This is a genomic window from Bradyrhizobium sp. LHD-71 (genome assembly GCF_031157255.1).
Lineage (GTDB): Bacteria > Pseudomonadota > Alphaproteobacteria > Rhizobiales > Xanthobacteraceae > P52-10.
The window spans coordinates 226,957-273,120 of sequence record NZ_JAVIFX010000001.1; the positions used below are offsets into that span (position 1 = coordinate 226,957).

Annotated in this window: 46 protein-coding genes and 1 pseudogene (1 of these 47 only partly in view); 16 read left to right on the forward strand and 31 right to left on the reverse strand. The window is 62.9% G+C overall.

The annotated features are described in order from the left end of the window. Positions 1-199 carry the 5' end (the start) of a carbohydrate porin gene (locus RCO31_RS01110; protein WP_308966325.1) on the reverse strand. Its footprint begins 1,229 nt before the window's first position, so 199 of the gene's 1,428 nt are visible here — the first part of the coding sequence; its start codon is at positions 197-199; its stop codon lies beyond the left edge, outside the window. Positions 200-438: 239 nt separating this feature from the next. Between RCO31_RS01110 and RCO31_RS01115 the strand changes: the two genes are divergently transcribed. The 3 genes and pseudogenes from RCO31_RS01115 to RCO31_RS01125 form a co-directional block, all read left to right on the forward strand. Continuing rightward, positions 439-861: a hypothetical protein gene (locus RCO31_RS01115; protein ID WP_308966326.1), complete on the forward strand. Its 423-nt coding sequence runs from the start codon at positions 439-441 to the stop codon at positions 859-861. Positions 862-956: 95 nt separating this feature from the next. Next, the gene (locus RCO31_RS01120; protein WP_308966327.1) at positions 957-1,583 is read left to right on the forward strand and encodes a glutathione S-transferase; all 627 of its coding nucleotides are present in this window, start codon (positions 957-959) and stop codon (positions 1,581-1,583) included. Positions 1,584-1,856: 273 nt separating this feature from the next. Continuing rightward, positions 1,857-2,188, forward strand: a pseudogene (locus tag RCO31_RS01125) (DUF3088 domain-containing protein); the annotation flags it as partial. 22 nt (positions 2,189-2,210) lie between these two features. Here the strand turns inward: RCO31_RS01125 and RCO31_RS01130 are convergent. Next, positions 2,211-2,627, reverse strand: coding sequence for a DoxX family protein (locus tag RCO31_RS01130; protein WP_308966328.1), 417 nt, complete (start codon positions 2,625-2,627; stop codon positions 2,211-2,213). A 153-nt stretch (positions 2,628-2,780) separates the two neighbouring features. Here RCO31_RS01130 and RCO31_RS01135 point away from each other — a divergent pair, with 153 nt between their 5' ends. The 3 genes from RCO31_RS01135 to RCO31_RS01145 all read left to right on the forward strand — a co-directional run bounded on the left by RCO31_RS01135 (position 2,781) and on the right by RCO31_RS01145 (position 6,676). After that, the gene (locus tag RCO31_RS01135) at positions 2,781-3,440 is read left to right on the forward strand and encodes a hypothetical protein (protein WP_308966329.1); all 660 of its coding nucleotides are present in this window, start codon (positions 2,781-2,783) and stop codon (positions 3,438-3,440) included. 212 nt (positions 3,441-3,652) lie between these two features. Then, the gene (locus tag RCO31_RS01140; RefSeq protein ID WP_308966330.1) at positions 3,653-5,686 is read left to right on the forward strand and encodes a TRAP transporter fused permease subunit; all 2,034 of its coding nucleotides are present in this window, start codon (positions 3,653-3,655) and stop codon (positions 5,684-5,686) included. 12 nt (positions 5,687-5,698) lie between these two features. Then, the gene (locus RCO31_RS01145; protein ID WP_308966331.1) at positions 5,699-6,676 is read left to right on the forward strand and encodes a TAXI family TRAP transporter solute-binding subunit; all 978 of its coding nucleotides are present in this window, start codon (positions 5,699-5,701) and stop codon (positions 6,674-6,676) included. 227 nt (positions 6,677-6,903) lie between these two features. Here RCO31_RS01145 and RCO31_RS01150 read toward each other — a convergent pair whose 3' ends face one another. From RCO31_RS01150 to RCO31_RS01165, 4 genes are all read right to left on the reverse strand, one after another. Continuing rightward, positions 6,904-7,413: a cytochrome P460 family protein gene (locus RCO31_RS01150; protein ID WP_308966385.1), complete on the reverse strand. Its 510-nt coding sequence runs from the start codon at positions 7,411-7,413 to the stop codon at positions 6,904-6,906. Positions 7,414-7,436: 23 nt separating this feature from the next. Continuing rightward, positions 7,437-8,489, reverse strand: coding sequence for an alpha/beta hydrolase (locus RCO31_RS01155; RefSeq protein ID WP_308966332.1), 1,053 nt, complete (start codon positions 8,487-8,489; stop codon positions 7,437-7,439). Between the two features lie 437 nt (positions 8,490-8,926). Then, positions 8,927-9,466 carry a GNAT family protein gene (locus RCO31_RS01160; protein WP_308966333.1) on the reverse strand — a complete coding sequence of 180 codons (540 nt, stop codon included), beginning with the start codon at positions 9,464-9,466 and terminating at the stop codon, positions 8,927-8,929. Positions 9,467-9,646: 180 nt separating this feature from the next. Next, entirely contained in the window at positions 9,647-9,979 is a 333-nt protein-coding gene (locus RCO31_RS01165) for a phasin family protein (RefSeq protein WP_308966334.1), read from the reverse strand. 412 nt (positions 9,980-10,391) lie between these two features. Here RCO31_RS01165 and RCO31_RS01170 point away from each other — a divergent pair, with 412 nt between their 5' ends. After that, complete coding sequence (locus RCO31_RS01170) at positions 10,392-12,164, forward strand: serine hydrolase (protein WP_308966335.1); 1,773 nt, start codon at positions 10,392-10,394, stop codon at positions 12,162-12,164. A gap of 126 nt (positions 12,165-12,290) precedes the next feature. On the opposite strand, the gene RCO31_RS01175 is transcribed toward RCO31_RS01170, so the two are convergent. The 7 genes from RCO31_RS01175 to RCO31_RS01205 form a co-directional block, all read right to left on the reverse strand. Further along, positions 12,291-13,013: a DnaJ domain-containing protein gene (locus RCO31_RS01175; protein WP_308966336.1), complete on the reverse strand. Its 723-nt coding sequence runs from the start codon at positions 13,011-13,013 to the stop codon at positions 12,291-12,293. Positions 13,014-13,123: 110 nt separating this feature from the next. After that, the gene (locus RCO31_RS01180; protein ID WP_308966337.1) at positions 13,124-13,852 is read right to left on the reverse strand and encodes a VWA domain-containing protein; all 729 of its coding nucleotides are present in this window, start codon (positions 13,850-13,852) and stop codon (positions 13,124-13,126) included. Between the two features lie 105 nt (positions 13,853-13,957). Beyond that, on the reverse strand, positions 13,958-16,231 hold the full coding sequence (locus RCO31_RS01185) for a xanthine dehydrogenase family protein molybdopterin-binding subunit (RefSeq protein ID WP_374991404.1): 2,274 nt from the start codon (positions 16,229-16,231) through the stop codon (positions 13,958-13,960). Between the two features lie 41 nt (positions 16,232-16,272). Further along, positions 16,273-17,259 carry a xanthine dehydrogenase family protein subunit M gene (locus RCO31_RS01190; RefSeq protein WP_308966339.1) on the reverse strand — a complete coding sequence of 329 codons (987 nt, stop codon included), beginning with the start codon at positions 17,257-17,259 and terminating at the stop codon, positions 16,273-16,275. Next, positions 17,256-17,765, reverse strand: a complete 510-nt coding sequence (locus tag RCO31_RS01195) for a 2Fe-2S iron-sulfur cluster-binding protein (RefSeq protein ID WP_308966340.1) — start codon at positions 17,763-17,765, stop codon at positions 17,256-17,258. The genes RCO31_RS01190 and RCO31_RS01195 overlap by 4 nt, the downstream gene beginning before the upstream one ends. 79 nt (positions 17,766-17,844) lie before the next feature. After that, positions 17,845-18,273, reverse strand: a complete 429-nt coding sequence (locus RCO31_RS01200) for a MarR family winged helix-turn-helix transcriptional regulator (protein ID WP_308966341.1) — start codon at positions 18,271-18,273, stop codon at positions 17,845-17,847. A gap of 59 nt (positions 18,274-18,332) precedes the next feature. Next, positions 18,333-18,890, reverse strand: a complete 558-nt coding sequence (locus tag RCO31_RS01205; RefSeq protein ID WP_308966342.1) for a cytochrome b — start codon at positions 18,888-18,890, stop codon at positions 18,333-18,335. Positions 18,891-19,019: 129 nt separating this feature from the next. Here RCO31_RS01205 and RCO31_RS01210 point away from each other — a divergent pair, with 129 nt between their 5' ends. Then, positions 19,020-19,274, forward strand: coding sequence for a PilZ domain-containing protein (locus tag RCO31_RS01210; RefSeq protein WP_308966343.1), 255 nt, complete (start codon positions 19,020-19,022; stop codon positions 19,272-19,274). Between the two features lie 111 nt (positions 19,275-19,385). Here RCO31_RS01210 and RCO31_RS01215 read toward each other — a convergent pair whose 3' ends face one another. Both RCO31_RS01215 and RCO31_RS01220 read right to left on the reverse strand, forming a co-directional pair. Continuing rightward, on the reverse strand, positions 19,386-20,234 hold the full coding sequence (locus RCO31_RS01215; RefSeq protein WP_308966344.1) for a hypothetical protein: 849 nt from the start codon (positions 20,232-20,234) through the stop codon (positions 19,386-19,388). 378 nt (positions 20,235-20,612) lie between these two features. Further along, complete coding sequence (locus RCO31_RS01220) at positions 20,613-21,536, reverse strand: division plane positioning ATPase MipZ (RefSeq protein WP_308966345.1); 924 nt, start codon at positions 21,534-21,536, stop codon at positions 20,613-20,615. 239 nt (positions 21,537-21,775) lie between these two features. Here RCO31_RS01220 and panC point away from each other — a divergent pair, with 239 nt between their 5' ends. Continuing rightward, a complete protein-coding gene (panC, locus tag RCO31_RS01225) occupies positions 21,776-22,627 on the forward strand; it encodes a pantoate--beta-alanine ligase (RefSeq protein ID WP_308966346.1) in 852 nt (283 codons plus the stop codon). A gap of 7 nt (positions 22,628-22,634) precedes the next feature. On the opposite strand, the gene RCO31_RS01230 is transcribed toward panC, so the two are convergent. The 4 genes from RCO31_RS01230 to RCO31_RS01245 all read right to left on the reverse strand — a co-directional run bounded on the left by RCO31_RS01230 (position 22,635) and on the right by RCO31_RS01245 (position 25,551). Further along, on the reverse strand, positions 22,635-23,072 hold the full coding sequence (locus RCO31_RS01230; RefSeq protein ID WP_308966348.1) for a DUF1489 domain-containing protein: 438 nt from the start codon (positions 23,070-23,072) through the stop codon (positions 22,635-22,637). Between the two features lie 81 nt (positions 23,073-23,153). Continuing rightward, complete coding sequence (locus RCO31_RS01235) at positions 23,154-24,146, reverse strand: hypothetical protein (RefSeq protein WP_308966350.1); 993 nt, start codon at positions 24,144-24,146, stop codon at positions 23,154-23,156. Positions 24,147-24,313: 167 nt separating this feature from the next. Continuing rightward, positions 24,314-24,505 (reverse strand): hypothetical protein, encoded by a 192-nt coding sequence (locus tag RCO31_RS01240; protein ID WP_308966351.1) that lies wholly within the window; start codon positions 24,503-24,505, stop codon positions 24,314-24,316. A gap of 389 nt (positions 24,506-24,894) precedes the next feature. Beyond that, positions 24,895-25,551, reverse strand: a complete 657-nt coding sequence (locus RCO31_RS01245; RefSeq protein ID WP_308966352.1) for a glutathione S-transferase family protein — start codon at positions 25,549-25,551, stop codon at positions 24,895-24,897. A gap of 104 nt (positions 25,552-25,655) precedes the next feature. On the opposite strand from RCO31_RS01245, the gene RCO31_RS01250 reads away from it, so the two are divergent. Continuing rightward, positions 25,656-25,931 (forward strand): DUF3253 domain-containing protein, encoded by a 276-nt coding sequence (locus tag RCO31_RS01250; RefSeq protein WP_308966353.1) that lies wholly within the window; start codon positions 25,656-25,658, stop codon positions 25,929-25,931. Here RCO31_RS01250 and RCO31_RS01255 read toward each other — a convergent pair. Genes RCO31_RS01255 through mgtE form a run of 4 tightly spaced genes read right to left on the reverse strand, consistent with a single transcriptional unit; the run spans position 25,891 to position 29,465 of the window. After that, the gene (locus RCO31_RS01255; RefSeq protein ID WP_308966354.1) at positions 25,891-26,736 is read right to left on the reverse strand and encodes a YdcF family protein; all 846 of its coding nucleotides are present in this window, start codon (positions 26,734-26,736) and stop codon (positions 25,891-25,893) included. The genes RCO31_RS01250 and RCO31_RS01255 overlap by 41 nt on opposite strands. 60 nt (positions 26,737-26,796) lie before the next feature. Beyond that, a complete protein-coding gene (locus RCO31_RS01260) occupies positions 26,797-27,609 on the reverse strand; it encodes an aldo/keto reductase (protein WP_308966355.1) in 813 nt (270 codons plus the stop codon). 56 nt (positions 27,610-27,665) lie between these two features. After that, the gene (locus tag RCO31_RS01265; protein WP_308966356.1) at positions 27,666-27,980 is read right to left on the reverse strand and encodes a helix-turn-helix domain-containing protein; all 315 of its coding nucleotides are present in this window, start codon (positions 27,978-27,980) and stop codon (positions 27,666-27,668) included. A gap of 51 nt (positions 27,981-28,031) precedes the next feature. Then, complete coding sequence (gene mgtE, locus RCO31_RS01270; RefSeq protein ID WP_308966357.1) at positions 28,032-29,465, reverse strand: magnesium transporter; 1,434 nt, start codon at positions 29,463-29,465, stop codon at positions 28,032-28,034. Between the two features lie 167 nt (positions 29,466-29,632). Between mgtE and RCO31_RS01275 the strand changes: the two genes are divergently transcribed. Further along, positions 29,633-29,962, forward strand: a complete 330-nt coding sequence (locus tag RCO31_RS01275; RefSeq protein ID WP_308966358.1) for a hypothetical protein — start codon at positions 29,633-29,635, stop codon at positions 29,960-29,962. A gap of 11 nt (positions 29,963-29,973) precedes the next feature. On the opposite strand, the gene RCO31_RS01280 is transcribed toward RCO31_RS01275, so the two are convergent. The 4 genes from RCO31_RS01280 to RCO31_RS01295 all read right to left on the reverse strand — a co-directional run bounded on the left by RCO31_RS01280 (position 29,974) and on the right by RCO31_RS01295 (position 33,314). Beyond that, on the reverse strand, positions 29,974-31,329 hold the full coding sequence (locus tag RCO31_RS01280; protein ID WP_308966359.1) for an SAF domain-containing protein: 1,356 nt from the start codon (positions 31,327-31,329) through the stop codon (positions 29,974-29,976). Positions 31,330-31,454: 125 nt separating this feature from the next. After that, on the reverse strand, positions 31,455-31,577 hold the full coding sequence (locus RCO31_RS01285) for a hypothetical protein (RefSeq protein WP_308966360.1): 123 nt from the start codon (positions 31,575-31,577) through the stop codon (positions 31,455-31,457). Positions 31,578-31,661: 84 nt separating this feature from the next. Further along, positions 31,662-31,865 (reverse strand): DUF2892 domain-containing protein, encoded by a 204-nt coding sequence (locus RCO31_RS01290; protein ID WP_308966361.1) that lies wholly within the window; start codon positions 31,863-31,865, stop codon positions 31,662-31,664. 123 nt (positions 31,866-31,988) lie between these two features. Beyond that, positions 31,989-33,314 carry an NAD(P)/FAD-dependent oxidoreductase gene (locus RCO31_RS01295; protein ID WP_308966362.1) on the reverse strand — a complete coding sequence of 442 codons (1,326 nt, stop codon included), beginning with the start codon at positions 33,312-33,314 and terminating at the stop codon, positions 31,989-31,991. A 1,001-nt stretch (positions 33,315-34,315) separates the two neighbouring features. Between RCO31_RS01295 and RCO31_RS01300 the strand changes: the two genes are divergently transcribed. From RCO31_RS01300 to minE, 5 genes are all read left to right on the forward strand, one after another. Next, positions 34,316-35,569: an ATP-binding protein gene (locus RCO31_RS01300; protein WP_308966363.1), complete on the forward strand. Its 1,254-nt coding sequence runs from the start codon at positions 34,316-34,318 to the stop codon at positions 35,567-35,569. Between the two features lie 272 nt (positions 35,570-35,841). Continuing rightward, entirely contained in the window at positions 35,842-37,194 is a 1,353-nt protein-coding gene (locus tag RCO31_RS01305; RefSeq protein ID WP_308966364.1) for an NAD(P)/FAD-dependent oxidoreductase, read from the forward strand. A 411-nt stretch (positions 37,195-37,605) separates the two neighbouring features. After that, entirely contained in the window at positions 37,606-38,250 is a 645-nt protein-coding gene (minC, locus tag RCO31_RS01310; RefSeq protein ID WP_308966365.1) for a septum site-determining protein MinC, read from the forward strand. Between the two features lie 22 nt (positions 38,251-38,272). Then, complete coding sequence (minD, locus tag RCO31_RS01315; protein WP_308966366.1) at positions 38,273-39,088, forward strand: septum site-determining protein MinD; 816 nt, start codon at positions 38,273-38,275, stop codon at positions 39,086-39,088. Further along, the gene (gene minE / locus RCO31_RS01320) at positions 39,085-39,339 is read left to right on the forward strand and encodes a cell division topological specificity factor MinE (RefSeq protein ID WP_308966367.1); all 255 of its coding nucleotides are present in this window, start codon (positions 39,085-39,087) and stop codon (positions 39,337-39,339) included. Before minD ends, minE begins: the two co-directional genes overlap by 4 nt. A gap of 148 nt (positions 39,340-39,487) precedes the next feature. Here minE and RCO31_RS01325 read toward each other — a convergent pair whose 3' ends face one another. The 4 genes from RCO31_RS01325 to RCO31_RS01340 form a co-directional block, all read right to left on the reverse strand. Further along, on the reverse strand, positions 39,488-41,713 hold the full coding sequence (locus RCO31_RS01325) for an adenylate/guanylate cyclase domain-containing protein (RefSeq protein ID WP_308966368.1): 2,226 nt from the start codon (positions 41,711-41,713) through the stop codon (positions 39,488-39,490). A 341-nt stretch (positions 41,714-42,054) separates the two neighbouring features. Then, positions 42,055-43,365 (reverse strand): HlyD family type I secretion periplasmic adaptor subunit, encoded by a 1,311-nt coding sequence (locus tag RCO31_RS01330; protein WP_308966369.1) that lies wholly within the window; start codon positions 43,363-43,365, stop codon positions 42,055-42,057. After that, the gene (locus RCO31_RS01335; protein WP_308966370.1) at positions 43,362-45,134 is read right to left on the reverse strand and encodes a type I secretion system permease/ATPase; all 1,773 of its coding nucleotides are present in this window, start codon (positions 45,132-45,134) and stop codon (positions 43,362-43,364) included. The genes RCO31_RS01330 and RCO31_RS01335 overlap by 4 nt, the downstream gene beginning before the upstream one ends. 289 nt (positions 45,135-45,423) lie before the next feature. After that, positions 45,424-46,164 (reverse strand): VCBS domain-containing protein (locus tag RCO31_RS01340; RefSeq protein WP_308966371.1); only part of this gene is annotated, 741 nt, incomplete at its 5' end.

Consider the following 46,164-nt stretch of genomic DNA (forward strand, 5'->3'; position numbering starts at 1 on the left):
GCCGCGCACCGAACGGGTCGCCATCCTCTGGCAGGCTGGTCGCGATCGTCGGCTGCGGAGACACGCCCGGCGGCGGATCGCCCTGCCCGAAGGCGGACGACGTCAGCACAAGGACGGTTGCGGTCGAAACGAGCGCCCGGCGCAAAGCCGGCGGCAGACCATTGACGTTTCCCACATCGACAACAGTCAGCCCACGCATCGACAGCGATCCCCAACACCGGCCGCTCACGCGACGGTCCCCGCAGCCGGCGACCCCAATGATCCAAGCCCGGCCAGTTCGCGAAGATTGATAATGATAATGAGAAGCATTCGCAACTAGAATTTTGACTGCCGCCGCGACCCGCTATGAATTCCAGGCAACGCCAGAACAAAACTCGAACACTTTTTCAACGACTCACGTAGGATACTCGGCCCTGAATTCCTGATGGGTGGGGCAAGATGTCTGAAATCGCTCGTGATTTTTCCGCAGTCGTGCGGCTCTGCGAATATTGCCGCGAGTTGGAGCGGCTGCACCTGTGGGGCGATGACGACGAGATCGATCGCGAATTCAACGCCGTCTGCCGCGCCATGTGGGCCTATACGTGCGACGACTTCCACGACGACTCGCTCTCGGTGGAGGACCACGCCTTCCTCGACAACCTGACAAAGAAGACCGCGTACGAATTCGCGCTGGAGAACGGCTACGACCTCGCCGACTACAACAACGGCGGCTATGTGTCCGACTGGTGGGGGTTTGCCTGGATGATCCTCGCCGAGAAGCGCGGCCTGTTCACGCCCGAGCAACGCACAGCCGCCTGGGCCAAGCACGACGCGAAGCTCTTGGCCGAGACCAAGGTGATCGGCGTGATCCGGGGACTATGAACGGAGACAATTTTGCGAACGTGGAGGCCCGCGACAAGCACGGGCGTGACGCGTAAGATTAGGCCGCCCTTCCCTCGATCAAGATCAGGCCCGTCATGCTCAAGTTCTATTTCGCTCCGCAGACCTGCGCACTCGCCTCCCATATCGCCCTGATCGACGCGGGCGCCGTCCACGAAGCGGTGTTCGTCAGCTTCGAGAAGGAAGAGCAGCGCAAGCCGGAATACCTCGCCATCAATCCGAAGGCGCGCGTGCCCTCGCTGGTCACTGACCGTGGCGTGCTGACCGAGACGCCGGCGATCCTGGCTTTCATCGCCCAGAGCTGGCCGCAGGCAAAGCTTGCGCCGACCGATCCCTATCAATTCGCGCAGGCGCAGGCATTCAACAGCTACCTCTGTTCGACGCTGCATGTTGCGCACGCCCACCGTCGGCGCGGCTATCGCTGGGCCGACGAGCCGTCGTCCTTCGCCGACATGGAGCGCAAGGTGCCACAGACAGTCGGCGACTGCTTCTCGCTCGTGGAGCAGATTATGTTCAAAGGCCCGTGGGTGCTGGGCGAAAGCTACTCGATCTGCGATCCCTATCTCTTCACCGTCGCACGGTGGATTGAAGGCGATGGCATCGACCCGGCGAAATTCCCCAAGGTCGCCGAGCATCGCCGCCGCATGAGCGAGCGCGCATCGGTGCGCGAGGCGCTCGCGGTCCAAGAGCCGCGCCGGAGCTAGTGTCCCGAATCCGAGGTTCGCCATACTTTGCAGCGAGCTCAGAGCGAACTTCGGATTCGATCAGGACACTAGCAAGCTTACGATTCTAGTGTCGTTTATGGATCAGAAATTCGCACGATGGACTCGCGGCAATGATGGTGCGAATTTCTGATCCACGACACTAGGACTGCCCCCGATGCGGTCAGGGAAGCTTTCCTGCGAACTGCCTTTTGCTTCACGTACGACCGGCGGCGTGATCGGGGTTACAATGAACCGCGATAAGCTCTTCCTGCTCCATCCCGGCGGTTCTACTGATGGCATTGCGCGCTCATCGAAGGTGTCCTGACCCTGTTCCCCGAACTCAGCCGAGACCTTGATGTGGTGCGGGTCGCATGGGCCGCCCGAGACAGGAGGTCATTGATCTCGTCGGAGAGGAGAGCCAGTCCCTGCCCTTGCTGGTCCTGGTGTCAGGCGCGACATCTGCACATCAGACAAACACGTACAAAGGCCGAGCTTTCATCTCGGACAAGGACAGGATTCTTGCTGCACTCTCAGAACGCCATGGCTTTCCTGAGCCTCATCCGCAGAGGCCGTCTGGATTGCTGACGTCATTGCCGGCACATTGACACCAGACGAGGAGACGCGCCCTTAGCTGTCCCGGCGCATGGCCGCGTCGACGCTCCAGGGACCGGGCCCTGCGAACACGAAGTAGAAGAAGACGAAGCAGTACAGCACCGCAAGTTCGCCGCTATTGACGATCGGAAAGAAGCCTCGGGTGGCATGCGCGATGAAATAGGCGGCCGCCAGCAGGCCCGACAGGACGAACGCGACAGGCCGTGTGAACAGACCGATCGTAAACAGCGCCCCGCCGATCAATTCCAGCACACCGGCCATGCCCGACAACGACGTCACCGACGCATTCGCGAGCGCCGGCACGACCGGGAAGCCGAGGAACTTCGCGGTGCCGTGTTGCATCAGTTCGAGACCTGTCACGATGCGCAGCACGCTCAGAACACGCGGCGCCCAGGAGTTCAATGTCGCATTCAATGTCGCTTCAGTAGCCATTGGCTGTCCCCTTGACCCGCAATCCCCTGCGGCAGCCGATCAACCCGCGCGGCGCCCCGCGGGTTCCCGCGGCATACAGTTCTTAAGCCGGCTCGCTTGCGAAGACAAATGTAGCTGTGCAAGGTCTGCTGCGACGAACTTTCGAGACGAGGCATGACAACGGTCCGCACCCACTATCTGCACCATCGCATCGACTGCGAGCCAATGGCATGGAATGCCGTCGGCAAGGCACTGGTCGCCAAGGCGCCGGCGATCGAGGCCGCGGACGGCCTGCTTTACGGCATCTGGCGAAGCCAGATCGGCCAACCGCGCGACACCCTCAACGCCATCACCGTGTGGGGCGAAGCCGGCGCTGGCCAGGCCGCCTTTATGGATCTGCTCGGACCGACGAACAGCGTTCGCACCCAGGACGTCACGGCGATGACGCCGACGCTGCGCCCCCTCAGCGACACACCGCCCAGACGACAAGGAAATTTCGCTTTTCGCTGGTTCGAGACGCCGAGGCAGAACTGGCAGGAGTTTCTCGATCTCTGCGCGCAAGCGTGGCCCGGCTTCGAATCGTCCTACGACTCGCAAGTGATCGGCCTCTGGAAGGTCGAGGATGTCTCCCAGCCCGACGTCGTGCGCAGCCTGTTGCTGACGCGCCGGCCTGACCTTGCCATGTGGGAGCGCTCGAAGATCCCCCAAGGCGAAAAGGAACAAGCCGTGCGCGACGCGCTGAGCCGCCGCTACGACCTCTGCTCGTCGACCTACGTCTACACCACGACGCTGATGACGGCCGAGGACCGCGAAGACCGGGAGCGCTGGACCTGAAGCGGAGCTTGCGCCCGCCGCCCTCAAATCGGCCACGTCAAGCCCAACATTAATTGAGCGAATTTCGCGCAATAAATGCTTGCCATCGCTCGATAAATCCGTCTCGATACGCCGCGCTGAAACGAGCCGCCAGGGCACTTTCCGGCAACGAGCGAAACCGCTGCCTGAAGGCCCGAGAACAACGCGGCCGCTGCAGCCCCCGGGGGACACGCATGTCATCAAACGATACGCCGGCGAAGGACGTGCCGGCGCAAGACGAGATTGTTACAGTTTCGGACGACGCGCTGCGCAAGGCGGAGCAGTTTGTCGAGGCGGAGGAAGGCGCGACAAATCGCCTGTCCGGCTGGGCCGGAACGGCGGTGACCGCCATTGCCGTGGCGATGACCCTCTTCCACCTTTATGCCGCCTACGCGATCGTGCCAACGCAGGAGCTGCGCTACACCCACGTCGCCTTTACCCTGGTGTTAAGCTTCCTCCTGTTCCCGCTGGCCGCACGCTTCCGCAACCGCGTACGGTGGTGGGATATCATCCCGGGTCTCCTTGCAGTCGCCACCATCGCCTATGCGCTATGGGGCGGCGAGGACTTCACCGATCGCGCGGCTGTTCCCGAGCGCTGGGATATCGCCGTCGGCGTCGTTTTCATCGTGCTATTGCTGGAAGCCACACGGCGCACCACCGGCCCGATCATGCCCGTGGTCGCCATCGTGTTCATCGCCTATGCGATGTTGGGACCCTACCTTCCTGCGCCCTGGACGCATCGTGGCTACGACCTTGCGCGCCTGGTCGGACACCTGTTCATCACCCTCGAAGGAGTTTTCGGCGTCGCGGTCGACGTGTCGGCGACCCTGATCATTCTGTTCACGATCTATGGCGCGTTCCTGCACCAGTCGGGTGCGGGAAAGTTCTTCATCGATTTCTCGCTGGCGCTCATGGGCGGCAAGCCGAACAGCGCCGGACGCACTGTTGTGCTGTCGTCGTTCCTGCTGGGCGGCCCATCCGGTTCGGGCGTCGCCACCACGGTAATGATCGGCACCGTCGCCTATCCGATGCTGGAAAAGGCGGGCTTCGAGAAGAACGCTGCCGGCGGACTCCTTGCCGCCGGCGGGCTCGGCGCGATCCTGTCTCCGCCCGTGCTGGGTGCCGCAGCCTTCCTGATCGCCGAGTTTTTGAAGATCGGCTATCTCGAAGTGATTCAGATGGCGATCATTCCGACCTGCCTCTACTACCTGTCGCTGCTCATCATGGTGGAGCTCGATGCGCGGCGGTTCGGCGCGCACGACGTGTCGCTCCACCTCGACATGACGCTCGGCCAGATGACGCGGCGCTATGGCTTCCACTTCGTCTCGCTGCTCGCCGTCGTCATCTTCATGCTGTTCGGATATTCCGCGTCGCTGTCGGTGTTCTACGCCACACTTACGACTTTCGCGCTGAGCTTCCTTCGCCCCGAAACCGCGCTGGTACCGAAGAAGCTGGTGCGCGCGATGGCCGACGGCTCGATTGGCGCGTTGAACGCGGCGACGACGTGCGCCTGCGCCGGCATCGTCGTCGGCGTCGTCACTCTGACCGGTCTCGGGCTGAAATTTTCGTCGATCGTCATCACCTATGCCGGAGGCAGCCTGCTGCTGACGGCCGCCTACACGGCGCTGATCGTCTGGATCATCGGGCTCGCGGTCCCGGTGACGGCCTCCTACATCATCTGCGCGGTGATCGCAGCGCCTGCGCTGACCAAGCTCGGCGTTCCGGATTTCGCTGCGCACATGTTCATTTTCTACTATGCTGTGCTGTCCGAGGTGTCGCCGCCGACGGCGCTCTCGCCGTTCGCAGCCGCTGCGATCACCGGCGGCGATCCCTACAGGACCACGCTGCAATCCTGGAAATACACCCTTCCCGCCTTCCTCGTGCCGTTCGTGTTCGTGGTCGATCCGCAAGGCGTCGGCCTGCTGCTGAAGATTCCGAAGGACGGATCCTGGATCGACATCCTGCTCATCACCGCCAAGACGACACTCGGCCTGCTGGCATTGGCTGCCGCCGCACAGAACTGGGTGCTGCGAAAAAATACCACGCTTGAACGCGCGCTGCTTGTGCTATCGGGGCTGCTGCTGGTGTTTCCCGCATTGATCGAGGCGATCATCGAACTCATCGTCGGGCGCGACATCAGTTATACTTTTGTACCAGGCGTCCTGATCGGGCTCGGCGTGGTACTGTGGCAAGCAAGAACGCCGACACAGCCGGCGGTCACGACGTAATGGGAGTGAACGATGTCGAACAGAGTTTTTAGAACCGCAGCTGCGCTGACGGTGGTTGCCGCGGCCGGCCTTGCCTGCGCCGGCATCGTGCATGCGCAGCAAAAGACGATAGCGATCGGCACCGGCGGCACCGGTGGCGTCTACTATCCGCTCGGCGGCGCGGTCGCCAACGTGCTGTCGAAGAACCTGCCGAACGTGCAGGCTACCGCCGAGGTGACCGGCGGCTCGGTCGACAATCTCAAGCTGATCGGCGCTGGTCGGAGTGAACTCGGCTTCACCATGGCCGATGCCGCGCTCGATGCGCTGAAGGGGGAGGACAAGTTCAAAGGCGGCAAGGTACCGTTGCAGACGCTTCTGGTTGTCTATCCAAACCGCATGCATGTGGTGACGGTCGAAGGGAGCGGCATCGAGAAGATGTCCGACCTGAAAGGCAAGCGCGTGTCGACCGGCTCGCCGGGCAGCGCCACCGAGGTCATGGCTTTCCGCGTGATCGAGGCCGCCGGCCTCGACAAGGACAAAGACATGAAGCGTGAGCGGCTCGGTGTGGCCGAGTCTGTGAACGCGGTGAAGGACAAGAAGATCGATGCGTTCTTCTGGGTCGGCGGCATTCCGACGGCTGCAGTGACGGACCTCGCCGCGACGCCCGGCGTCAAGATCAAGATGATCGATCACGCGGACGCTGTCGCAAAGATGAATGCGAAGTATGGCGATCTCTATGCGATGGGCACGATCCCGAAGGGATCCTATCCGGGCTATGACAAGGACAACGCGATCGCCGAAGTCTGGAACATCATCGTCACCGGCGACAAGATGAGCAACGACGAGGCCTACAACATCGTCAAGACGCTGGTGGAGAAGAAGGCCGATCTGGTCGCCGTGCACAAGGAAGCGGAGAGCTTCTCCCTTGACAACCAGAAGCAGTCGAAGTCGCCGATCCCGTTCCATCCCGGCGCGCTGAAGTACTTTAAGGAAAAGGGCATCACGAACTGACGCCCTTTTCACGACCTGGAAATCAGGTTGGTCTCGTCGCAATCACAGTCTCGGTGTCGCCCCCGCGGAGGCGGGGGCCGATATTCCAGAGCGTCCGAGGCTAGATCACTGTCGCTCTGGAATATGGATCCCCGCCTCCGCGAGGAGGACGCCGAGCGTTTTGTCGTATCGGCGTTCAACCTAAACTCATCACGCCTTCAGCAACGGCAAGTCGGGACCTGATTGCGCTAAGGCGCGAACCGCGTGAAGACGTAGTCGTGTCCTTTCACCCGCGCCTCGTGGCACGCAAAGCAGGTTTGATGCTGCGCCTCGTCGACGGGCTTGCCGTCGACAAATCTGCCGAACCCCCAGCCGCCGGTGGCCGCATATTTCTTCGAATCCTTGACCATGATCTGGATGGTCGTGGCCGCACCTGGAACAGAGGCAGGTTCGAATTCAGGCGATTGCACATGTTTCCAGGCAAGCTTTGCGAGAACGGTTCCATCCGGAAACGGCAGCGTCCCCTCACGATAGGCTTTGATCGCTGTGGCGTTTCCGAGGACGGCGCGGAGCTCGTTCAGCGGCTCCGCTTCCTGGGCCACTCCAATCAACTCCCATTGGCGATATCCCTCCGGGATTGTGACTCCATAGATCGGCGACGCCGCTTCAGCGCTTGCCTTGCTTTCGGCGACAACCATCATGGCCAACGCGGCCGAGACCCCGGCGGCTGCAGACAGCAGGAGATAGAGCGATCTCATCATCGAGTTCCTCCGGCTCTTGATCAAAAGCGATCAGCATCGATGACGGCCTGAGCGAACTCGCGCGGCGCTTCCTGAGGCAGATTGTGCCCGATACCGCCCTTGATGACGCGGTGTGCATACTTGCCCGAGAATTTCTTGGCGTAGACACTGGCGTCCGGGTGCGGCGCACCGTTGGCATCGCCTTCAAGGGTGATGGTGGGCACCGAGATGACCGGCCCCTGAGCAAGCCGCTTTTCCAGATCGTCGAATTTCGGCTCGCCCTCAGCCAGGCTGAGCCGCCAGCGATAATTATGGATCACGATGTCGACGTGATCAGGATTATCGAAAGCCTTTGCGCTACGGTCGAACGTGGCATCGTCAAAATGCCACTTTGGCGAAGCCAGCCGCCAGATGAGTTTCGAAAAATCATGTCGGTATTTGTCATAGCCAGCGCGGCCGCGCTCGGTGGCGAAGTAGTACTGGTACCACCATTCGAGCTCCGCCTTCGGCGGCAGCGGCACCTTGTTGCCTTCCTGGCTGCCGATCAGATAGCCGCTCACGGACACCAAGGCCTTGCAGCGCTCCGGCCAGAGCGCCGCGATGATGTCGGCTGTCCGCGCGCCCCAGTCATAACCGGCGATGGTTGCCTTCTCGATCCTGAGAGCATCCATCAGCGCGACGATGTCAGTCGCGAGCGCCGCCTGCTGGCCGTTTCGGGGTGTCGCATTTGAAAGGAAGCGCGTCGTGCCGTAGCCGCGCAAATACGGGATGATCACCCGGTATCCAGCGGAAGCCAGCAGCGGAGCGACGTCGACATAGCTATAGATGTCGTAAGGCCAGCCGTGCAGCAGGATGACGGCAGGCCCGTCAGCAGGACCGACTTCAGCGTACCCGACGTTCAGGACGCCGGCATCGACCTGCTTCAGTGTGCTGAAGGACGTATGCGTTCCCGGTCGGACGGCGGGCAGCTTCGGCGCGGACGTGCTGGCGGCCTGCGCACTGGTCGACCTGATCACTCCGAGTTGCGCGAGAGCGAAGGTCGCGGCGGCAATGCCGAAAAAGCGACGTCGACGATGATTGATTTGCTCTGACATTGCGCTCGCATCCATCGGTGGCTCTCCTTGATTCGAATGCATTGGACTCGGCTCCACTCAGGCAGGATTGATTGCGATATCGACGTTGTCGCGCGTGGCCTTGGCGTGCGGCCGGGTTCGGTACGTCGCGCGCATCACCATTCTCCTCGGTGAATGCGGACTTGGTGCCTCGACACCTAGGCGAAGATGGCTGCAAACGCCCGTTATGAGTTGTTAGGTGCTGTTAGCGGGCACGCGCAGCGGCCAACCCTGGACCCGGCGCGAAATAGCGGATCTGGTTACAGAATCCTTCAAGTCACGGACGGATTGGTGCGTCAGCTCACAGGCAAGCTCGCGGCGAGGTCCAGCGCTCGTTCCGCATCGCCGAGCTATCTGGCGGGCGGATATCCGGGCTGCGGGCGATCTCACCCACCATGACTGCCCCGGATCGTTGGGTGCTAAAGCACCGCCTCGCGCTCGAGCATCCATTGCGTCACCGGCTGACGGAAATTCATCAGCCCGGGCGTCGTCTCGTACGTCTTGATGTATTTGAATCCTGCGGCCTGCAGCGTCCTGTTCGGCGCGACGTTGAGCGCATAAGGTTCGCAGAATAGCCGCTTGAGCTTCAACGTCTCGAGATAGATTTTTGCCGTCTGGCGCACGAAAGCCGTGCCGTTACCGCGGAGCCTGCGTTCGGGGTTGAAGATGTGCAGGTGCATATGCGCCTCCTCGCCGAACCTGATCTTGTCCGACGACGAGAAGCCGACAGGCTTGTCATCCAGTTCCCATAGCACCAGCAGGACTTTTCGTTCCTCGACCGGCAAAGCAAACTGCTGCTCGAAGCGTGCGATCCACAGCGCCCGTTCCGGTACGAGCTTCGGATCGACACCGAGACTGTTCAGATATTCCGGCGTCGCGTTCAGAAAGTAATCGATCACGAGAGCGGTTTCGAAGAGTTGCATCGGCCGTGCGATGCGGATCGAGGACGCGTCGTTCATTGGCAGCACTCGCAAGATCAGTCGCCGTTTTCACCTTCTGGCTTTTGTTGCGACCTAGCTTCGCTTGGTCTCGAAGTGATCAGTCTCCCCCTCGCACGCCGTCAAGACAACAAAAAAAGCCCGGCTCACGCCGGGCTCAGCAACCTTATTGGAGCGTCCGGAATCCGGAACTGGGCTCCGTCATGCCGCCTTTTGCGGCTTTCCGAACGTCTCGAACGGCTTGTAAGTTTCCTTGGCAAGATCCTTGTACAGATCGCCGATCTTGGTGCTTTCGGCGACGAAGGTCTCGTACGCGGTCCTCGCATAGTCGGTCTGCACTTCGATCACCTTATCCAACGAACGAACGCCAGCGAGCTTTTCCAGGAAGGCACTGCCCTCCTCAAACGACTTCTTCGCATAATCGGTGTAGGCGGCGGCGATCGCCTGCAGGTTCTTGGTGCACGTCCCCGCAGAGGCAACAGCGGCATCGAATTGCTCTTTGCCGTAGTTCTGGAACTCTTCAACCTTGAACATTTGTGATTCCTTTTCCCTGAGCTGTTAACAAAAAATGTGACGCCCAAAGCCGCCTTGATCCGGCGGCGCAGGCCCGACCTCCCCATCAATGATCTCATTATAGTGCAGTGCACAAAATTGTCAATGAATGTTGTGCGACGCACAACATAAACCTTACATCAAAGGTCTGATTCGGGTGCAAGGTCCGGTTAACCCTTTGGCAATCCCGTCCCCCTACCGTGATGCCGTACGTTTTTGTGCGGCCAAAAGCCGGAAAATCGAGCCAGGACAGCTCGTTAGGCGGAACCCATCAACCGGGTGTTCACCTGACGTCCACCCCCTGGCCGATGGACACAAAATGGCCTTTCGAATGCTGCTCAACGAGGGTCACGGTGCCGTGAGCGGCAGGGAAAAACTAGGGGACGGGAAGTTCATGTTCCGCGCAATCGCCGCGTCCTCTCGCGGTCGTCGTCTTTTCGTGCTTGGCCTGATCACTGCGGTGTCGGCCACAATGTTTACCAGCGACTTTGCTGAAGCCAAGCGCAAGCGCGGCGGCAAGCGCACGCACGTCGCGCGCGTCGCCTACGCGCCGCCCTTTTCCACGATCGTGGTCGACGCGAATTCCGGCGCGACGCTGCAGGCGAACAACGCTGACGCCCAGCGTTTTCCCGCTTCGTTGACCAAGGTCATGACACTTTATCTACTGTTCGAGCAGATCGAGTCCGGCAGGATGAAGCTCGACACGATGATGCCTGTCTCGGAGCATGCGGCCGTTCAGGCGCCGACCAAGCTCGGCTTGCGCGAAGGCGAGCAGCTGAAGGTCGAGGACGCGATCAAGGGCCTCGTCACGCGCTCGGCCAACGACGCAGCTGTCGTGATTGCCGAGGCAGTCGCTGGCAGTGAGGAAGAATTCGCCAGACAGATGACGCGCAAGGCGCGCGCGCTTGGCATGAACCGAACCACCTATCGCAACGCGAACGGCCTGCCCGATGAGGACCAGGTCACGACGGCACGCGATCAGGCGCTGCTCGGCCGCGCGATCCAGGACCGCTTCCCGCGCTACTATCGCTATTTCGCGACGAACAGCTTCTATTATCGCGGCAAGGCGATCCGCAATCACAACAAGCTGCTTGGTCGGGTCGAAGGCGTTGACGGGATCAAGACGGGCTTTACCCGCGCGTCCGGGTTCAACCTCGTCACCTCGATCAAGCGCGGCAACCGCTATCTCGTTGCGGTCGTGCTCGGCGGCCGTTCCGGCGGTTCGCGCGACTCCATCATGCGCAACCTGATCGCCGAGAATCTGGAGCGTGGCGCAACCAAGCGTACCGTCGCCGCGATTACGGAGAATGGGCCCTCCGCCACTGCTGTTGCACAGCCGAGCGGTACGTCCGCCCGATCTGAGATCAGGTCGGCAGATAGAAAGACCGTTGAGCTGAAACCGAATGCTGCAAGCGACTTCGATGGCGAAGGCAACCCCGCCCGCCGCGACTTCGCGCCAGTTCAGGTCGCAGCCGCCGGCAGCGCCGAACCAATCGCAGCAACGACCCCCGCCACGCGGCAGCAGCGGATGGCGCCGCTCACCAACGGCGTCGTGGCCGCCCAGGCGCTGGCGCCAATCCCTGGCTCGACCGAGCCAATGACACCGGTGCGTGTGAGGACCCTGCAGGTGAAGGCCGGCACGTTGAAGGTCGCAAGCGCCGGCGCGACGCAGATCGTCCCGCAGCCCTCGCCGTCGCAGGTCGCCAGCGCGGTCGAACCCCCGCAGAGCAACGCCGTTGCAAAATCCGACCTTGCTCCACTCGCGCCGCATCACGGCAAGGGTCAGGGCATCCTGGGCACGCTACCCGCCAGTGCCATGGCTTATGCCGAGCCGGCCGCACGGGCCGGAACGACGGTGGCCGCCGTCGCAGCAGCACCTGCGCAATCGCAGATCGACGCGCACAAGCCCTCCATTCGCCCCGGAAGCTGGATCATTCAGGTCGGCGCGCTCGAAAGCGAAGCCGAAGCGAAGAGTCGCTTGAGCGAAGCCCGCGACCACGCCCGCACCATCCTCGGCAAGGCTGAGCCCTTTACCGAAGCCGTCGCCAAGGGCGACAAGCAGTTCTATCGCGCCCGCTTCGCTGGCTTCGTCGACAAGGACAAGGCGGAAGCGGCCTGCAAGACGTTGAAGCGGTCGGATTTACCTTGTTTCGCAATGAAATACTAACCATCGCTGTCTAACGTTGGAGCCATCGAGCCCGGAAACCGGGCCGTATGAGACCCGGAACGAGGTCACAGGCGCGTCAAGACAGGGCACAGGATCGCTCGCGTAGCGTTGCTTATGCGTGCGGAGTTAGTTGCGATGGCGTCGAAGAAGGGTGTCCTTGGCCTCGTTTACCCGCGAGGCGAGGTACGTCGAGCCCCCTTGGTCGGGATGGAGTTTCTTCATGAGGGAGCGGTGCGCCCGGCCGATGTCGTCCGCCGACGCCCCCGCCTGCAGGCCAAGGATCTGATAGGCCTCCTGCTCCGTCATTTTCCCGGACGCCGCACTGCCGACATTGCCGCGCTGCCCCCCTGCCCGTTCGCCTTGCGCGTTCTCACGCCAGGCGGGAAACCGGCGGTCAAGATAGCTTTCCAGAAGCGCCAGGCTTTCGGCGTCGAACGCCGAGCCGATCGCAACTAGCTGACGCAGGTCGAATTCGTCGAGCGAATGCCCGGCGTGCTCACCGGCGATGATCTGGCCGCGCAGGTTGCCGCTATCGTGATCGAGCGTCATGTCGAGGAAGGCCGAGCGCACACGCGACGTCTGGCCGCGCGAACGCTGAGACCCCCAACCCGGAATACTGAATCCGCCGGTCCCGAACGGCGTCCAGCCAAGCAGGCCGGCGCCGAAAATGCCGAGCGGAATCGCAACCGCAAGTTCACCGCGTATGCCGATGAACGCTGCGATGGCGAGCGAGACGATACCCCCGCCGATCTTCATGCCTCGCGCCAGCACCGCCGGATTGGCGGTGCGCAGCACCTGCAACAACAGGTACAGGGTGACGACGGCAACAATGCCTGCGATGAGAGCCATGCCGCGAATGTAAGCGCAGAGTTAAGGCGAAGGTAGTGGCCGGCGCGCATGAAGCGCGGCCGGCGACATTCGAATTTTTCCTCGCTGCAGCGGCGCGCGGACACGTGGCCCTACCGCATCTGCCCCAGCAGCAGCGATGCGCCCGGAGATGCCGACGAAAGCTGCTTCAGCGCCTCACGGCCGCCGGCGGCGTAGGCCGCCGCGGCTCGCAACAGTTCGCGCAATTGCGCGGCCGAGCCGGGATCGAAGCGACACCATGCGCCGCCGGTCAACCGCGCGATCTCGCGGAAAGCACGCTCCGCATCTGCATCGTGGCCCTCCTGGAACATGAAGCAAGGCACTTTCAGGAGGCCCAGTTCACCAGCTCGGGCGCAGAGATCGTCGATATCTTCTTCCATTGCGTCGCCGACGAACACCAGTGCGCGCACACCGGACGCCGACGCCTCCCGCCGGGCGTCGGCGAGAATCCGGCCGATCTGCGTCTTGCCGCCGACACACGCAATGCGGCCCATCAGTGCTGCGAGCTGCGCCGTATCGGTGATCCAGCCGGTCGCTCGGCATTCGTTGAACCCGCGGTAATAGATCAGCCGCATCGCCAGCTTGCCGACGCGGCCTGCCTCCTTGAACATGTCCGCCTGCAGGCTCAAGGCCATATCCCAGGTGGGCTGACGGCTCAGCGTCGCATCCAGCGCAAAGATCAGCTTGCCCGATGCGCCGTTGCCTGCGGGACCGAGAGCTTTCACCTGCGACAGGAAGTTCGAGATATCTGCGGACGACGACTGCACCGTCGGCGCCTTGTCCGGCGCCGACGCAGGCGTCTTCCGGTCATCGCGCGTCATGGGCACACTTCCGTTTCACGCATATGTGGGAGCGCTGTCCCGACAGCTGCGGCACCTTAAGATGGGCATTCCCGGTCCGCGCCGCCAGCGCGACATACCAAGAGCTCAAGCAAACAGGAACTTGTCAGGCGTCAGTGGCAACTCCCGGACACGCTTGCCGGTGGCGTTGAACGCTGCATTGGCTATCGCGGCTGCGACCCCGGTGATGCCGATTTCGCCGATGCCGCGCGCGCCCATGGGGGTTCGGGGATCAGGAATGTCGGTCCACAGGATGTCGATATCCGGCACGTCGAGATGCGCCGGCACATGGTAGTCCGCAATCGAGGCGCTCATGACCCGCCCGGTGCGCTCATCGAACAAGGCCTCCTCGGTCAAAGCCATACCGATTCCCATGATCATGCCGCCCCGGAATTGGCTCGCAGCGGTCTTGGGGTTGAGAATGCGGCCGCAATCAAAACAACCGACAAGGCGGTCGACGCGGACCTCGCCGGTCACATCGCTGACGAGGAGCTCGCAAAAGATCGCCGATCTGCTGTGCATCGAGAATTTGAGCATCTCGAGCGGCGCGCTGCTCACGCCGGTCACGCTGATCTGGTCGCGTGCCGCGCGCTTCAGGATCGACACGAAGCTTTCGTACCGTGACGGCTCGCCGATCTTTCGCAGGCCGCCGTTGACGAATTCGATCTCGGCCGGCCTCAAACCGGCAAGAGGCGTATCGTTGCCGGCGAGGCGCAACAGTTCGACGGCCAGTTTCCCGCTCGCCGCGTTGATGGCCGCCCCGAGCGAAGCGGTCTGCGACGAACCGCCGGCGAAACTGCCGAAGGGCAGACTGGTATCCCCGATCGTGACTGTGACACTCTCAAGCGGAAGGCCGAGGCGATCCGCCGTATGCTGTCGCTGCACCGTCGCGGTCCCCATTCCCATTTCGTGAGCGGCGCTGGACACGGTCGCATGACCGCTGCCGTCGAGGGTGATCCGGACCGTCATGCCGGGCATCCGCGCGTACGGGAACGAGCCGGTCGCACAGCCCATGCCAATGAGCCATTCGCCCTCCCGACGCGAGCGCGGTGCTGCTGCACGCCGATCCCATCCGAACCGCTTCGCGCCGAGGTCGTAGGCGAGCATCACATCGCTTTGAGAGTGCGGCGCGCCGCTGACCGGATTGCGATCGGGCACGTTGCGTCGCCTGAGCTCGATCGGATCCATTCCGAGCTCATGCGCCAGCTCGTCCATCGCACTTTCGAGTGCAAAGGTGCCTGGCGCCTCTCCGGGAGCGCGCATGAACGTGTTCGCCAGCACGTCGAGATCGATTGTATGCTGGACGACATCGAAGCTCTCCGACGCGTAGAGCGATCGGCTCGTGAGAGTGAAGGCCTCGTCGCAGGCGCTGTGCGGTGGCTTCACCGAAAAACCATGGTGCAGCAGCCCCTTGAGCCGGCCGTCCGCGGCAGCGGCGAGAGCAACACGTTGTTCGGTTGGCGAACGGCCGCCGATCAGGCGGACCATGCTCGCTCTCGACAGCGCGATACGCACCGGCCGGCCAGCGAGCTTGGCTGCGGCGGCCCCCAGAATCTGATGATCCCAGAGCGCCTTGCCGCCGAACCCGCCGCCGACGAAGGGCGAGCTGACATATACCTGCGATTCCTTGATGCCGAAGACCTTGGCGAGTGAGCCAGCGGTGCCATTCAGCATCTGTGTCGCATCGTGAACGGTCAGCCGATCGCCCTTCCAGGCAATCGTCGCAGCGTTGGGCTCGATCGGTGTGTGATTATGCCAGGGTGTACGATAGATGGCATCGACACTGCGCGCTGCGGCCTGCAATGCCACCGCAACGTCGCCTTTCTTCAGACGGTTCTTCTCGATCATCAGCGAGTCGGGCGTGCGAGCATCGGCTTTGGCCTTCTCGAACCGCGTGCGTGCGACTGCTGCTTCGTAGCCTACCTTGATCAACGACGCCGCAAGGTCGGCCTGCTCCTGTGTTTCGGCGAGCACGACCGCGACCGTCTGCCCGTTCCAGCGGATTTCTGCGTCCTGCATCACTGGCAGGATATTGTTGCCTGCGGCCTTGAGATTAGTCAGGCCGATCGGCGGCGGCACCGCCATTTTCGGCGCGTTGCGATGTGTCATGACAAGGGCAACACCAGGCGCTGTCTCGGCAGCAGCAACGTCCAGCTCCGTGATCCTGCCACGCGGAATCGTCGAATGGACGCAGGCCGCGTAGAGCAATCCCTCCATCGGCACCTCGGCGGCGAAGTGCGCGGCACCTCGAACCTTGTCCGGCCCGTCGACGCGCGACTGCTGTGTGCCGAGGGTGACGCGCCTTTCGATCAGCGGATCCGGCGTCCCACCGGGCAGCCAGTTGCCGGGGACATAGCCCATCGCGGTGCGGACACCGCCGACGATAGCGTTCTGCAGCTTGCTCATGCGTCCGCTCCGGTGAGTTCGCCGAGCACAGCGGCGACGGTTCTTTTCGCCAGTTCGACCTTGAAGGCGTTGCCGTGGAAAGACTTTGCCGCGGCAAGTTCGGCATCAGCGGCTTCAAGGAAACGCGCCCGCGTCGGAGCCTGGCCCCGCAGAAGGCCCTCGGCTCGCACGGCACGCCACGGCTTTGCCGCGACGCCGCCCAGAGCAATCCGCACGTCTTCGATCCTCCCCCCGACGACCTCGAGCCCCGCAGCGACCGAGACCAGCGCAAAAGCGTAGCTCGAGCGGTCACGGACCTTGCGGTACCGGGAATTCGCCGCCGCCGCGCTCGGATCGAGTTCGATCGCAGTGATAAGCTCGCCCGGACGCAACACCGTCTCGATCTCCGGATGCTCGCCCGGCAATCGGTGGAAATCGAGCAGCCGCACTTCGCGTTCGCCGCCGGGACCGAGGAGATGAACCGTAGCGTCGAGCGCTGCGAGCGCCACGCACATGTCCGACGGGTGCGTGGCGATGCACCGCTCAGACGCTCCGAAGATCGCATGATAGCGATTGTGACCATCTATGGCGTCGCAGCCGGCGCCCGGTTCGCGCTTGTTACAGCGCGATCCGGCGACGTCGTAGAAATACGCGCAGCGGGTTCGCTGAAGAATGTTGCCGCCGATGGTCGCCATGTTGCGGATTTGCGCCGAAGCACCTGCCAGCAAGGCACGCGACAGCATCGGGTACTGCGTCCGTACGGCAGGATGCACGGCAACGACGCTGTTGCTGACGGCTGCGCCGATGATCAAGCCGCCGGTCGGCGTCTCCTCGATACTGTCGGGCAGACGGGACACATCGACCAGCGCAGCAGGCGCTTCGATATTCTGCCGCATCAGGTCTACCAGATTAGTGCCGCCACCAAGATAGCGAGCCCTTCCCTCGCCGGCGATAGACAAGGCTTCGGTCCGATCCGCAGCACGCCGATAGTCGAAGGACCTCATGGCGCTTCTCCGTTCAGCATTTGCTCGATCGCCGCAACGATCCCGTTATGGGCGCCGCATCGGCACAGATTGCCGCTCATGCGCTCGCGTATTTCCTGGCGCAGCCCACCCTTCGGGCCTTCGACGAGATCGGCGGTCACGTAGCTGGGATCTCCCCGGCGTAGCTCTCCGATCATGGCGACCGCCGAGCAGATCTGCCCGGGCGTACAATAGCCGCACTGCAGGCCGTCATGGTCGATGAAGGCCTGCTGCAGCGGATGAAGCCCGCTCTGGTCACTCGCCAGGCCTTCAATCGTCAGCACATCCCGCCCGTCTGCCTGTACCGCCAACGTCAGGCAGGAGAGCACGCGGGTGCCATCGAGGATGACGGTGCAAGCTCCGCAGCCGCCCTGGTTGCAGCCGAGTTTTGTGCCCGTCAGCCCCAGCCGCTCCCGCAAGAAGTCGAGCAGCGAGACCCGCGGGTCGTCGGGCAGCGGATAGTTCGTTCCGTTGATGACGATTGCCATCGTGCCTCCGTGTAGAAGCGGCCCCCGAACGAGAGCCAAGGAAGGCCATCAAAATAGTACGAACTTCGTAGTATTCAATTCACGAGCCAGCGATCTTTTCCGTGAGCCGGATCAGTTCGGCTTGTTCGCGCGGATCGAGAGAACGAAGCATGACGCGGCACAACTCGCGATAGGCCGCGATGTGATCGTCGATGGCCTGACGGCCTTTGTCGGTCACTGTCAGCGCCAGCGACCGGCGATCGTCCTCAGTCCGGCGACGCTCGATCAGCCTCCTCCGCGTCAGCCGGTCAACGGCGGAGGACATGGTCGTCATGGCGACGTTGAGGTATCTCGCGACTTCGCCGACGCCGCAGCCGGGATTGTCGCCGACAAAAACTAAGGCCTCAGCGTCGAGCGCGTTGAGCGCGTTGTCGGCGGCCGCAGCCGATTCGGCCACCTTGAATCGGCGCGTGAACCGTTCGAAGGCCCGCGTGAGCTGGTCGACTTGTTCGTGGGTCGGCTCCGTCATGCAGGGACCAAATCATGTTCGTTCTGTCTGTGCCAGCAATCGGTGCGCCCGGGCCGCCGTCAATCCCCGCCAAGCGCGCGGGGTAACATCCGCTGCATCACGCGATCCCTGCTGCCGATGTAGTGCTGGAAGGCGGCGGCGATGTGTATGGCGGCAAGACCTGCAATCACGAAGCCGACGATGCGGTGCACGGCAAACACCTGGTCGGCGAAGCCCTTGTTCTCGGCCATCAGATTCGGCAGGTGGTACAGGCCGAAGAATGGCGTCGGTGCGCCGTAGGCGGAATTCGCCAGCCAGCCGCCGAGCGCCTGCAAGATCAACAGGACATACAGGAGCCCGTGCGTCGCCGACGATGCCACCCGCTGCCAGGGCGCCAGCCCGGGTTCGGGCGCAGGCGCCCCGGCCACGATGCGATTGATCAGCCGGGCAACCATCAGCCCGAGCACGAGAATGCCGAATGACTTGTGCAGCGTGTAGAGCGTGTTTTGCAATGGCCCCTCTCCCACACGCACCATCGCAATGGCGATCGGGATCATCGTCAGCACGCTGCCGGCAACGAGCCAGTGCAGCCATTTGGAGGCGGGCGGATAAGCGCCGGATCGACTGCCGTAGGTCATGGATCAGGCCTCATTCGTAGTGTGGAACCTGAAAAATCAATTGCGGCCGGCGATTGGTCAACCCAGATAAGAGTTCATGAAGCGGTTGGCGTATAAAATTCTTACATAAACGATGTGGGAGCACATCACATGGCCTCGTCACGAAAGGCGCGCGGGCCGCGACGGTCAATCCAGCAGCCTGGATGGTTGATCCTCGAAGGCAACTTCGCTGCGCGGCCATGCACGGTGCACGACCTGTCGGACAACGGCGCGAAGATCACCGCAAGCGAGCCTGGCACGGTAAGCGCGCGGTTTCGCCTCGCGCTCTCGCGCGACGTCAGAACCGGACGCCCCTGTGAAATCATCTGGCAGCGCGGCAAAACGTTCGGCGTGAAATTCATCTGATCGCGCCGGTCCGTCGGGGCGGCCCCCGCACTGTTCACGGTTGGTCCTTTGCGTGAGCCGGTTTGAATTCAATCCGGCAATTCAGCATCCGCATAAGGCTCTGGTCTCGGCTCAGCGCCACGATAGACGTTCGCTCCAAATCGAATTGGCGGTGGGGTCGCGCCCGTGCCGAGCGCCGATGCCTGCGGCGAACCAGGCCGCGGCCGCCCCAAGCAGCGCGGCAGCGCCAGCCATGAAGGCGACGATGACGGCGCTCCGCCGCGCGCGACGGATGTTGTCACGCGCGCGCTCGATGGTTGCGTCGACGCGGCGTTCGGCCTCCGGTGCCGCCAACCCTGTTTGCGCCGACACCAGCCGGATCAGATATTGTCGGTCCTCACTGCTGACACCCGAATGCCCCGACGCGGTCAACAGGATCCGCCCCGCTTCGCTTCGCACGCGCGCGACGTCGCCCTGCGGAGCACGGCCGTCAGCGCGAAACAGCCGGTCGACATCGTAGGCGATAAGATTTTCGCTGCCGGCCGAGACGCCGGGACCCGTGTTACCGCCCGAGGGCGCCGCGAGCTGCGAGGCCGCGAGAACGGTGGCGCCGATCATCAATAGTGTGATCAGCGTTGCCAGCGCCCAGACGAGCAGACCGTGTATGCCATTGGTCGTATCCGCGGCATCGCCGTCATCGACGCTCGACCAGGAACGGATCCAACCCGCGACATAGCCGCCAAGGCCATAGGAGCCGAGTGCAACCAGCACGAGATAGATGCCGGACAAGATCCAGAGTGCAGTGGAGCCGTCGCGCCAGGTCGGCGCCGTGGAGCTGACGGCAAGCCCGATCGCCGCGGCGAAGCTGTGCAGCACTACGGCGAGCGCGGCGGCCGCAAGTGCGCCCGCGAAGACCGCAGCCCATTGGACGGCCGGACGGGTCACCGTGCGCGTGCGAGCATCGTCCATTGCGGCGCTCATGGCCGGCCTCCGCTAACGGAGACCGAAGAAGGAAAGGATGGCCATGATCACGACGATCAGACCGATGAGATAAATGATGCCGTGCATTGTTTCCTCCGGTTCGTTGCGCGTTCGCTTTCGACGTTGCGGCGCGCAGGCGCCTCGTCGCGCGAACTTCAAAAGCAAATCGAACTCGCACGCCCTTCCCGACACGGGAGTTCAGCGGCCGCGCGTAACGTGGCGAAAACAGTGAAAATTCGGTGAAGTTCCTCAACGGCCGAAAATATAAATATAACGGCTCCAGCCGCGTTCAGGTTGAGGAACAAAGTCAATCGCTCGAGAACCAAGCTCGGCTAGAGGCCTGGTAAGCCGTTCGATGCGGGTACCCGATCGGTCGCTTCAATTTTCGACGATGTCGTGGGTCTCGAGCGGCTTGCCGGCCTGCGCAAACCATTCGGCACGGGCAACAGCGCGGCGGCGGCCGCGCTCGTCCAGCGGCAACTTGAGGTGACGCAACAGGCTCGTCACCTCCTCGCGCGCGGTCACGTGCGCCATGTTCGGTCGCGTGCCCAGCGTCTCGGAAGTCAAATCGTCCAGCGCGGTCAGTCCGCGCGGAAACAGCTCTCGATAGACGACTCGCTCCGCGAGGCCGTCCACGGCGCGGAAGCCCACTATCGAGGCGAGCCCGTTCAAACCCTCGGCGATCAATTGCTTGTTGCGCGAGGAGACGGACGAGAGGCGATTGCGCACGACGATCCAGTCGGTCGAGGCGCCATCGACCTGACGGCGATGGCGGCGCGCGTCGCGCACCATCCTGGCGTAATGGCTCTCACCAGTTACGCGGTAGGTCGCAGGGTCGACGGTGCCGAGCACGTCGAAATCGACGAAGCTGTCGTTGATCGGGGTAACCAGCGTGTCGGCCATCGAGTGCGCAAGCCGCATCAGATAGCTGTCGGTGCCGGGCGTGTCGATGACGATGAAATCGAAGGCGCGCTCCACCGCTGTGATCGCCTGGGAAAACTGCTCGAACTCCGCGACCTCGTTCTCATCGATGTGCATGCTGGTGCCGAGCGCAATATGGATGTGGTGCGGCAATTCAAGCGCGAGGCCGGTCCGGCGCGCCCATGCGATGCGGTTGTCGACGTAATGCGTGAGGCTCTTCTGCCGGGCGTCGAGATCGACTGTGGCAACGCGCTGACCGGCCTTCAATAGCGCAATGACGATATGGAAGGCCGTCGTGGATTTTCCAGAACCGCCCTTTTCGTTCCCCAGCACGATGACATGCGCGGAGCCGGACTGGCCCGGACTAGCCTGTGCCAACATCTTCGAAGCCCTCTGCCTTCTCATCATCAAATCGGGGCCGTTGCCGGTCAAGCGAAATGCGAACTCGCCCGACGTTAATCCCAGGTCGCGAATCCCAAGGTCGCGCCGGAGCTTGTGACAGCGGCAGCGAAGCGCCCTTCATTTTTCGCAGACGCGGATGATTGGCGGCGCAGCCTCGCCTTTGATAGGTTCCGCGCGCCGCTTCCAGGCCGAAGCTTCCGACGAACTCAAGGTCCGTGATGCCCAAACGTCCTCCCGTCGCCCGCACCCTCCCCGCGCTGCACCGCGCGATCGACCAGCTGCGCGCGCGCAAAGCGAAGGTTGCGATCGTCCCGACGATGGGAGCGCTGCATGACGGGCATCTGACGCTGGTTCGCAATGCAAAGCGGCGCGGTCTGAAGGTTGTGGTCTCGATCTTTGTTAACCCGACGCAGTTTGCCCCACACGAGGATTTCGCATCCTACCCGCGCACAATGAATACCGATCTCGACAAGCTCGCAACGCTTGCCGCGGACCTGGTCTGGGCACCCACCGCCGCGGTGATGTATCCGGAGGACTATGCCTCGCGCATCGCTGTCGATGGCCCGGCCGTCGCCGGACTCGAAGACAAGTATCGCCCCCACTTCTTCAGCGGGGTCGCGACCGTGGTCGGCAAACTGTTCAACCAGTGCCGACCGGATTTTGCGATCTTTGGCGAGAAGGACTATCAGCAGCTGAAGGTGGTCACCCGCATGTCGCGGGATCTGGACATGCGCGTCAAGGTGATCGGCGTTCCGACCGTACGCGAAAAGGACGGTCTCGCGATGTCATCCCGCAACGTCTACCTGTCAGCCGACGAACGCCGCACGGCTCCGATTTTGCACCGGACGATGAAGGAGATATCGGCACAACTTCGTGCCGGTGCTGAAGTCGAGACGGCGCTGGTACAGGGACGCACAGCAATCACCGAGGCCGGATTTGCGATCGACTACCTCGAGGCGCGGCATGCGGAGGCCCTGATGCCGATCTCGTCGATGAAAGACGGCCCGGTTCGGCTGCTGGTCGCAGCCAAGATCGGCCGAACGCGGTTGATCGACAACATGCGCGCCTGATCGAAGGCTATAGCAGCCCCAGCTCGCGCAGTTCGCGGCGCATCGGTTCGGGCATGGCGGCAAGGCCTTTGCCGGATTTGCCAAGATCGGGCGGCGCATCGTTCGCCGCCAGGTAGCGCCAGCCCTGAAACGCCCGCATCGGCCGGGGTGTGACCGGCACGACCTTCGGCTCCATGACGATTCGGCAACGGCCGATGCCGGCCTTGTCGCGGAAAGGCTCGATACCAACCAGCCGCTCGCGCGCCGAGATCTGGCCCTTGATCACCCAGTAAAGCGAGCCGCCGCCGAGGAGCTCCTCATCGCGCTTCGGCGTCATCCGCGTGATATGGATGTGGCGACGGGGCAACCCCTGCGCCTTCGCCTGACGCATCCGCTCGCGCACCCAATCCTGCAGGTCCTTGACCGAGTCGCAGCCGACGGCGAGCTTGATGAGGTGAAGCGGCATGGCGGAAATTTACGGCATGCGCATGCGTGACGAAAGCCGTTCCTGGCGGAACTTCACACCTTACGCGAACACAAGCGAAAGCTAGTTCTTGTCGCCCGGTTGTGACGGCACGAATGGCACGGGCGCGACCACGCGCGGCCGACCGACCGCCGCAGCCGGAGCCTGCGTCTGACCCGCAGTTGCCGGCGGCGCTGACGGTCGCTTCGCCTGCGCCTGCGCATTGGCCGATTTGGACGCTGGAGAGGTCGTGTGCTTCGGCGCAGCCGTGGGAGCAGGCGCAGCCGCCTGCGCCGACGGCTCGGAGCCCATGATGCTGACCGGAGGAATGGCGGCGGAGTTTGCAAAATCCACCGATGTCGGCCTGCCGGTCGGCGTGTTCGCACCGGCTGGGACGCCGGACAGCAGATTTGCGTTAGGCGCCGCGGGGCCGGCGGCCGCACTGTTCCAGGATGGCGAATAGCGCGCGACCAGCGTGTCGTAGAGCCGGTCGTTCATGTTTGCCTTGATCTGATCCACGTCGGTCAGCATGCGAAAGAGCGGGCAGTCCGTTGCGGCACACCGTTCGCGCACTGCGACGACCTGAGCCACGAGCCCATAGCGATCGCGCTCGACGGTTCGTCGAAGAAGCTGCTGTTCCGGCGTCAGCGAGCGCGAATTGCCGGCGGCAATCACCCGGGAAATCTGGCCGGCGGTATACGAGACGGCCGCCGCGGCGGTGTCCGCAGAGCCGAACACGGCTTTCTCGCAGGCGGCCTCGACGCTTTCGCCGGCCAGCCCGTCGAGGCAGGCGAGCGCGGGTGAAGCGGCGACCTGCTGGGTGCTCACGCGTGCATCCACCGGCACGTCGGTTGGCCGTGCCGAGGTTCCGAGACCCCGTACGGTCGCGGTCGAGGCGATGCCGATCGCCAGTAGCGCGATCACCGCCAGCGCGCCGTTGGCCATGGTCTTGTCGGCGCGCAGCAACACGATCAGCACCACCAGCGCGAAGAAGGCGGCCCCGACCAGCGTCGCCCACATTGGAAGCGTTGGCGAACGCCACAACTCGTCAAGCGTCGTTGCCCATGCCCATTGCATGCGAAAGCCCCCTGCTCTTGCAACCGTCGAAAGTCATGTGCGCACACGATCCGGCGCGCCTCGAGCGATGCATCATTAATTCGGAGCGACGCGCTGTCCCTGCGTCGCGCCCATCCCTTCGTCCAGAGTGGGTCACGAACACGACATCAATGGGGCAATGGCCGAGCTCAGGCCGCCTTCAGTTGGCTTTCCTTCGCAACCCGCTCGAACGCTTCAGTCGTGCTTTTGATGCGGTACTGGCAATCGTCGCCGTCGGTCGGCAACAGCCTGATGACTTCATAGGTTCCGCTGGCTGCCGGACGCGAAACGTTGCTTGCGGTGAAATAAACGGTCTCTCCGACCTTATATTTGTGCGTCAACGCCCTCTCCTTCACGCGATACGCGAAAAAGCCAGCCGGTCCAAAGAATTGAAGGCCCGCCTGGCGACACCACCCGGGCGCCGATATAGCACGATTGAACACAATTTGGCCAGCATTTCCGGGCCTGCTCCGATCGCTAAAAGCTCCCATAAATTCAATATGTTAGTTAATGCCGAGACGGGTCATTCCGGGTTCCTCGAACACCTCTCCCGGTAGGGCCCTCAGGGAGGCAAACTGAGCAAGATTGTCGCACCCTGAAGGGGCGCAGGAATGGCAGCCGGCTCGGCGCACCGGAGAGCAGATTTATGAAATAATTCCTAGATGCAGGTCATCGATTCAAACACCCTGACCGGAGAATGAAATTCCGCCGAAGAGCAAAGTCGTGAGGTTTAATCGTTCTCGAACTTCTCGATCACCCACGTTTCCTTCAGGGCGTCGGAACTCCACTCGGCAAACGCCGGATGCGCCTGCATCGCACTCATGTAGTCGGCGGCCTCGCCCGCAACATCGACACCGTAGGTTCGAAAACGATGCACCACCGGCGCGTACATCGCATCCGCGCCCGAGAATGGGCCGAACAGGAACGAACCACCCCGCCCATAGGTCCGCCGGCAAGCGGTCCAGATCTCCTGGATCCGGTTCGCGTTGACCTTCGCGTCGGAGGAAAGCGCGCGCTTGTGCACCGGTCGATGAATGTTCATCGAGCACTCGTTGCGAAGCGCCATGAATCCGGAATGCATCTCGGCTGAGATCGACCGCGCATGCGCCCGCGCACCGGCATCCGAGGGCCAGAAACCCTTGCCGGGAAATTTCTCGGCGAGGTATTCGATGATCGCCAGGGAATCCCAGACCGTCACTTCGCCATCGACCAGGATCGGCACCTTGCCGGCCGGCGAATACTTGAGGATGCGCTGCTTGTCGGCGTCGCCGGTGTAGAGCGGGATAACCACCTCGTCGAACGGAATCCCGGCCGCCTTCAAGGCGATCCACGGCCGCATCGACCATGACGAATAGTTCTTGTTGCCGACCACCAACGTCAGAGCCATGTCGCACCAACCTTTTCCATCGGGCTCGGCTTTTACGCCAAACGTGGTCACCCCGCCAGATCGGAAGGGTTGCCTCCCGAGGCCTGATCCGGCAAGGCATGCCGATGTTCAGTCCCGATTCTGCCGATGCTTCCGCCGCTCCCCTTGAAATAGCACTGCTGAAAGCGCTCGGGCGCGTGCCCGGCAAGACGCTCAGCGCTCCCGAGCTTGCACAGGAGATCGCGGTAGAAGGCAACTGGCACGACCTGCTCGTGCCCATCCGCCGCGCGGCTGTGAAACTCGCCCTCGATGGACGGCTCATCATCTACCGCAAAGGCAGGCCTGCCGATCCGAGCGATTTCAGGGGCGTCTACCGGCTTGGCCTGCCGCGCCACGACTAGTGGCTGCCGGGTGCGGCGCCGGAAACAGCGCGCTGCTGCGGTCGGTCAGCCAGTAGATGACCAAGCCGGTCCATTCGTGGACCGCGACATCCGCCCGAGCGAGGCCGCTGCTGAGCCTGGCGAAGGGTTGCCACAGGTCGCGCCAGCCACGGGTGCGCCAATCGACCGGAAACGCCTCGACATCGAAGCCCGCCTTGCGGAAGGCGCCGACCGACCGCGGCATGTGAAAGGACGAGGTGACGAGCAGCCAGCGCTCGCCCGCCTTCGGCTTCAGCAGGTCGCGCGAGTTGACCGCATTCTCGTAGGTGGTGCGGGAGGTTTCCTCGAAGACGAAGCGGTCGCCTGAGATGCCGGCCTCGGCCAGCAGCTTGCGCGCAAACGGCGCCTCAGCGAACGTGTTCTGGATCAGATTGCCGCTGCCGCCCGAGAAGACGATGCGCGCTTCCGGGAAGCGGCGCGCCAGCATCACCAGCGCCGTCATGCGCTCGGCCGAGGAGTCCAGTTCGACCGCATCGCGCGCGGCCGAGACCTCAGGATCGATCGCGCCGCCCAACACGATCACGCCTTCGGGATCCCTGCCCCCGCTTTCCCACGCCGGAAACCGTTCGGACAGCGGCAGCAGCAATGCATTGCTCAAGGGCGAGAACCCGAGAACCACAAGCAGCCCGATACTGCCGATCAAAAGCACCCTCGCCAGCCTCAGCCAGCGCGTCATCAACAGGCAGACGCCGGTGATCGCCACGACCGCCAGGACGTTGGACGGGACTGTCAGGAAGCCAAGGATTTTCGAAAGCGCGAAGAACATGGCGCAGCTTTCATGCGCGAAGCGGATCACAAGATCAATCGGAACGGCCGATGCGACCGGTCAATCCCAATCCGCTCCGCCCGCAAGGAGCCGGCCCTTGCTGCTGCCCATGGCGGAGATTGTCGTCATTTCGTCGTCGCTCAGCGCGAAGTCGAACACCGCCAGATTTTCCTGCAGCCGCTCGAGCTTCGAGGTGCGCGGAATCGCGGCAACGTTCTGCTGAACGAGCCAGCGCAGGCAGACCTGCGCCGCGGTCTTGCGATGCAGGCTGGCGATCCGGGCCAAGGTCCGATCGTCCTTAACCCGCCCCTTCGCGATCGGCGAATAGGCGACGGTGACCAGACCAAGACTGTTGCAGGCGTCGAGCACCTTGGCCTGGTCAAGATAAGGATGATACTCGACCTGATTGCACACCAGCGGTTCGGCCGACAGCGAAACCGCCTCGCGCATCAACGTCACGTTGAAGTTCGAGATGCCGATATGCCTCGTGAGGCCCGTTTGCTTCGCATGCGCCAGCCCCTCGAGCGTTTCGTTCAATGGCACACGGGTGCTCGGCCAGTGCAGCAGCACGAGATCGACGTCCGTCATGCGCAACTTGACGAGGCTCTCCTTCAACGAGCGGATGAGGTCGTTCGGCGCGAAATGCGTCGGCCAGACTTTCGTCGTGACGAAGACATCGTCGCGCGGCACGCCGGATGCGCGCAGCCCCTCGCCGACTTCGCGCTCGTTGTCGTACATCTGCGCGGTATCGATGTGCCGATAGCCAAGACGCAGCGCCTGCTCGACGATGCGCGCGCAGGTGCGGCCGCGCAACTCCCAGGTTCCGAGGCCTATGGCCGGAATACGCGCTCCGCCGGCTTCAATGATGTGCATGAGCGTCTCCAGCTCGGCCCCTCGTCGCCGATGATGAGGGGTCGGCAGGTTCGGCGTCAATGTGGCGATGACGCCTTGGCGAGCAGCGCAAAGGTCAGATCCGGCGCACGGGCGATCAGTGTCAGCAATGCCCGCGCCGGTCCGCGCGGCTCACGCTTGCCCTGCTCCCAGTTCCGGATGGTCTCGAGCGGCACGCCGAGCCGTTCGGCAAACTCGACCTGCGTCAGCTGCGAACGGTTGCGCAACGCACGAACGTCGAGCACCGGCGCTATGAGGTCGACCCCGGGCGGCAGCGTCGGCACCAGCGGTGCTTCGTTGCCATCCTGCACTTCAACGATACGCCCGTCTGCTTTCAGTCTGAGCCGCCGCATGGGGATATCTCCGAATCGAAACCATGCTGGGCAGTTATGGTTAATGAAGACTTAATTGAGCCCGAACCACAGGGTCGCGATGCCGAGAAACGAAAGGAAGCCGACCACGTCGGTGACCGTGGTCACGAAGGGGCCGGAGGAGACGGCCGGATCGACGCCCATCCGGTTCAGCGTCAGCGGGATCACGAGACCGCCGAGCGCCGCGCAGATCAACACGGTGACCATGGCAAGCCCGATCACCGCGCCGAGGTCTGCGATCTTGAAAGCGGTCGCCGCTATCGCGCCGAGAATGACAGCGAAGCCAAGCCCGTTCAGGACACCGACCAGAAGCTCGCGCCGCAGGATGCGCAAGGCGTTGCCACGGTTGAGCTCCCGGGTCGCAAGCGCACGCACCGCAACGGTCATGGTCTGGGTGCCGGCGTTGCCGCCCATGCTGGCCACCACCGGCATCAGCACCGCCAGCGCCACCATTTTCTCAAGCGCATTCTCGAACCTGCTGATGACAAAGGCGGACAGGCAGGCGGTCAGCATGTTGACGAACAGCCAGGGGAAGCGGCCTCTGGCGATGGTCCAGACCGTGTCGGACAGCCCTTCGTCGCGCGTGACGCCGCCGAGCGCCTTCAGGTCCTCTTCGGCTTCCTCCTCGATCACGTCGACCACGTCGTCGACGGTGATGACGCCGACCAGCCGCTCGTCCTGATCGACCACAGGCGCGGCGACGAGGTTGTACTTGCCGAACAGCCGCGCGACCTCCTCCTGGTCGTCCGTGGCACGCACCCGGCGGCGCTCCTCATCCATCAGTTCGGCGATCGGCACCGGCCGGCGCGCGCGCAGCAGCGCATCGAGCGATACCGCGCCGCGCAGCCGACGCTCCTCATCGGTGGCATAAAGCTCGTAAAAGCGCTCCGGCAGGTCCGGCGTCTCGCGCATGTAGTCGATGGTCTGGCCAACTGTCCAATCGGGCGGCACCGAGATGAAGTCGGTCTGCATCCGCCGCCCGGCGGAATTTTCGGGGTACAGAAGGCCCCGCTCGATCATCCGTCGCTCGGAGGCAGGCAGCCTCTCGAGGATCTCCTCCTGGCTTTCCTCGGGCAGGTGCTCCAGCAACTCGACGGCGTCGTCGGATTCCAGCTCGCGCACGCCCTCGGCGACTGTCTGCGGCGGCAATTCCTCGAGGATTTCCTCGCGGACCGATTCGTCGACCTCGTTGAGCGCCGAGAAGTCGAAGTCTTTGCCGGCAAGCTCGATCAGGCGCAGCCGCAGCTCAGGCTCCAGCGCCTCGATCAGATCGCCGAGATCCGCCTCGTGCAGTTCGCCGACCAGGGAGCGCAGGAAGCCGGCATCGCCGCGCTGGATGCTGCCGGAAACGTCTTCGATGAAGGCCTCGCGGACGGCGCCGTCCTCATCGCGCATCGGCACGCGGGCGAGAAAGGCCTCACCCTCGGTCGGCGCGGTCGTATCAGCCCGGTCTCGATCGTCGGCCATGAAACCCCGCGCTTCTCACACGTCTCGAACTGCCTGTGGCCCGCCCGCCTTAGCCAATCGGCGTGCCGTTGACAAACGGCCCGCGCGATCGCACTCAAATTGCTGCCGCAACCGGCGTCGTCTAGATTGTGACGACGCGCAATGACACTTAGCTGCCTTCGGACCAGATGACCTCGACGATCCTACTCCGCACAACCCTTGCCGCTGTCCTGATCACCGCCGCGCTGCCTGCAAACGCAGGTCCCAGCATGACCACAAGCCTGCAGGCGACCACGCTTGATCTTGCCGAATGCCTGAAGCGAGGCGAGGCAATCATGCGCGAGGCAGGCCTGACGAGAAACCTGCAGGTGCTGCAGCTCACCGTCTATGGCGAACAGGGCGACTACACGGCGTCGGTGCGCTGCGTGCCGGGCAAGGACGTGGTTCTCTTCGTGGTAGCCGGCCCCCGCCCCGATCGCGCCAGCAAGGTCATGAGCGAGCTCAAGGACAAGTTCTAGTCGGCCCCGGGCTAGCGAGCCGCAGCGGCAGGGCCGAAGGCCGCTTCCATCTCACGGCGCGTCCGCACGGCAAGATCGTTCGGATCGTGCTCCACGTCGGTCCATTTCAGGGCCTCGCCTTCGGCCACCTCGCGTTTCAGCCGCACGTTCTGCGCAAGTCCAAGAGGCAGGAAGCCGCGCTCGAGCGAGCGCTCCGCCGGCGTCTGCTTGCCCCAGACGCAGAAGCCGCCCTCGCCGTCCAGCACCTCGCCCCGTTTCAAAGGCCGCTTGGCGGTCGCCACCACGTCGGAGCGAAAGCCTGTCGGCGCACCGGTCGGCTCGCCACGGAGTGCAGCACTCGCGACCGAGATGCCGAGCTCGAGCCCAATCATGTGGATGGGCCGGTACAGCGCGGCGTAACGCCCGCCCGCATCCGGCAGCATCGCGTACTCCTTGAAACAGCGGCGCGCGTAGTCGGTTTCGCCTTCGATCACCACGTAGGTGCCGAGCGCCAGATGATGCGGCACGTCGCGCCCCTTGCGGTCAACCGAGGAAACGACCTCGGTCACCCCCTCTTTCTCCAGCACGCCACCTGCACTTTTCGGCTTGCAGATCTCGGCCAGCTCGAAGCGCGTCGCCGGCGGAAAACTCAAGCCTTCGCTCTGCGGCACGAGGCCGGTAGCGTTGCAGACCGCCGTCATCTCGATACCGGACTTGGTGCCATCGACGAAGCTGTTGAACATCTTCGGATTGATCGAGGCGCGATCGGCGATGTTCAGATACTTGTCGAGGATGTCCCAGACATTGTCCGGATTGGACTGATGGTAGTGCGGCTCGTAGCGCGTGCCCTTGCCGGCGGCGACGACCTTGAAGCCGCACGCCCGCGCCCAGTCGACATGTTCGCAGATCAGCGCCGGCTGGTCACCCCAGGCGAGGCTGTAAACGGTCCCCGCCGCTTTCGCCTTCTGGGCGAGCAACGGACCGGCCAGCGCGTCCGCCTCGACATTGACCATGACCACGTGCTTGCCATGAGCGATCGCGCCGAGCGCGTGCTTGATGCCCACCTCGGGAATGCCGGTCGCTTCGACCACGACTTCGATCCCGGGAAAGTCGATCAGCGCGTCCGCGTCGGCGGTCACGCAGGTGGCGCGGGTGCGCAGCGCCTCACCGAGCGATCCGGCGCCGAACTGTTCTGCAGGCCAGCCCGCCGTCGCGAGCTGCGTCATGGCGCGCGCGACGTCGAGGTCGGCGACCGCCGCGACATGGAGGCCCCGCGTCAGCCGGGCCTGTGCCAGGAACATGGTTCCGAATTTGCCCGCGCCGATGACGCCGACCCGAATGGGTCGCCCGGCAACCTCACGCTGAAGCAGAAGCGAGTGAAGATTCATGGCGACAGCATACACCGGCTGCCGCTGCCGTGAACCGGCCATGAGGGGTCGGGAACAGCGCCCGACCGTCGCATTGACGGGCGCCGACCGACCTCACTCTTGCGACCGCCTGTGCCGGCCGACCGCTATTTACTGACTTGCTCTTCCACGGCCGCTGTCTCCTGGCCGCCTTCCTGCAGGACGTTCGGGAAGACGAAACCCATCGTCAGGAAAAAGACGACGAGACGAAGTACACGCGATTTGGTCATTTGCTTCCTACTTGATTTTGCGAATGGAGCGATCGTCATTTTGCGAATGGAGCGATCGTCACGCTGTTCGGCGACGTACCTGCTTCAGGGCCGAGACAAAGATCGCGAGCGACCCAGGAGCTGAGAGAGCGGACAGAACCGGACGGCAGCCGTCAGCAGAAGAAACGCTCCGGCAATGCCGATCCAATGCCAGGCGTCGTTGTCCAATCCACGCGGCAGTGAATAGCTGACAACGACGACGCCGAAGACGGCGCGCACCACGCGCTCGATTGCACTGAGATTTCCCATGGGTGAGCCTCCTCGTCGTCGCGACGAGCAAGCTACGCTCTCTTCGAAGCAGCTGACAATGACAGCAGAATTGAAACTACGAAGCGCTATCTCGCGATCCATCGCGGATAGCAACGTGCATACTCAAGCGACGCCGCGCATCCGCGCGCCTTCGCCTTCCTTGCCTGCATCGTCCTTCAAGCGTGAACCGGTCGAACCGGTGATCAACCGCATGCCGCGCTGGAAGGTGATGTAGCTCCAGGCCCAGTGCAGCGCGACGATTGCGCGACGGCGGAAGCCGATCAGGAAGTAGATGTGCGCAAAGCTCCACAACAGCCAGGCCACGAAGCCCGACAGATGAACCTTGCCGAAGTCCACCACGGCGTGGCTGCGGCCGATGGTAGCGAGCGAACCGTAGTCGCGATAGCGGAACGGCGGCAGTGTTCGACCTTTCGTCCGCGCGACCAGCAGTTTTGCGAGATACGCGCCCTGCTGCTTTGCGACAGGCGCGACACCCGGCAGAGGCTGACCGTCCGCACCAAGGACAAGCGCGGTGTCGCCCAGCACGAAGATATCCGGATGTCCCGGCACCGAGAGATCGGGCTCGACTTTGACACGCCCGACGCGATCCGTCGGGACATCCAGCCATCGGGCGGCGGGTGACGCCTTGACACCCGCCGCCCACATGATGGTTCGCGTCTCGATGCGTTCGTCGCCGACAGCGACGGCGTCCGCGCTGCACGCGGTCACCATGGCGCCGAGCCGCACCTCGACGCCGAGATCTTCCAATGACCGCTGCGCCTTCTCCGATAACGATGGATGGAACGTTGGGAGCAGCCGGGGCCCACCTTCAAGCAGAACAACGCGCGTGCTTTTCGGATCGATATTGCGGAAATCCGCTGCAAGCGCTCGCTTCGCGAGCTCGGCGATCGCGCCAGCCATTTCGACACCGGTAGGCCCGCCACCGACGATGACGAGAGTCAGGAGCTGCGCCCGCTCGGCGGCATCGCTCGAAGCCTCCGCTCGCTCGAATGCCAGCAGGATCTGTCGGCGCAGATACGTCGCATCGTCGATCGTCTTGAGACCGGGAGCAAACTCCGCCCAGTCATCGTGGCCGAAATACGCATGCTGAGCGCCGGTCGCCAACAGCAGGAGGTCGTAGGGAAAGCGCCTGTCTTCCACGATCACCTGTTTGCCGACGACGTCGATGCCGGACACATCGGCGAGCACGACCGTGGTGTTCGCCTGGCCGCGGAGAATGGCGCGGATCGGCGCGGCGATGTCGGCCGGCGAAAGCGCCGCCGTCGCAACCTGATAGAGCAGCGGCTGGAACAGGTAATAATTATGGCGGTCGATCACGGTGACATCATACGTCGACTCCGCGAGCCCCTTTGCCAGCGTGAGCCCGCCGAAGCCTGCGCCGACGATTACGACGCGAGGTCCATGCTTTTCGTTCGCCGGAACCGACATGCCCGTCTCCGTTCCCGCCCGCCTATAACTAATCTGGCGTGGCAAAACGCAGATTCAATTGTCAAACAGCATCGCACACATGCATCGTCGCCCCCTGTTCTTGTCCGGCCTGGGGCTTGCCGGTCGTCTTGTGCCTTCCCTTGCCCGAAAGGGCTGTGCGGAACGCAAGGGCGTTTCACCGCGCCCGCGGCGCCATGTGCTCTTGGCAAGCACATGGCAAAAAACAAATGCCACGGAGGCAGCTTGACGCCTGCGCTCCGCACGCGATGGTTCTTTGCACGGCTTGCTGCATGTCCCCAGGCCTCGCCACTTTCGCTGGCTTCGCCCGGTTCGTGCGAACTGTCGCCCGGACATGCACTTGGACCGTCCGTCCGTCGTACCGGCGTCTTTGATTGCCTTCGGGCATCACACGGATTTCTCCGGCGCTTTCCATAGCCGTTCGAAGAACGGCGTCGCTTCGCTCGCCTATGGCCCGGCATCGTAACGGCCATCGCATCCCGCTCCGCATCGATAAGACGATCGCGACGCGCCCTTCCGTTGGAGCGGGACGGGAGCATCGTATTGCGGATAGGAATGAAGGCAAGAACAATTTCTGAAAAAACGAATTTCCTGTGAGCATCCTGTGCGTATCGTCACACTCCGTCATTGCGAGGAGCGCAGCGACGCGGCAATCCAGCGCGGCATTTGCAGCAGATTCAGACTGGATTGCTTCGGGCTGCGCCCTCGCAATGACGCGTAGTGTCGCGCGGCTCGCAATGACGGCGTGGGTCTGACTATGTTGGCCGCAATCAATTTGTGTCGAAGTGTTTCTGGAAACGCGGGCGACCGTATTTCTATATGGATCCTGGCTTCCTTTTGACCCATGCTTCGCCGTAAAACTCGATCGTTTCGATCGACGCCGTTATCAGCCGCTTGAGACGCAAACTGGACACGCCCGCAATCAAGACGGTTTGCAGAAGTGAATATCAGCTCGCGAAGGTCGAGTTCGGGGGATCTCCATCGTGACCACCTTGCGAGCCAAACTCGCCATGCTCATTGCCGTCGTGATCATTTCGGTGGTCAGCATCCTGACTGGCGTGCTTGTCTATCTGTTGAACCCGCCAGATGAGCGGCACGCGCTCGCCCCCCTCGCCGACCAAGTCCAATTGCTGGCGAAAGTAGCGCGTGTCGAACCTGCCTTGGCCCCAATTCAGCAGACGCCAGCCGAGGGCGCCATCGAAACTGACGTAACGTTGTGGTTGCGAGAGACGTTGGAAGCGCGGGGAGCACCGCGTGACGTCGTCGTATCTCGGAACTCGCAAGACATGCCGATGCTGTCTATTGCTGTCGAGCAAGGCTGGCTTGTTACACAAATCACCGACCTGCCCCCGTCAGTCGGTGTCTTCAACATAATTTCGATGTGGCTCGGGCTCATTGCGCTCGGCGCGATCGCGATCGCGCTTTTCTTCGCCAACCGCATGGTCAAGCCTCTCGTGCTGCTCGAGAGGGCGATCGAGTCGGTGGGGCCGGATGCCCTGTTGCCGGAGCTTGCGATTACGGGACCAGCGGAGGCCCGCGTCGCTGCCGAGGCACTCAACTCGCTGTCCTCGCGTCTCAAGGTGGCCCTGGAGAGTCGAATGCGCCTTGTGGCCGCAGCCGGACACGACTTGCGGACACCCATCACGCGCATGCGTTTGAGGGCGGAGTTCGTTGAGAACGACGACGATCGCAGGATGTGGCTCAAAGACATCGACGAGCTCGCGGGAATCGCAGACAGCGCGATCCTCCTCGTTCGGGAAGACTCCGGAAAGTCGGCGCCCGAACCTCTCAGACTAGACACGTTGATTTCGGATCTCGTCGGCGAGTTGCAGACATTGTCATATGACGTCACGCTCATCGGCTCCGCGCAAACAATCGTGCGGGCAAACCGAACGAGCCTCAACCGCGCCTTTCGGAATTTGATCATCAACGCGGCCACCCACGGCAAACGAGCGCGCATCGCCGTCCAAAGCACGTCTTCACAGGCGCACGTTGTCATAGATGACGACGGGCCAGGAATTCCGCCGGAGGTGATCGGTCAAGTATTCGAGCCATTCTTCCGAGTTCATCCTGCGCGCACGAAGGACATCGACGGTGCAGGACTCGGTCTGACAATCGCACATGAGATCGTGCAGCGAGCCGGAGGCAGCATCACGATAGAAAATGGCCCTTTGCAGGGCTTGCTCCAGGTCGTGAAGCTGCCGGTTGACCAGACGCCGCAATCTGCGCCCGCATAGAAAATCTGCTCATCGGAAAACGTGTTCGAGCGGCGGGCTGGCAGCCATCATTGCGAACAGTCTTGACGATTTGATTTGCACCATCCGAAAGTTCGTGCCGGATTCTTACAGCCCCTGCATTGGGCGCGCCTTTCCATGCCGTGAGGATAGAACTCGCAGTCGGCTCCATGCGGAAACTCGCGACTGCTCGCGATGACGTGACCGGATCAGTCATAATGATCGCTTAAGCTCGCGCGTTGATGGGGGCCACACGAATTCGAGGAGCGACCGCTATGGCGACCAGCAAATTCGACGTTCTGATTATCGGCGGCGGCAACGCCGGCATCGGTGCGGCGACCCGTGCCCGAGCCGCGGGCCTGTCGGTCGCCATGGTGGAAGGCCGCGATATGGGCGGCACCTGCCCCAATCGCGGTTGCACGCCGAAGAAGGTGCTGGTCGCAGCTGCGCATGCGCTGCACGAGATCGAGCAAGCAAAGGTTCATCGCATCACCGTCGGCGAGCCACATCTCGATTGGGCCGCGATGATCGATCGCGAGAAGGATCTGATCAAGGACGTGCCCGCGAGCCTGACACGGGCGATGGAGAAGCGCGGTATCGGAATCGTCCGCGGCGATGCCGTCTTCACCGGACCGCACGCGGCGCGCGTCGACGGCCGCATGCTGGAGGCGAAGACCATCGTGATCGCCACCGGATCGAAGCCTCGCCCGCTGCCGATCCCGGGTGCCGAGCACATGATCACCTCCGACGACGTCTTGAGTGAGCGTACGCCGCCGGCATCGATCGTTTTCGTCGGCGGCGGTGTGATCGCGCTGGAGTTCAGCCATGTCTATGCTCGCGCCGGCGCAAAGGTCACGATCCTGGAGGTCCTGCCCCGGCTGCTGCCGGCGGTGGATACCGACGCAGTAGCCCGCCTGCAGGCCGAGAGCGAGCGGCTCGGTATCCGCATTGAGACCGGCATCAAGGTGGTCCGGGTAGAAAAGACGCCGGACGCCCTCCGCGTCTTCTTCGAGCGGGACGGAAAGACATTCACCGTCGACGCCGACCGCGTCGTCAACGGTGCCGGACGCGTCGCCAACGTCGATACACTTGATCTCGCCGCCGCAAACGTCGCGCACGACAACAACCGGATCGCACTCGATGCGCACTTGCGCTCGACATCGAATCCCGCGGTCTATGTCTGCGGTGACGCTGTGCCGACGTCGCCGCAGCTCTCGCCGATTGCTACTTACGAGGGCGAGATCGTCGGACGCAACATTGTCGATGGGCCGCGGCACACGCCCGATTACGCGAGCGTGCCGACGGCCGTCTACACCGTTCCTGCCCTCTCCAGCGTCGGACTGACCGAGCAAGCTGCCCGGGACCAGAGCCGCAAGGTCAAGGTCCGTGTGAATGACATGCTTTCCTGGTTTTCTGCCCGCACCTATGCGGAGACGGTCGCGTGGTCGAAAATCATCGTCGACGAAACCGACGACAGCATTGTCGGCGCGCACTTCGTCGGCCACTCCGGCGAAGAGCTCGTCAACATCTTCGGCCTTGCGATCGCCCACAAGCTGACGGCGACACAAATCCGCGACAAGATCTACGCCTACCCGACTTTCACATCGGACATCAAAAACCTGTTGTGATGGCGCGCGTGAGACACGTCATTGCAGGCCAAGCATTCTGAGTCGTCCCTGCAGAGGCAGGGACCGATGACCACGGAATTCAAAGACTGCATTGAGCGCGTGCAATTTCGTTGCCGCGGAGGTTGTGGATTCCTGCTCGGCGCTTCGCCTGGCGACGACGCCGAGCAGGAGCCGTGATGGCATAGCGCCGCCGTTCTTTCTTAAGAAGGCCGGTGCCTCTCAGGCAGAGAAACCTCGGATTTCGCTTCCGCCCCATCGAGACCGCTTGTCGGCGACTGCCAGCTCGTTAACCAACCGTTAACCATGTGCGCGTAGCTCGGATTTCGGGTACTGGGGAATGAAACTGAGAGATTCGTCTTGTCTAACGTCGCCAGTCCGCGCACTTCCATACGGTTCCGTGGCCGGTCGTATATGGCATTCGTGCTGTCGCCGGAGCCGCCGGTTGCCGACTGGCTTGCGGACCTCGAAATATCGATACGCAGTTCGGCGGGCTTCTTTCTTGGCCGCCCAGCCGTCCTCGATCTCGCGTCGGTGAACTTGAGCCAATCGGCGATCGCGCACCTCGTCTCCGAGCTCGAGACTCGCGGTATCCGTATCATGGGCATCGAAGGCGTGGCCGCCGATCAGCTCGGCGCAGGATTGCCGCCTGCCCTGAAAGGTGGGCGGGCGACCACACTTGAGGTTGCAAATACGCCATCGCGCAAGTCAACGGCGGCGCCGGAGCCAACGTCACTGCTGCTCGAAGAGCCGGTGCGATCAGGCCAATCAATTTTCTTTCCGAACGGCGACGTCACCGTCCTCGGCTCGGTCGCATCGGGCGCGGAGATCGTCGCCGGCGGATCGATCCATGTCTATGGAACGCTGCGCGGACGTGCGCTGGCCGGCGCTTCCGGCGGCAACCGCCGTGCGCGCATCTTCTGCTCAAGGATCGAGGCCGAGCTGCTGGCGATCGACGGTTACTACCGGACCGCTGACGATCTGGAGGCAAACCTTTGCGCGCGACCCGTTCAAGCCTGGCTGGACGGCGAGACACTGATGATATCGGCACTTGGGTAATAGCGCGTGGGAGGGCGACCAAATGGCTAAGGTGATCGTTGTAACATCCGGCAAGGGCGGCGTCGGCAAGACGACCTCGACAGCCGCGCTCGGGGCTGCGCTCGCGCAGATGGACCAGAAGGTCGCGGTCATCGACTTCGACGTCGGTCTGCGCAACCTGGACCTGGTGATGGGGGCCGAGCGACGGGTAGTCTACGATCTGATCAACGTGGTCCAGGGTACGGCCAAGCTGCCCCAGGCACTCATCCGCGACAAGCGACTCGAGAACCTCTACCTGCTTCCGGCTTCGCAGACGCGGGACAAGGACGCCCTGACCGAGGATGGCGTCGGCCGCGTCATCAACGAGCTACGCCAGCGTTTCGATTGGGTGATCTGCGACAGCCCGGCCGGCATCGAGCGCGGAGCCACACTGGCGATGCGATATGCCGACGCCGCGGTCGTCGTTTCCAACCCGGAAGTCTCTTCGGTGCGGGATTCCGATCGGATCATCGGCCTTCTGGATTCCAAGACCATAAAGGCTGAGAAAGGCGAGCGCATTGACAAGCATCTCTTGATCACGCGCTACGATCCCGGACGAGCAAATCGCGGTGAAATGCTTCGGATCGACGACGTACTCGAGATCCTGTCGATTCCGTTGCTGGGCATTGTTCCGGAGAGCGAAGAGGTGTTGCGGGCGTCGAATCTTGGCTCGCCCGTTCCCATCAGCAGCGCCGACAGCGCCCCCGCCCGCGCCTATAAGGATGCCGCGCGCCGGCTCGCCGGCGAAGCCGTGGACATGACAATTCCCTCCGAGAAGAAGGGACTGCTCAACAAACTGTTCGGACGGAGAGCAGCATGAACATCTTCAATCTGTTCAAATCGAAAGGCTCCGCTCCCGTTGCGCGTGAACGGCTGCAGATCCTGCTTGAGTACGAGCGACGCCAGGACGGAAAGCCGGATCTGGCCGCCCTTCTGCGTGACGAAATTCTCGAGCTTGTGAGCCGGCACGTGAGGATTGATCCCGACAGGGTTCAGGTGAAACTCGATCGCCGTGATCGGGTTTCGACGCTCGCGGTCGATATCGAGATTCCGCACGCGGCCAACGCCTGAGCCGGTGGCTCCACAGAGAGGTCTCGGCCGTCATGCCCGCGTGGGCCTCCAGTAACCGGCCGCATCTGCGATAAAATTTCTGAGGCCTTCGAAGACTGCGTCTCCGCCTTCGCGGCGACGACTTGCGGCGAAGCCAGCTGAAGGCACTTCACTTGGCCAGAAGCAAGTAGGCGCCGTTCCAGTTCTCGGGCGGCGAATTCGACTGAAATGCCTGAACTCGCTCGGCATAGAGCTCAAGCAGCGGGCCGAGACCGGCGAGATCGGGCCTCTGACGTCCGCGCTCGATCGCCCGTAAGGCCCCCTGCCAATCATGGCCGCGGTAGCATCCGAGCACTTCTGCCAGCAGTGAGCGCATGCACTGGAATTCATCCGTCGCTGCCATGTCCTTGCGGCCAACAATTGCATACACGAATTCCGGCTCCGTCTTTCCCTTCACGATCACGAAGTCGATCTCCAGGATTGCAAACGCGTCCTTTGCGGCAAGCGCCGTCCGTGCGCCGGCGATGATCGGAAAACCATAGATTTTCGTCTGACTCTCAAGGCGCGCTGCAACGTTGACACTGTCCCCCAGCACTGAATAGTCAAAGTGAACGTCCGAACCCAGGTTGCCGACAACGCAGGGGCCTGTGTTCAGGCCCACGCCGATCTTCAGTGGCATGAATGGCCGGCCGCTTTCCCGTGCCTCGTCCTCGAGCTCCTGGTTGAGCGCCGCGAGCCGATCGAGCATGTCCAGTGCCGCTGCGCATGCATTGATCTGGTGCGCATCATCCTCGAGCGGCGCATTCCAGAACGCCATGATGGCGTCACCCATGTACTTGTCGATCGTTCCCTTGTGATCGAGAATTGCGTTGGTGAGCGGCGTCAGAAAACGATTCATGAGCGCGGTCAGGCCCTGGGGGTCATGCTTGTAGGTTTCGGAAATCGCGGTGAAACCTCTGACATCGCTCAACATAACGGTCATTTCCCGCTCCTCGCCGCCGAGGACGAGTTTTTCCGGCGACTGCGCCAACTGCTCGACAAGAACCGGCGACAGATACTGGCCGAAGGCGGATCTGATCTGCCGGCGCTGCGCCTGTTCGCGCACGTAGCTGCTGAACGCCAAGGTGAGGTAGATCAGCCAGCTGGATAACAAGGGATAGGTGAAATCGATCAACAGGCGGTGTCGCACGTAGAAGGACCAGGACACCGCGATCAATCCGGCGGCAATCGCCACGCCGAAAGCAAGCAGGGCCTTCGGGCCAAAAAGCGGCGCAAGCCAGATGATCAAAAGCCCCAACGCGATTGCCGCGACCAGTTCGGCGCCGACCCCGTAATTGGGCTGCGAAAGGACTGCGCGAGAAAGGACGCTTTCAAGCACCTGGGCGTGGATTTCGACTCCGGGCATCACCCGGTCAATCGGCGTCGTCTTGGTATCGAGCAGCCCGGCCGCCGACGTTCCGATCAGGACCAGCTTGCGCGCGATCGACTCTGCTGGAACGCGTCCATCGAGCACATCAGCCGCTGACACGTAGATCGACCGATCCCGCGGCGCAAAATGAACCCACACCTGTCCGTTTGCGTCAGTCGGCACGTCGAAACCATCGACCGCCACGCTCTTGATCCCCGCACGATCAGATCTGATCAGTATCGTTTCCGTCCCGGTCACAACGCGCAGGGTTTCGAGGCTGAGCGACGGCACCACCGCCTCCTGAGCGATGACCACCATCGGTACCCGCCGCACGATCCCGTCCCGTTCCGGCCGTATCGTCAGAACCCCACGGCCGGCGGCGGCTTGCTCCAGCGGCGCGATGTTGCGAAGCAAGCCTGGGAATTCGAACAGGAAAGGCTTGGGATCCTCACCGAGCATGGCGACGCCGGTCATCGGCAGGGCGTCCGCGGTCTCCCGGCCAACGGAAGGCAGCCCCGTCTCTCCCAGGACGACGCGCGTGCTGCTGATCGTGTCTGCGAGGACCTCGTCGTTGCTCGGCAGCGCCCGCAGCATGGCCCTGACGCCCTCGTCGAGGTTCCTGAATGAATCAGCGGCGACATCCGGATTGAGCCTGTCGGGTTCGGGGAACATTACGTCGAAGGCAACCACAATGGCGCCCATTCGTGTCAGCGCGGCCACCAGATCTGCGACACGCGTTCTTGGCCATGGCCATTGACCGTACTTCGCAAGGCTCGCTTCATCGATATCAACGATCGCGACAGGCTTTGCCGCCTTCATTCGAGGATCGAGCGCCTGGTACGTGTCGAACGTTCGCAGACGAAGCTCTTCGATCAGATACGGGTCGGCAATCCGCAACGCGGCAAATAAACCGAGCAGGACGAGACAAAGAGCCCTCGCGAGGCCGAACCGTCGCGCAAACAGCCTAAGTTGCCGCGGCGTCTTCATGTCTGATCAACATTGTCGCCCGGATCAAAGCGAGAGGTTGAGCGGGAGACCGCCACGCACTTGCTCCACCCTCCCCTCGAGGGGGAGGGTCGCTTGCGAAGCAAGCGGGGTGGGGTGCTGTGCCTTTCGACAATTGCAGACGCTGGTTTGATCACGTTCAGCTCATACGGCGCGGAAAGGCTGTCACCCCACCCCGACCGCTTCCATAGCCGACGCAAAGCATCGGCGTGCTTTCTCAAAGAACGGCGGCCGGCAGGCCGCCTACGCGACCCTCCCCCTCGAGGGGGAGGGTGAAGTCGAGTTCGCCGCAATCTCTGAGAGACTTTCGGAGATCGGGCAGATCATTTCTCGCGAAACGCGCGCATCAAATGATCATGCAGCGGCTTCATGAGATAGGACAGCATGGTCCGATTTCCCGTCTGGATAAAGGCCTCGACCGGCATGCCCGGGATCAGCTTGACCTGCCCAAGCCGCGCAATCTCTTCGGTCGGCATAGAAACCCGGATGGTATAGAAGGTCTGGCCTGTGCGCTGATCCACAGTCGTGTCCGGCGACACCCGGCTTACCGTGCCATTGAGCTCCGGGGTCGTCCGTTGGTTCAGCGCCGAGAGACGCAGCAAGGTTCTTTGTCCGATCTGTAGCTGATCGATGTCCTGGGGATTGACCTTCGCCTCGACGGATAGGTTGTCCGCCTGCGGCACAATCAACATGATGACGTCTCCTGCCGAGATCACGCCGCCGACGGTGTGGACCGACGACTGCAGCACCATTCCGTCTTGCGGCGCGCGAATGTTGACGCGGCGCAATTGATCCTCAGCAGTAACCTTTCTCTCGACGAACTCGCCGATCCGTTCGGTGGTCTCCCGCAAGTCCTTCGAGGCCTCACTCACGAGGTCCTTGTCGATCTGGATGATCTGCAACTCGATTTCGGTGATCTTTCCCAATACCTGCGCCTTCGCAGCGACGAACTGCCCGAGTTCGCCGGCAAGGCGCGCGGCATCGCGCTCCAGAACCGTGAGCCTGGAAATTCCGACGAGGTTCTTGGCGAAGAGCTGGCGAACGCCCCCCAATTCGGTCGCCACCAGTTCAATCTCGCCCCTTTTTGCCGCCTCCTGGGCCGAGAGGCCGGACACCTCCTGGTTCAACTGGGCGATGCGTTCCCGAAACTGGGCCTTCTGGCCAATCCGTCCGTTCAACCGGACCTCAAACAGCTTGGCTTCGCTCGCCATGACCGCCTGGGCCTCTGGATCGCCCGCCTGCTCGATCAGCGCCGGCGAAAAGACGATACTCTCCGCGCCGCGTTGTTCCGCCTCGAGCCGCGCGGCGCGCGCCAGCAGGCCGTTGAGGCTCTTGGTGACGATCGCGAGCCCGGCCCTGGTCACTGTGTCGTCGAGGCGCACGACGACGTCGCCTGCCTTGACCACATCGCCGTCGCGAGCATGCAATTCGCCGACGACGCCGCCTGTCGGGTGCTGAACCTTCTTGACGTTCGAATCGACCACGATCGAACCGGGCGCGATGAGCGCGCCGGAGATCTCTGTCGTCGATGCCCAGCCTCCGAGCCCACCGGCGAGCAGCGCGACGACGATCAGGCCGAGGAGAAGGTGAACCCGGATCGAACGGCCAGTACCAGTCGATGCGGTGTCCATCATGGTTTTGCGGCCCCTGCGTCCGCTACGATCTTGATGGGAGATGGATGCGGGCTCCGCTGAAGCACCTGACCCAGGACCGTCTCCTTCACGCCAAAGGCCTGCAGACGTCCCTCCTTCATGACAAGCAGCAGGTCGACCGCCTCGATTCCGACCGGCCGGTGCGCCACGACGATGACGATGGCGCCGCGGTCGCGCGCCGCGCGTATTGCGCGCGTGAGCGCTGCGTCGCCTTCGGCATCAAGGTTGGAGTTGGGTTCGTCGAGGACGATCAGAAACGGATCGCCATAGAGCGCGCGCGCCAAGGCAATCCGCTGGGCCTGCCCGGCGGATAATACGCTTCCGTGCGCCCCGATCTGAGTGTCGTACCCCTCACGCATCCCGACGATCAGCTCGTGGACGCCGGCCTGCTTCGCAGCGGCGATAATTGCGTCGGCCCGGGCGTCGGGATTATGTCGGCAAATATTCTGCGCGACAGAACCGGCAAAAAGCTCGACATCCTGCGGCAGATAACCGATGTGCCGTCCGAGACTGTGCGCGGACCACTGGTTCAAGGCGGCCGCGTCGAGCCGAACCGTGCCACGCGCGGGCAACCACACACCGACCAGCGCGCGCAGCAGGGACGACTTTCCCGATCCGCTTGGCCCGATGATGCCGAGGCCGTGTCCGGCTTCGAGCGCGAACGTCACGTCATGTACCACGACTCGCTCGTCGCCAGGCGGGATGACGCTGATGTTCTCCACCGACAGGCGCTGCGACGGCGGATCCAACAGGATGGGCTCGCCCTCTGGCGGCAGCAGTTTGAGCAGCCCGTTCAGCCGTTGCCAACTCTGCCGGGCCGCCACAAAGCCTCTCCAATTCGCAATCGCCAGGTCCACGGGGGCCAACGCCCTTGCGCTCAGGATCGAGCCCGCGATGATGATGCCCGCCGTCGCTTCCTGGTGGATCACAAGGTAGGCGCCGACGCCGAGCACCGCCGACTGCAGAGCCATGCGAAACACTTTGGCGACGGCGCCAAGGCCGCCGGCGACGTCGTTGGTGCGCTGACTGCCGGACAGGTATTTCCGGTTGATGTCGGTCCATTGCATCATCAGATGCCTCGACATCCCCATTGCGCGCAGGACCTCCGCGTTGCGGTGACTGGCAGAAGCGATGTCGCTGCGATGCGCCGCAAGGCCCACGCCGCCGACCGACTGGATGCGCGTCAGATATTCGGTCGCGACCGTGAGCGCGATCAGAATGACGGCGCCAATCAGCGCCGTCATTCCGATCAGCGGGTGAAATACGAAGCAGATGGCCAGGTAGACAGGAAGCCATGGCAGATCGAAAAGCGCGCTCGGCCCCATTCCGGACAGAAAGGAACGAACGCTGTCGAGGTCGCGAAGCGGCTGCAGGCCTTCATTGCCGCTGCTCACCAAGGGCAGCCGCACGACAGCTCCAAACACGCGGCCGCTCAGAGCCTCATCGAGCGTCGTTCCGATCCGCACCAGGATGCGCCCGCGGATCAGGTCGAGAATTCCCTGCGCGACATACAGGCCTCCGGCCAGGACGGTCAGACCGACAAGCGTCGAGATGCTTCGGCTGGGCAGCACGCGGTCATAGATTTCCAGCATGAACACTGAGCCGGTCAGGTAGAGGAGATTCACCATGCAGCTCATCAGGGCGACGCCGACGATGGCGCCACGGCAAGCATGCATCGCCCGGCCGAGTTCGGACCTGGCGAGCTCGGATCCAAGCACTGTGCTGTAAGACCGCGCCTTGCCCCTCTGCATACTCGACCGTCCTTGGGCGGGTCCCCGGACGGAATTCATATCGCGGCGGCCGCGTGGTGATCTGACAGATCGCAAGTTCGGTGGTTTTCTCGCCTCCGTCGCTCGACTCCCGTCGTTGCGAGGCATCGCCGTTCTTCGAACGGCGTCGCTTCGCTCGCCTCATAGCCGTTCGAAGAACGGCGTCGCTTCGTTCGCCTATGGGCGACGAAGCAATCCAGCGCCACGTGTGCCACATCTGCTGACTGGATTGCTTCGCTTCGCTCGCAATGACGAAGAGCTGGTCAGCCGTTCAACGGAAACCGCCGGTCGGATTGACGATGAAATCGGTGGCGGCGAGGCTTGCCGTGAGCACGTTCTGGGGTGCGAAAAGCTGATCGTCGTCGAGCGAGGTCAGCCCATCCGGCACGCTTGCAGCAACCTGGGCGATCCCCTCCTCGACATTGCCTGCTGTCATGAGCATCGACAGATCGACGGTGCCTTGCGCTGACGCAAGCTCGTCCGCGGCCGTGCCCACATCTGCCGCGAACTGGAAGTTGTCGGCGTCGCTGCTGCCGAATATCGTGATCGTCAGCGTTGAGGTGTTCGACGTCGCCGTCCCGTCCGTCACCGTGTATGTAAACTGGTCGGTCACCGTCTCGCCGGCGTCCAGCCACTGCGCTGTCGCGTTGTTGAGGATGTAGAAGTAGCTGCCGCTCGGGTTCAGCCACGCGGTGCCGTGGTTGCCGGCAATGGGGGTGCTGACGTTGGCGCTCGAGCCATTCACGCTGTTCAGCGTCAGTGGTGAGGCCTCGGCATCGGTGTCCGCAACATCCGCGAACGTATCGCCCGGCAAATGGCCCAGCGCGGGGTCGAGTAAATGGCTGGCGCCGAGAATAACGTTGCCTTCGGCTCTGGTGTACAGATCTTCCTGCACCCAGTTTGTGTCCGCGACCGCAACGGGAGGATCGTTCACGGCGTTGAAGGCTATTGTCGCGTCGAACGTGTTGCTCGTGTCGAACCCGTCACTGACCTGAACCGAGAACGTCGGCGC

Coding starts and splice junctions, on each gene's coding strand:
- RCO31_RS01290 (WP_308966361.1), bottom strand. CDS start 31,865: ATGGGAAATCTCAGTGCAATCGAGCGCGTGGTGCGCGCCGTCTTCGGC.
- RCO31_RS01160 (WP_308966333.1), bottom strand. CDS start 9,466: ATGAACGACGCGTCCTCGATCCGCATCGCACGGCCGATGCAACTCTTC.
- RCO31_RS01180 (WP_308966337.1), bottom strand. CDS start 13,852: ATGACGCGCGATGACCGGAAGACGCCTGCGTCGGCGCCGGACAAGGCG.
- RCO31_RS01280 (WP_308966359.1), bottom strand. CDS start 31,329: ATGAATCTTCACTCGCTTCTGCTTCAGCGTGAGGTTGCCGGGCGACCC.
- RCO31_RS01120 (WP_308966327.1), top strand. CDS start 957: ATGCTCAAGTTCTATTTCGCTCCGCAGACCTGCGCACTCGCCTCCCAT.
- RCO31_RS01145 (WP_308966331.1), top strand. CDS start 5,699: ATGTCGAACAGAGTTTTTAGAACCGCAGCTGCGCTGACGGTGGTTGCC.
- RCO31_RS01205 (WP_308966342.1), bottom strand. CDS start 18,890: ATGACCTACGGCAGTCGATCCGGCGCTTATCCGCCCGCCTCCAAATGG.
- RCO31_RS01210 (WP_308966343.1), top strand. CDS start 19,020: ATGGCCTCGTCACGAAAGGCGCGCGGGCCGCGACGGTCAATCCAGCAG.
- RCO31_RS01130 (WP_308966328.1), bottom strand. CDS start 2,627: ATGGCTACTGAAGCGACATTGAATGCGACATTGAACTCCTGGGCGCCG.
- RCO31_RS01275 (WP_308966358.1), top strand. CDS start 29,633: ATGACCTCGACGATCCTACTCCGCACAACCCTTGCCGCTGTCCTGATC.
- RCO31_RS01200 (WP_308966341.1), bottom strand. CDS start 18,273: ATGACGGAGCCGACCCACGAACAAGTCGACCAGCTCACGCGGGCCTTC.
- RCO31_RS01150 (WP_308966385.1), bottom strand. CDS start 7,413: ATGAGATCGCTCTATCTCCTGCTGTCTGCAGCCGCCGGGGTCTCGGCC.
- RCO31_RS01170 (WP_308966335.1), top strand. CDS start 10,392: ATGTTCCGCGCAATCGCCGCGTCCTCTCGCGGTCGTCGTCTTTTCGTG.
- RCO31_RS01165 (WP_308966334.1), bottom strand. CDS start 9,979: ATGTTCAAGGTTGAAGAGTTCCAGAACTACGGCAAAGAGCAATTCGAT.
- RCO31_RS01285 (WP_308966360.1), bottom strand. CDS start 31,577: ATGACCAAATCGCGTGTACTTCGTCTCGTCGTCTTTTTCCTGACGATG.
- RCO31_RS01175 (WP_308966336.1), bottom strand. CDS start 13,013: ATGGCTCTCATCGCAGGCATTGTTGCCGTCGTCACCCTGTACCTGTTG.
- RCO31_RS01140 (WP_308966330.1), top strand. CDS start 3,653: ATGTCATCAAACGATACGCCGGCGAAGGACGTGCCGGCGCAAGACGAG.
- RCO31_RS01265 (WP_308966356.1), bottom strand. CDS start 27,980: ATGCGGCGGCTCAGACTGAAAGCAGACGGGCGTATCGTTGAAGTGCAG.
- RCO31_RS01330 (WP_308966369.1), bottom strand. CDS start 43,365: ATGATGGACACCGCATCGACTGGTACTGGCCGTTCGATCCGGGTTCAC.
- RCO31_RS01155 (WP_308966332.1), bottom strand. CDS start 8,489: ATGTCAGAGCAAATCAATCATCGTCGACGTCGCTTTTTCGGCATTGCC.
- RCO31_RS01215 (WP_308966344.1), bottom strand. CDS start 20,234: ATGAGCGCCGCAATGGACGATGCTCGCACGCGCACGGTGACCCGTCCG.
- RCO31_RS01260 (WP_308966355.1), bottom strand. CDS start 27,609: ATGCACATCATTGAAGCCGGCGGAGCGCGTATTCCGGCCATAGGCCTC.
- RCO31_RS01185 (WP_374991404.1), bottom strand. CDS start 16,231: ATGGGCTATGTCCCCGGCAACTGGCTGCCCGGTGGGACGCCGGATCCG.
- RCO31_RS01245 (WP_308966352.1), bottom strand. CDS start 25,551: ATGGCTCTGACGTTGGTGGTCGGCAACAAGAACTATTCGTCATGGTCG.
- RCO31_RS01295 (WP_308966362.1), bottom strand. CDS start 33,314: ATGTCGGTTCCGGCGAACGAAAAGCATGGACCTCGCGTCGTAATCGTC.
- RCO31_RS01325 (WP_308966368.1), bottom strand. CDS start 41,713: ATGAAGACGCCGCGGCAACTTAGGCTGTTTGCGCGACGGTTCGGCCTC.
- RCO31_RS01195 (WP_308966340.1), bottom strand. CDS start 17,765: ATGGCAATCGTCATCAACGGAACGAACTATCCGCTGCCCGACGACCCG.
- RCO31_RS01250 (WP_308966353.1), top strand. CDS start 25,656: ATGTTCAGTCCCGATTCTGCCGATGCTTCCGCCGCTCCCCTTGAAATA.
- minE (WP_308966367.1), top strand. CDS start 39,085: ATGAACATCTTCAATCTGTTCAAATCGAAAGGCTCCGCTCCCGTTGCG.
- RCO31_RS01190 (WP_308966339.1), bottom strand. CDS start 17,259: ATGAGGTCCTTCGACTATCGGCGTGCTGCGGATCGGACCGAAGCCTTG.
- RCO31_RS01255 (WP_308966354.1), bottom strand. CDS start 26,736: ATGTTCTTCGCGCTTTCGAAAATCCTTGGCTTCCTGACAGTCCCGTCC.
- panC (WP_308966346.1), top strand. CDS start 21,776: ATGCCCAAACGTCCTCCCGTCGCCCGCACCCTCCCCGCGCTGCACCGC.
- RCO31_RS01235 (WP_308966350.1), bottom strand. CDS start 24,146: ATGCAATGGGCATGGGCAACGACGCTTGACGAGTTGTGGCGTTCGCCA.
- minC (WP_308966365.1), top strand. CDS start 37,606: ATGGCATTCGTGCTGTCGCCGGAGCCGCCGGTTGCCGACTGGCTTGCG.
- RCO31_RS01335 (WP_308966370.1), bottom strand. CDS start 45,134: ATGCAGAGGGGCAAGGCGCGGTCTTACAGCACAGTGCTTGGATCCGAG.
- RCO31_RS01115 (WP_308966326.1), top strand. CDS start 439: ATGTCTGAAATCGCTCGTGATTTTTCCGCAGTCGTGCGGCTCTGCGAA.
- minD (WP_308966366.1), top strand. CDS start 38,273: ATGGCTAAGGTGATCGTTGTAACATCCGGCAAGGGCGGCGTCGGCAAG.
- RCO31_RS01220 (WP_308966345.1), bottom strand. CDS start 21,536: ATGTTGGCACAGGCTAGTCCGGGCCAGTCCGGCTCCGCGCATGTCATC.
- RCO31_RS01305 (WP_308966364.1), top strand. CDS start 35,842: ATGGCGACCAGCAAATTCGACGTTCTGATTATCGGCGGCGGCAACGCC.
- RCO31_RS01135 (WP_308966329.1), top strand. CDS start 2,781: ATGACAACGGTCCGCACCCACTATCTGCACCATCGCATCGACTGCGAG.
- RCO31_RS01230 (WP_308966348.1), bottom strand. CDS start 23,072: ATGCCGCTTCACCTCATCAAGCTCGCCGTCGGCTGCGACTCGGTCAAG.
- mgtE (WP_308966357.1), bottom strand. CDS start 29,465: ATGGCCGACGATCGAGACCGGGCTGATACGACCGCGCCGACCGAGGGT.